General features: G+C 68.3%; 45 protein-coding genes and 2 pseudogenes (1 of these 47 running past the window's edge). 15 read left to right on the top strand and 32 right to left on the bottom strand.

Annotation, left to right across the window (positions count from 1 at the left end; genetic code table 11):
- Positions 1-1,324, top strand: partial view of an IlvD/Edd family dehydratase gene (locus tag JMF86_RS31815; protein WP_011549855.1) — the 3' portion only. Its footprint begins 458 nt before the window's first position; the window shows 1,324 of its 1,782 coding nt (coding positions 459-1,782); the start codon falls outside the window, past its left edge; its stop codon occupies positions 1,322-1,324.
- Between the two features lie 32 nt (positions 1,325-1,356).
- On the top strand, positions 1,357-2,535 hold the full coding sequence (locus JMF86_RS31810) for a fumarylacetoacetate hydrolase family protein (RefSeq protein ID WP_054928660.1): 1,179 nt from the start codon (positions 1,357-1,359) through the stop codon (positions 2,533-2,535).
- A gap of 205 nt (positions 2,536-2,740) precedes the next feature.
- On the opposite strand, the gene JMF86_RS31805 is transcribed toward JMF86_RS31810, so the two are convergent.
- Positions 2,741-4,558 (bottom strand): methyl-accepting chemotaxis protein, encoded by a 1,818-nt coding sequence (locus JMF86_RS31805; RefSeq protein ID WP_011695043.1) that lies wholly within the window; start codon positions 4,556-4,558, stop codon positions 2,741-2,743.
- 350 nt (positions 4,559-4,908) lie between these two features.
- Here JMF86_RS31805 and JMF86_RS31800 point away from each other — a divergent pair, with 350 nt between their 5' ends.
- A complete protein-coding gene (locus JMF86_RS31800; RefSeq protein ID WP_011549858.1) occupies positions 4,909-6,495 on the top strand; it encodes a methyl-accepting chemotaxis protein in 1,587 nt (528 codons plus the stop codon).
- A 189-nt stretch (positions 6,496-6,684) separates the two neighbouring features.
- The gene (locus tag JMF86_RS31795) at positions 6,685-8,646 is read left to right on the top strand and encodes a phosphatase PAP2 family protein (protein WP_011695044.1); all 1,962 of its coding nucleotides are present in this window, start codon (positions 6,685-6,687) and stop codon (positions 8,644-8,646) included.
- Between the two features lie 56 nt (positions 8,647-8,702).
- Here JMF86_RS31795 and JMF86_RS31790 read toward each other — a convergent pair whose 3' ends face one another.
- The 9 genes from JMF86_RS31790 to JMF86_RS31750 form a co-directional block, all read right to left on the bottom strand.
- Positions 8,703-8,969: a hypothetical protein gene (locus JMF86_RS31790; RefSeq protein WP_227746085.1), complete on the bottom strand. Its 267-nt coding sequence runs from the start codon at positions 8,967-8,969 to the stop codon at positions 8,703-8,705.
- Positions 8,970-9,036: 67 nt separating this feature from the next.
- A complete protein-coding gene (locus JMF86_RS31785) occupies positions 9,037-10,560 on the bottom strand; it encodes a UxaA family hydrolase (RefSeq protein ID WP_011549861.1) in 1,524 nt (507 codons plus the stop codon).
- Positions 10,557-11,720, bottom strand: coding sequence for a D-mannonate oxidoreductase (locus JMF86_RS31780; RefSeq protein ID WP_011549862.1), 1,164 nt, complete (start codon positions 11,718-11,720; stop codon positions 10,557-10,559). Before JMF86_RS31780 ends, JMF86_RS31785 begins: the two co-directional genes overlap by 4 nt.
- 31 nt (positions 11,721-11,751) lie before the next feature.
- Entirely contained in the window at positions 11,752-12,762 is a 1,011-nt protein-coding gene (locus JMF86_RS31775; protein WP_041489557.1) for a zinc-binding alcohol dehydrogenase family protein, read from the bottom strand.
- Positions 12,763-12,785: 23 nt separating this feature from the next.
- Positions 12,786-13,661: an amidohydrolase gene (locus JMF86_RS31770; protein WP_011549864.1), complete on the bottom strand. Its 876-nt coding sequence runs from the start codon at positions 13,659-13,661 to the stop codon at positions 12,786-12,788.
- Entirely contained in the window at positions 13,658-14,674 is a 1,017-nt protein-coding gene (locus JMF86_RS31765) for an aldo/keto reductase (RefSeq protein WP_011549865.1), read from the bottom strand. The genes JMF86_RS31770 and JMF86_RS31765 overlap by 4 nt, the downstream gene beginning before the upstream one ends.
- Positions 14,675-14,709: 35 nt before the next feature.
- Positions 14,710-15,657, bottom strand: coding sequence for an ABC transporter substrate-binding protein (locus JMF86_RS31760; protein ID WP_011549866.1), 948 nt, complete (start codon positions 15,655-15,657; stop codon positions 14,710-14,712).
- 42 nt (positions 15,658-15,699) lie between these two features.
- A complete protein-coding gene (locus JMF86_RS31755) occupies positions 15,700-16,731 on the bottom strand; it encodes an ABC transporter permease (protein WP_011549867.1) in 1,032 nt (343 codons plus the stop codon).
- A complete protein-coding gene (locus JMF86_RS31750) occupies positions 16,724-18,268 on the bottom strand; it encodes a sugar ABC transporter ATP-binding protein (RefSeq protein ID WP_011549868.1) in 1,545 nt (514 codons plus the stop codon). Before JMF86_RS31750 ends, JMF86_RS31755 begins: the two co-directional genes overlap by 8 nt.
- A gap of 233 nt (positions 18,269-18,501) precedes the next feature.
- On the opposite strand from JMF86_RS31750, the gene JMF86_RS31745 reads away from it, so the two are divergent.
- The gene (locus JMF86_RS31745) at positions 18,502-19,203 is read left to right on the top strand and encodes a FadR/GntR family transcriptional regulator (RefSeq protein WP_011549869.1); all 702 of its coding nucleotides are present in this window, start codon (positions 18,502-18,504) and stop codon (positions 19,201-19,203) included.
- Between the two features lie 50 nt (positions 19,204-19,253).
- Here JMF86_RS31745 and JMF86_RS31740 read toward each other — a convergent pair whose 3' ends face one another.
- Positions 19,254-20,582: an MFS transporter gene (locus tag JMF86_RS31740; RefSeq protein ID WP_011549870.1), complete on the bottom strand. Its 1,329-nt coding sequence runs from the start codon at positions 20,580-20,582 to the stop codon at positions 19,254-19,256.
- Between the two features lie 528 nt (positions 20,583-21,110).
- Between JMF86_RS31740 and JMF86_RS31735 the strand changes: the two genes are divergently transcribed.
- The 6 genes from JMF86_RS31735 to JMF86_RS31710 all read left to right on the top strand — a co-directional run bounded on the left by JMF86_RS31735 (position 21,111) and on the right by JMF86_RS31710 (position 28,972).
- Entirely contained in the window at positions 21,111-22,055 is a 945-nt protein-coding gene (locus JMF86_RS31735; protein WP_011549871.1) for a helix-turn-helix domain-containing protein, read from the top strand.
- A 288-nt stretch (positions 22,056-22,343) separates the two neighbouring features.
- Positions 22,344-23,783, top strand: coding sequence for an APC family permease (locus JMF86_RS31730; RefSeq protein WP_011549872.1), 1,440 nt, complete (start codon positions 22,344-22,346; stop codon positions 23,781-23,783).
- Between the two features lie 261 nt (positions 23,784-24,044).
- Complete coding sequence (locus JMF86_RS31725; RefSeq protein WP_041489558.1) at positions 24,045-25,490, top strand: aldehyde dehydrogenase; 1,446 nt, start codon at positions 24,045-24,047, stop codon at positions 25,488-25,490.
- Positions 25,491-25,552: 62 nt separating this feature from the next.
- Complete coding sequence (locus tag JMF86_RS31720) at positions 25,553-26,917, top strand: aspartate aminotransferase family protein (RefSeq protein ID WP_011695045.1); 1,365 nt, start codon at positions 25,553-25,555, stop codon at positions 26,915-26,917.
- A 151-nt stretch (positions 26,918-27,068) separates the two neighbouring features.
- Positions 27,069-27,632: a cytochrome b gene (locus tag JMF86_RS31715; RefSeq protein ID WP_011549875.1), complete on the top strand. Its 564-nt coding sequence runs from the start codon at positions 27,069-27,071 to the stop codon at positions 27,630-27,632.
- A 191-nt stretch (positions 27,633-27,823) separates the two neighbouring features.
- Complete coding sequence (locus tag JMF86_RS31710) at positions 27,824-28,972, top strand: porin (protein ID WP_011549876.1); 1,149 nt, start codon at positions 27,824-27,826, stop codon at positions 28,970-28,972.
- A gap of 62 nt (positions 28,973-29,034) precedes the next feature.
- On the opposite strand, the gene JMF86_RS31705 is transcribed toward JMF86_RS31710, so the two are convergent.
- On the bottom strand, positions 29,035-30,090 hold the full coding sequence (locus JMF86_RS31705) for a porin (protein WP_011549877.1): 1,056 nt from the start codon (positions 30,088-30,090) through the stop codon (positions 29,035-29,037).
- Between JMF86_RS31705 and JMF86_RS31700 the strand changes: the two genes are divergently transcribed.
- Positions 30,063-31,130: an IclR family transcriptional regulator gene (locus JMF86_RS31700; RefSeq protein ID WP_231691729.1), complete on the top strand. Its 1,068-nt coding sequence runs from the start codon at positions 30,063-30,065 to the stop codon at positions 31,128-31,130. The two genes, JMF86_RS31705 and JMF86_RS31700, sit on opposite strands and share 28 nt — an antisense overlap.
- 54 nt (positions 31,131-31,184) lie before the next feature.
- Here the strand turns inward: JMF86_RS31700 and JMF86_RS31695 are convergent, their stop codons facing one another.
- From JMF86_RS31695 to JMF86_RS31655, 9 genes are all read right to left on the bottom strand, one after another.
- Entirely contained in the window at positions 31,185-32,642 is a 1,458-nt protein-coding gene (locus tag JMF86_RS31695; protein WP_011549879.1) for an NAD-dependent succinate-semialdehyde dehydrogenase, read from the bottom strand.
- An 85-nt stretch (positions 32,643-32,727) separates the two neighbouring features.
- A complete protein-coding gene (locus JMF86_RS31690; protein WP_201317271.1) occupies positions 32,728-33,060 on the bottom strand; it encodes an NIPSNAP family protein in 333 nt (110 codons plus the stop codon).
- Positions 33,050-34,678 (bottom strand): bifunctional 3-(3-hydroxy-phenyl)propionate/3-hydroxycinnamic acid hydroxylase, encoded by a 1,629-nt coding sequence (locus JMF86_RS31685; protein WP_011549881.1) that lies wholly within the window; start codon positions 34,676-34,678, stop codon positions 33,050-33,052. Before JMF86_RS31685 ends, JMF86_RS31690 begins: the two co-directional genes overlap by 11 nt.
- Complete coding sequence (locus JMF86_RS31680; RefSeq protein WP_011549882.1) at positions 34,675-35,574, bottom strand: alpha/beta fold hydrolase; 900 nt, start codon at positions 35,572-35,574, stop codon at positions 34,675-34,677. Before JMF86_RS31680 ends, JMF86_RS31685 begins: the two co-directional genes overlap by 4 nt.
- A 27-nt stretch (positions 35,575-35,601) precedes the next feature.
- Complete coding sequence (locus JMF86_RS31675; RefSeq protein WP_011549883.1) at positions 35,602-36,207, bottom strand: amino acid synthesis family protein; 606 nt, start codon at positions 36,205-36,207, stop codon at positions 35,602-35,604.
- 48 nt (positions 36,208-36,255) lie between these two features.
- Positions 36,256-36,771 carry a VOC family protein gene (locus JMF86_RS31670; RefSeq protein WP_011549884.1) on the bottom strand — a complete coding sequence of 172 codons (516 nt, stop codon included), beginning with the start codon at positions 36,769-36,771 and terminating at the stop codon, positions 36,256-36,258.
- Positions 36,772-36,783: 12 nt separating this feature from the next.
- On the bottom strand, positions 36,784-37,821 hold the full coding sequence (locus tag JMF86_RS31665; protein WP_201317270.1) for a sialidase family protein: 1,038 nt from the start codon (positions 37,819-37,821) through the stop codon (positions 36,784-36,786).
- A 15-nt stretch (positions 37,822-37,836) separates the two neighbouring features.
- A complete protein-coding gene (locus JMF86_RS31660; protein ID WP_011549886.1) occupies positions 37,837-38,649 on the bottom strand; it encodes an SDR family NAD(P)-dependent oxidoreductase in 813 nt (270 codons plus the stop codon).
- 49 nt (positions 38,650-38,698) lie between these two features.
- A complete protein-coding gene (locus JMF86_RS31655) occupies positions 38,699-40,279 on the bottom strand; it encodes an acetolactate synthase large subunit (protein WP_054928656.1) in 1,581 nt (526 codons plus the stop codon).
- A 390-nt stretch (positions 40,280-40,669) separates the two neighbouring features.
- On the opposite strand from JMF86_RS31655, the gene JMF86_RS31650 reads away from it, so the two are divergent.
- Positions 40,670-42,775, top strand: a complete 2,106-nt coding sequence (locus JMF86_RS31650) for a TonB-dependent siderophore receptor (RefSeq protein ID WP_011549887.1) — start codon at positions 40,670-40,672, stop codon at positions 42,773-42,775.
- 35 nt (positions 42,776-42,810) lie between these two features.
- Here the strand turns inward: JMF86_RS31650 and JMF86_RS31645 are convergent, their stop codons facing one another.
- The 6 genes from JMF86_RS31645 to JMF86_RS31620 form a co-directional block, all read right to left on the bottom strand.
- The gene (locus JMF86_RS31645) at positions 42,811-44,064 is read right to left on the bottom strand and encodes an arsenic transporter (protein ID WP_011549888.1); all 1,254 of its coding nucleotides are present in this window, start codon (positions 44,062-44,064) and stop codon (positions 42,811-42,813) included.
- A 37-nt stretch (positions 44,065-44,101) separates the two neighbouring features.
- Positions 44,102-45,367, bottom strand: a complete 1,266-nt coding sequence (locus JMF86_RS31640) for an MFS transporter (protein ID WP_011549889.1) — start codon at positions 45,365-45,367, stop codon at positions 44,102-44,104.
- A gap of 21 nt (positions 45,368-45,388) precedes the next feature.
- Complete coding sequence (locus JMF86_RS31635; protein ID WP_011549890.1) at positions 45,389-45,937, bottom strand: hypothetical protein; 549 nt, start codon at positions 45,935-45,937, stop codon at positions 45,389-45,391.
- Between the two features lie 42 nt (positions 45,938-45,979).
- A complete protein-coding gene (locus JMF86_RS31630) occupies positions 45,980-46,552 on the bottom strand; it encodes a hypothetical protein (RefSeq protein ID WP_231691728.1) in 573 nt (190 codons plus the stop codon).
- Between the two features lie 415 nt (positions 46,553-46,967).
- Entirely contained in the window at positions 46,968-48,344 is a 1,377-nt protein-coding gene (locus tag JMF86_RS31625; protein WP_011549892.1) for a sigma-54 dependent transcriptional regulator, read from the bottom strand.
- Positions 48,326-49,816 carry a PAS domain-containing sensor histidine kinase gene (locus tag JMF86_RS31620; RefSeq protein WP_041489581.1) on the bottom strand — a complete coding sequence of 497 codons (1,491 nt, stop codon included), beginning with the start codon at positions 49,814-49,816 and terminating at the stop codon, positions 48,326-48,328. The genes JMF86_RS31625 and JMF86_RS31620 overlap by 19 nt, the downstream gene beginning before the upstream one ends.
- A gap of 171 nt (positions 49,817-49,987) precedes the next feature.
- On the opposite strand from JMF86_RS31620, the pseudogene JMF86_RS35180 reads away from it, so the two are divergent.
- Positions 49,988-50,158: pseudogene (locus JMF86_RS35180) on the top strand (alginate lyase family protein); the annotation flags it as partial.
- A 197-nt stretch (positions 50,159-50,355) separates the two neighbouring features.
- On the opposite strand, the gene JMF86_RS31610 reads toward JMF86_RS35180, so the two are convergent.
- From JMF86_RS31610 to xylA, 5 genes are all read right to left on the bottom strand, one after another.
- A complete protein-coding gene (locus JMF86_RS31610; protein WP_011549894.1) occupies positions 50,356-51,555 on the bottom strand; it encodes a sugar ABC transporter permease in 1,200 nt (399 codons plus the stop codon).
- Positions 51,552-53,111, bottom strand: a complete 1,560-nt coding sequence (xylG, locus tag JMF86_RS31605) for a D-xylose ABC transporter ATP-binding protein (RefSeq protein WP_011549895.1) — start codon at positions 53,109-53,111, stop codon at positions 51,552-51,554. The genes JMF86_RS31610 and xylG overlap by 4 nt, the downstream gene beginning before the upstream one ends.
- Positions 53,112-53,170: 59 nt before the next feature.
- Positions 53,171-54,199: a D-xylose ABC transporter substrate-binding protein gene (gene xylF, locus JMF86_RS31600; protein ID WP_011695050.1), complete on the bottom strand. Its 1,029-nt coding sequence runs from the start codon at positions 54,197-54,199 to the stop codon at positions 53,171-53,173.
- 88 nt (positions 54,200-54,287) lie between these two features.
- The gene (gene xylB / locus JMF86_RS31595) at positions 54,288-55,766 is read right to left on the bottom strand and encodes a xylulokinase (protein WP_011549897.1); all 1,479 of its coding nucleotides are present in this window, start codon (positions 55,764-55,766) and stop codon (positions 54,288-54,290) included.
- A 4-nt stretch (positions 55,767-55,770) separates the two neighbouring features.
- Entirely contained in the window at positions 55,771-57,093 is a 1,323-nt protein-coding gene (xylA, locus tag JMF86_RS31590) for a xylose isomerase (RefSeq protein ID WP_011549898.1), read from the bottom strand.
- A gap of 273 nt (positions 57,094-57,366) precedes the next feature.
- Here xylA and JMF86_RS31585 point away from each other — a divergent pair.
- Positions 57,367-57,671: pseudogene (locus JMF86_RS31585) on the top strand (xylose operon transcription regulator XylR); the annotation flags it as partial.

Genomic DNA, 57,671 nt, shown 5'->3' with positions numbered 1-57,671 from the left:
GCTCGACGGCTGGCATGAGGGCAAGCGGGTCGGCTCGGGCACGGTGATCTGGCATGCACGCAACCTGCTGGCCGCCGGCGAGATCGACTACGAAGGCTTCATGCAGCTGACCACGGCTTCATCGCCGTCGATCGGCCACTGCAACACGATGGGCACCGCGCTGTCGATGAACAGCCTGGCCGAGGCGCTGGGCATGTCGTTGCCGGGCTGCGCGAGCATTCCCGCCGCGTACCGCGAGCGCGGCCAGATGGCTTACGCGACCGGCAAGCGCGCGGTCGAGCTCGTTCGCGAAGACCTGCGCCCGTCGACGATCATGACGCGCGCGGCGTTCGAGAATGCGATCGTCGTGGCCTCCGCGCTCGGCGCATCGACCAACTGCCCGCCGCACCTGATCGCGATTGCGCGCCACATGGGCGTCGAGCTGAGCCTGGACGACTGGCAGCGTTTCGGTGAAGCCGTGCCGCTGCTCGTCAACTGCATGCCGGCCGGCGAATACCTCGGCGAAAGCTTCCACCGCGCCGGCGGCGTGCCCGCCGTGCTGCGCCAGCTCGATGCGGCGGGGCTGTTGCGACGCGACTGCCTGACCGTGTCGGGCCGCGCGATCGGCGAGATCGCCGACACCGCGCAGGACGCCGACCGCGACGTGATCCGTACGCCCGACGCGCCGCTCAAGCATGGCGCCGGCTTCATGGTGCTGTCGGGCAACTTCTTCGACAGCGCGATCATGAAGATGTCGGTGGTGGGCGACGCGTTCCGCCGGACCTACCTTTCCGAGCCGGGCGCGGAGAACACGTTCGAGGCCCGCGCGATCGTGTTCGACGGCCCCGAGGACTACCACGCCCGCATCAACGATCCCGCGCTGAACATCGACGAGCGCTGCATCCTCGTGATCCGCGGCTGCGGCACGGTCGGCTACCCGGGCAGTTCCGAAGTCGTGAACATGGCGCCGCCCGCCGAGCTGGTGAAGCGCGGCGTGACGTCGCTGCCGTGCCTGGGCGACGGCCGCCAGAGCGGCACGTCGGCCAGCCCGTCGATCCTCAACGTGTCGCCGGAAGCGGCAGTGGGGGGCGGCCTCGCGCTGCTGCGCACGAACGACCGCGTGCGCGTGGACCTGAACCGCCGCAGCGTCGACGTGCTCGTCGACGAGGACGAACTCGCGCGCCGCCGCGAGACCGCAAGCTTCACCGTGCCGCAGGCGCAAACGCCGTGGCAGGAACTCTATCGCCGCTTCGTCGGCCAGCTGTCCACCGGCGGCTGCCTCGAACCGGCCACGTTGTACCTGAAGGTAATCGAGCAGCGCGGCAACCCGCGCCATTCGCATTGACCCCACCGCCTCCGACTCTTGCCGAGCTGACCATGCGTACTCCTTCCGTTTCCGATTGCCTGCCGCACGACCTCGACCACGCGCTGCTGATCGGCCGCGTCTGGCGGCACGACGGCGCCCACGCGGGCCCGAGCGTCGTCGCCGTGCGCGGCGGCGAAGTGTTCGACATCACGCGCACCGTGCCGACCACCGCGGACCTGTTCGACCGGCCCGACGCAGTCGCGCTCGCGCGCACCGCTTCCGGCGAATCGCTCGGCCGCGTCGAGCCGCTGCTGCAGGCGGCGCTCGACGGCACGCCGGGTGCCACGCACTTGCTCGCGCCGTGCGACGTGCAGGCCGTCAAGGCGTGCGGCGTGACCTTTGCGGTCAGCCTGATCGAGCGCGTGATCGAGGAACAGGCCGGCGGCGATCCGGCCAAAGCACGGGAGGTACGCGACACCATCGCCGCGACCATCGGCACCGACCTGTCGAAGATCGTGCCCGGCTCGGAAGCCGCGCTGCGCCTGAAGGCGGAACTCGAGCGCCGCGGCGCGTGGTCGCAATACATGGAAGTCGGCATCGGCCCGGATGCCGAGGTGTTCTCCAAGGCGCAGCCGATGTCCGCGGTCGGTTTCGGCGCGGACGTCGGGCTGTTGCCCGTGTCGGTGTGGAACAACCCGGAACCGGAGATCGTGCTGGCGGTCGCCGGCGACGGCAGGCCGGTGGGCGCGACGCTCGGCAACGACGTGAACCTGCGCGACATCGAAGGCCGCTCGGCGCTGCTGCTCGGCAAATGCAAGGACAACAACGGCTCGTGCGCGATCGGCCCGTTCGTGAGGCTGTTCGATGACGGCTTCACGCTCGACAGCGTGCGGGCATGCAGCGTGTCGCTGCGCGTCGAAGGCGCGGACGACGGCTTCGTGCTCGACGGCATCAGCCACATGCGCGAGATCAGCCGCGACCCGGCCGACCTCGTCGCGCAGACCTGCGGCGCGCATCACCAGTATCCGGACGGCTTCATGCTGTTCCTCGGCACGATGTTCTCGCCGATCCAGGATCGCGACGCGCCCGGCGGCGGATTCACGCATCACCTGGGCGACCGCGTGACGATCTCCACGCCCGCGCTCGGCGCGCTCGTCAACACCGTGCGGCTTTGCACGGAGATCGCGCCGTGGACCTTCGGCGTGCGTGCGCTGTATGCGAATCTGGCTGCACGCGGGCTGCTGGCCTGACCGGAACGACGGCGATACGGCCTCCCCACCCGCGATCGATTGCAGTCAGCTGCGGCGTGGGCGGCGCACCCGCGGATCGGCGCAGGATAGAGGCGCGATCCGGCCCGCCGTCGGCGGGCATGCAGCCGGCCGGCTTCGCGGCCGCGTGCTGCTCCGCCGGCCTCTCGCAGGAAACCGGGGCCTGCCCGCCCCGTCAAGCCGCCCGTCACGCCGGCACCGCACGCTCCGCCAGCTTGAACTCCCCGACCGTCTGCGCGAGCCGCGCCGCCTGCTCGCGCAGCGACGTCGCGGCCGCCGCCGATTGCTCGACGAGCGCCGCGTTCTGCTGCGTCGTATCGTCGAGCTGCGACACCGCCTGATTCACCTGCTCGAGCCCCGTGCTCTGCTCCTTCGCGGCGACGCTGATTTCGGCGATCACGCTGGTGATGTTGCGCACGCCGTCGACGATTTCGTCCATCGTCGCCCCGGCCGTCTGGACCAGCCCGGAGCCGCCCTCGATCTTCTCGACCGACGAATGGATCAGCTGCTTGATTTCCCGCGCGGCCTGCGCGCTGCGCTGCGCGAGCGCACGCACCTCCCCGGCGACGACCGCGAAGCCGCGGCCGTGCTCGTTCGCGCGGGCCGCCTCGACGGCGGCGTTCAACGCGAGAATGTTGGTCTGGAACGCGATGCCGTCGATCACGCCGACGATGTTGGCGATCTCTGCCGACGCCTGCGTGATGTCGCTCATCGTCGACACGACTTCGCGCACGACCGTGCCGCCCCGCAGCGCGACATCCGACGCCGATTCCGCCAGACGGTTCACCTGGCTCGCCGCATCGGCCGAATTGCGGGCCGTGCCGGCGATCTCCTCGAGCGCGGCGGCCGTTTCCTGGAGGCTCGACGCCGCGTGTTCGGTGCGGGCCGACAGATCCTGATTGCCCTGGGCGATCTCGGCGCTCGCGAGGTTGACGGACGTGCTGAACGCGCGGATCTGCAGCAGGATCGCGCTGATCTTCTCGGCGAATGCGTTGAACGCCCGCGCGATCTGCGCGGCTTCGTCCGTGCCGTCGGCAGGCAGGCGCTTCGTCAGGTCGCCGCTGCCGCTCGATACGTCCGTGAGCGCATCGCGCACCATCAGGATGCGCTTGAAGGCCGCGTTCGTCATCGCGCCGACGAGCGCGGCCGCGATGATGGCGACGATCACGATCGCCAGCAGCGTCGTCGTCGCGACCGCGCGCATGCCGGCCGTCACGTCGCCCTTGTCGAGCGCGAGTACCAGCGACCAGTCGGTGCCGACGATCGGTTGCGCGCGCATCAATTTGGCGGCGCCGTCGATGTCGACTGCGACGGGTGCGGATGCCGTCTGCAGCGCGCCGAGGTGGTCGGCATCGAGTTCCGGCGAGAGACCGGTGGCCGGCTTCATGATCAGGTCGGTCTTGGCCGACGCGATCACGCGGCCGCCCTTGTCCACCAGGAATGCAAAGCTCGCCGGGGTCGGGTGAACGGAAGTCACGATCGAGCTCACGTTCTCCATGAACAGGCTGGCTGCCAGCACGCCCTTCACCGCGCCGTCGCGCACCACGGGCACCGCGAACGCCACGGCCGGCCTGCCGCTCGTCGCATCGCGATAGAGCGCCGTCACGACCAGACGGCCCGCGCCGACGGCCTGCTTGTACCAGGGCCGCGCGGTCGGATCGTAGCCGGGCGCGAGCGGCACGTTGGAAAACGCCGTCTTGTCCGGCAGGCCGAGCGTCAGCACCTCGAAGCCGCCCGACTTGCCGAGCAGCTTCAATGCCGGCACCGGGTCGCCCTCGCCGATCGCGATCGTGTCCGCGAGCGCCTGGGTTTCGCGCGCGCGGCTGGCCACCCATTCGTCGATCGCGAGCGCATGCCCGGCGAGGATCGACTTGTGATTCTGGTCGATGGCCTCGTCGTTGTGGGTCTTGACGACGTAATAGACCAGCCCCCCGGTTACGGCCAGCGCCGTCACTACGATGGCGACACACGTCGCCAGTATCCGTGCGCGAATTGATGACAGCATGATGACTTCGGTCTCCGTTACCGCGTGATTGAACTGGATCGGTGAACAGGCTGATCCTGATCCATTTAACGGCACCGGGGGCGGGAAGTTGAGCGACGCCGGAAGGACGGCGACCGAAACGGGCACGCAGAGGGCGACACGGCACGCTATCGCGAGGAGCGCACGGGCCTGGGGCGTCGTGCGGAAAACGGCGCCGTTCGCCCGTTCGTCGTGACAAATGCGGATCGCGGCCGGATTTTTTTGACGACAGGCAACACGCAAACGATTGCCCCGGGGAGCGATCCTAAATTGTTCATTCACCGTTCCGATAATGAGGAAAGCTATTTGATATCAACCACTGGACTTTTCCCATGAATGATCGACGGTTAACGGTTCGTACGAAGCTGCTGATGGCTTTCGCACTGCTTACGTGCATGGTCGTGCTCGTCTCCCTCCTCGGCATCGTCTCGCTCGGCAACGCGAACGCGGCATTCGACGACTATGTCAACGGCACCAACGCCCGTGCGACCCTGGCGGACAAGATCCGCTTCGCGGTCGACCGGCGCGCGATCGCCGCCCGCAACCAGGTGCTCGCGGCCAGCCCGCGCGACGCGGACCTCGAGAAGGAGGCCGCACTGCAGGCCGACCGCGAAGTCGGCGCGCTGATGGGCGAACTGACGAATGCGGTCCGCGAGGGAAGCGGCGCGTCCGACAAGTCTCGCGAACTGGTTCGGCAAATCGGGGCGGTCGAGGCGCAGTACGGCCCGGTGGCGCGCGCCATCGTCGACGCAGCGGCGAACAACCGGCGCGACCAGGCGATCACGATGATCAACGAACAGTGCCGACCGCTGCTGGCCCAGCTCGTCGCGGCCACCGACGCGTATGCGACGTACACGCGGTTGCGGGCCGGCCAACTGGTGAAGGAATCGGACGATCGCTATACCTCGCGACGGCTCATGCTGATCGCGATCTGCATCGCCGCCGCCGCGGCCGCCGCGATCTCGGGCCTCTTCATCACCCGCGGCCTGCTGCGCGCACTGGGCACGGAGCCCGCCGCGCTCAGCGAGATCGCCGGCCATATCGCCGCCGGCAACCTCGCCGCCGAATCCACGACCGGCGCCGCGCCGACCGGCAGCGTGCTGGCTTCCATGCGGGACATGCAGGCGAACCTGATTCGCCTGATCTCGGAAGTCCGTACCGCATCGGGCAACGTCGCGACCGGGGCCGGCGAAATCGCGTCCGGCAACCAGGATCTCTCCTCCCGCACGGAACAGCAGGCGGCCTCGTTGCAGGAGACCGCGTCGAGCATGGAGCAGTTGACGTCCACCGTGCGCCTGAACGCCGACAACGCGCAGCAGGCGAGCGGCCTGGCCAACAATGCATCGGAGGTCGCCCAGCGCGGCAGCACGGCGGTCGGCCTGATGGTCGACACGATGACGGACATCAGCGCGAGCTCCGCCAAGATCGCCGAGATCACCGGCATCATCGAAGGAATCGCATTCCAGACCAACATTCTCGCGCTCAACGCAGCTGTCGAGGCCGCCCGCGCCGGCGAACAGGGCCGCGGCTTCGCGGTGGTGGCAAGCGAAGTCAGGAGTCTGGCGCAGCGTTCGTCGAGCGCCGCGAAGGAAATTCGCGAACTGATCTCGCAATCGGTCCAGAAAATCCAGGATGGCTCGCATATCGCGAACAACGCGGGCGATACGATGAGCCAGGTCACGCATGCGATCTCGCGCGTGACCGACATCATGGGCGAGATCGCCGCGGCGTCGAGCGAGCAGAGCCGCGGCATCGAGCAGGTCAATCTGGCCATCACGCAAATGGACGAAGTCACGCAGCAGAATGCGGCACTCGTCGAGCAGGCCGCCGCCGCATCGAAGTCGCTCGAGGAACAGGGAAACCGGCTTGCCGAGGCCGTCTCGCTGTTCCGGCTGGACACGCGCACGGCCGGCGCGTAGGCCGGCGCCCGCCGCCCTGTATCGATGACGGACGCCATGGATTCCGGCGTCCGTCATGTTAAGCATCGGAAATTAACCAGATAGTGGGAATTTTCGCCGGCCGCGTACGACGCGAAACAATTCCGTAACGACCGCGTAACGATCGCTCACCACAATCCTCCATCTTCTACCATCAGGATGGAGTCTTGCATGTTTGCGTCACGAAGCCGTTTCCCGCTGCACGTCGCGGCATTGTCGAGTGCGATCGTACTGGCTGCCTGCGGCGGCGGCGACGACGTCACGTCGACCGGCACGATCGCCGCGGCCGTTCCCGCGCCGCCCGCCGACCCCGGCTTCGTCGACAGCGCGCCGATCCCGAGCGCACCCGCTTTCGTCGACAACGTCGCGACCAACCAGCGCGGCGATGCGCGCTATGCGACGCTGTCGACCAACGCCGCGGTGCGCGTGTTGAGCCGTTTCCTCGATCTGTGGCAGCCGGCGACGATGCTGGTCGACGCGGGCGTGAGCGCGCCGGCGAACGGCGCGTTCCCGGCCATCTCGCCGTCGACGTGCTCCGGACTGCCGAACAGCGGCGTGCCGTGCGGCACGATCCTGAACGATGCGGTGCTGTCGGCCAACGTGCAGTACGTGATCAACGCGACGACCGCGCGTACGCCGCAACAGGCCGATGCCGCGTACTACGACGACCGGCGCGGCAAGGGATACAGCGTGACCGACGGCATGGGCCCGCTCACCGCCGCGTGGCGCACCGCGGCCCAGCAGACGACCAGCATCACCAGCGTGCCCGCCGATGCGACGACCGTGCTGTACAACGATTCCGGCAACAACGTCGGCGTCGGCAGCAGCAGCGGCAACGCCAGCTTCGGCAAGGTCGTCGACCTGCTCAACGAAATGGGCAACAACGCGTCGACCGAGCCGTCGAAGCGCTTCTTCAAATACGCGCGCCCGTACCGCTGGAGCACGAGTGTGGTCGTCGCGCCGACGCTCGTGCCGGCCGAAAGCACGACGCCCGCGACCGACGGCGGCTTCGTCAGCGGCCACACGGCCGAGGCTGTGCGCGATGCGACGACGATGGCGTGGCTCGTGCCGGAACGCTTCCAGGAAATGCTCAGCCGCGGCCTCGAACTGGGCGAGAACCGGATTCTCGCCGGCATGCATTCGCCGCTCGACGTGATCGGCGGGCGCATGCTCGCGCTGGCCCTCAGCGCAGCGAACCTGACCGCGTACGCCAGCGACGCGCAGGCCGCCTACACGCAAGCGCATCAGACGCTGCAGCAACTGACCGGAACGAGCGCCACGACCTTCTCCGCATTCGCGCACTCGGGCACGACGGCCACCGACCGGTTCGCCGACTACACGGCGAACAAGACCGCGTTCCTGCGCCGCATGACCTTCGGCTTCGGCGCGATCGAATCGACGAACGCACCGCCGGTCGTGCCTAAGGGCGCGGAGATCCTGCTGCAGACGCGCTTCCCGTACCTGAGCGCCGACCAGCGGCGCGTCGTGCTGAAGACGACCGAGCTGCCGTCCGGCTATCCGGTCATGGACGACGCGGAAGGCTGGGGGCGCCTGAACCTGTTCGCGGCGGCCGACGGCTACGGCGCGTTCAACGGCAACGTGATCGTGTCGATGGATGCGTCGCAGGGCGGGCTCAATGCCGCCGACCTGTGGCGCAACGACGTCGCGGGCGCCGGCAAGCTGACGCTGCAAGGCAGCGGCACGCTGACGCTGGCAGGCAACAACGCCTACACGGGCGGCACGCAGGTGAGCGGCGGCACGCTGGCGGCCGCGTCCGCGACGGCGTTCGGCAAAGGCGACGTGTACGTCGGCCCGGGCGGCAGCGTGCGAATCGCGGCCGCCGCGCCGGTGACGATCGCGACCCGCTACACGCAGCTCGACAACACGACGCTCGAACTCGACATCGACGGCAACGGCGGCGGGCGGCTGCGCGTGGGCGGGCCGCTCACCGTCGCGGGCGGCACGCTGCACGTGAAGTTCGTGAACGGCTACGCGCCGAAGGCCGGCGATACCATCGCGCTGATCGACGGCGCGGCGGCGGCCGCGAAGTTCACGACGGTGACGGTCGACGGGTTCAAGGCCACGCCGGTGTACACCGCGACGGGCGTGTCGATCACGTTGTCGGCGGCATAACCGGCGCGGACGATCGATCCTGCAACGGTGCCGCCCCCGGGCGGCTTCGGCTTCGGCTACGCGAAGCGACCGGAGGCTGCCATGCCGGCGCCGTCCGGGCCAGATCGCGTACCGAAGCGCCGTTGCAACTCGATGATCGTCGGCAGGTTGAAATCGTGGACGTCCGGCGTGGCGCCGCCCTGCCGCCGGCTCACCTCGACACAGAGTTCCAGCGCACGCGCGCGCGTCTCGGCGAGCAAGCGCAGCGCCTCGCCGAGCAAGCCCTTCTCCAGTTCCGACAGCGAGCCGTCGTGACCGGTTTCGCCGATCGCCGGCTCGCTCATGCTGGTTTCCATCGCGGCTCCTCCTTCGCTGTCCGATTGCGCACGCGGTCGCACGCCGCCTTTCGCGTCACATGACCGCGCCGCGCAGCCACGGCACGAACTCGCGTTCGCCGATGCCGTTGTCCTCGCTGCGGGATCTGCGTCCGGAGGCGACGTCGAGCATCAGCCGGAACAGCCGCTCGCCCGCTTCGCCGACCGAGAGCGAACCGGCGACGATCCCGCCGCTGTCGAAATCCATGTCCGACTGCATCCGCTCGAACAAGCCGGTCGTCGTCGCGATCTTGATCGTCGGTACCGGCTTCGAGCCGAACACCGAACCGCGGCCCGTCGTGAAGCACACGAGATTCGCGCCGCCGGCGATCTGCCCGGTGGCCGACACCGGGTCGTAACCGGGCGTATCCATGAACACGAGCCCGGCTTGCCGCACCGGCTCCGCATAGTCGTAGACCGCGCGCAGCGGCGAGCGGCCGCCCTTCGACACCGCGCCGAGCGATTTCTCGAGAATCGTCGTGATGCCGCCGGCGAGGTTGCCGGGCGACGGGTTGTTGTTCATTTCGCCGCCGTTGTCGGCGACGTAGCGCTCCCACCACTGCAACCTGCCGAGCAAGCGCTCGGCCACGTCGCGCGAAGCTGCCCGCGCGATCAGCAAATGCTCCGCGCCGTAGATCTCGGGCGTCTCGGACAGAATCGCGGTGCCGCCGTTGCGGACCAGCAGATCGACTGCCGCGCCGAGCGCCGGATTCGCGGTGATGCCCGAGTAGCCGTCGGACCCACCACACTGCAGGCCGACCGTCAGCCGCGAGGCCGGCACGGCGCTGCGACGCGCGCCTTCGGCCCGCTCCAGCAACTCGCGCACGATCGACACGCCTTTGGCCACGGTGTCGCGCACCCCGCCCTCGTCCTGGATGACCAGCGTGCGCACGGTGCCCGGCGATGCCGCATCGAGCCGTTGCGCGAGCGCGCCGACCTGGTTGACCTCGCACCCGAGGCCGACGAGCAGCACGCCGGCGAAATTCGGGTTGCGCGCATAGCCGACGAGCGTGCGCCGCAGCAGTTCGATGCCGTCGCCGGTCGCCGACATGCCGCAGCCGCTCTGATGGGTGATCGCGACGACGCCGTCGACGTGACCGAACGCATCGAGCGCGCCGTGCCGGTATGCATCGGCGATCGCATGACACACGCTCGCCGAACAGTTGACGCTCGCGATCACGCCAACGTAGTTGCGGGTCCCCACGCTGCCGTCGGGCCGCACGAATCCGTCGAAGGTATCGCGGCGATCCGCGGCAACGTCGTGCGTGCCGCCGACCGACCCGTCATCGTGCGCATGCCGCTCGGGCATCCCGACGTTGTGCACGTGAACATGCTCGCCCGCGGCGATGTCGCGCAGCGCGACACCGATCGGCTGCCCGCATTTGACGATCGTGTCGCCGCGCGCGATCGGCGCGGTGGCGATCTTGTGGCCGGCCGGTATCGCGGCCGCCGGCCGCAGCGGTGCGCCGTGTACGTCGACCGGCACCTCCGGCGCGAGCGCGTCGAGTGCGACGGCGACGTTGTCGTTGCGGTGAAGAATCACGATGGTCGGTTGCTTCACGATGCATCTCTCCCTGTCATTGCGATGGCCGCCGGCTCATAGCGGGCGACGAGTTGCCGTAACCGTGGCTGTTCAGTCTGCACCGCCAGCGAATCCGCGAGCGCGAGCAGCGGCTCGATCCGCCGCGCCACCTTCTCCCGATGGTTGATTGCGATATCGGCGATGCGATGCGCAAGAAACGGATTGAGAAAGCGCTCGCGCACGCTGTCGACGTAGCGTTCCGCCGTGTCGCGCAAGCCCAGCGCGACGAAAACCGGCGCGACTTCATCGCGCCACACGGCTTCGAGACCGTCGCGCAGCCGCGCATCGTTCATCGCGTCCAGCACCGTTTCCGATGCGTCGCGCCCTGCCGCGAGCCACTGCTCCGCGAGCCAGCTGTGCCCGAGATTGAGGAAGAACAGCTTCAGGCGCTCGTGGCCGCGCAAATCGTCGGTGACGACGATCTGCGCATGCGTGCACGGCAGCGCCATATCGGCACGCCGTTCGATCGCCCATAGCGCGTAGGGCTCCGCGATCGCGCCGACCGGATGCAGCGGCTCGGACACGATGCGGTCGACGAGCGAGTTGACCCATACGCAGCGGTTGCCCAGATAGTCGGCGAACGCGTCGGGCAGCCGCCACTGGCGCGCGAGGCCCAGCACGATGTCGCGCAGCGTGTCGCCGTTGTTCGTCACCAGTTCGCAAGGCAGCACGGTGACGCCATCGCCGGGCCGCACCTGCCAGCGCGCGTGCAGCAGCGCGAGCAGCTTCGCCGGAAAGCCGTGCGGTGCGTGCGCCGGTTGGGCCAGCAGGTCCACCGTGTCGCGCGGATCGGGGCGATACCCTGCGTCGCCGGTGTTCGACACGATCACGCGCACCGTCTCGATCGCGGCACCGCGGATCTCCGCCCAGTCCCGCTCGGCGTCCCACGCGCGCTGCACGGCGCGGCACTCGACGACTTCGTCGACCACGACGCCGTGCTCGCGCCCGCGAATCCGCACCGGATAGCGACCGGTGGCGCGCAGCGCGTCGATGCGGGCGCGGCTGGCCGGATTGCCGGTCGTCTGCACGATGCCGATGCCGCCCATCGCGTTGCCGTCGTCCAGCGCCTGGGACACGAACAGGTCGACGTGCGCCAGCAGGAAGCGGCTCGTGCCGAACTGCAGGATCGGCGGCATCATCGCGTGCGCTCCGCGTGCCGGATTCGATCGTTCAGCATTCGACGAGCGCCTTCACGACGGTCTGCCCCGCCTCCAGCAGGCGCGGCAGCGCATCCGGCACCTCCTCGAGCCGCATCCGGTGCGTGTTCAGCGCGCGGTCCGGAATGCGCCCCGCACGCATCGCGTCGAGCACTGTCGCGAAATCCTCGGCGGTCGCATTGCGGCTCGCGAGCAGCGTGGTTTCCCGCTTGTGGAATTCCGGGTCCGAAAACGCGACATGCCCGCGCACGATCGAGATCAACGTGTACTTGCCGCCGTGCGCGACGAACTCGAAACCGCGATTCATCGCATCGAGGTTGCCGGTCGCGTCGAATACCGCATCGAAATACTCGCCGTTCGTCAACGACGCGAGACGCGCTGCGTCGTCTTCCCCCACCTCCACCGTCGCATCGACCGTGAGATGCTGCCGGCAAAACGCGAGCCGATCCGCCCGCGTGTCGAGGCATGTGACGTCGGCGCCGCGCAGCTTCGCGAAGATCATCGCCGCCATGCCGATCGGCCCGGCGCCGACAATCAGCGCCCGCTGTCCGGCACGGACGTCCGCGCGCCGCACCGCATGCGCGCCGATCGCAAGGAATTCCAGCATCGCCGCCTGGTCGAGCGAAATGCCGTCGGCCTTGTGAACGAACTGCGCGGGCACGCTCAGGTATTCGGCGAGCGCGCCGTCGCGATGCACGCCGAGCACCTTGATGTTGACGCAGCAGTTCGTGTTGCCGTGGCGGCAGGCGACGCAGTGTCCGCACGACAGATACGGCATCACGTACACCGCGTCGCCCACGCCGAGACCCGACTCCGGTTCCGCCTCGACGACGACCGCGGAAAGCTCGTGCCCCATCACGCGCGGATAGTCGAGGTACGGCTGGTTGCCGGTGAAGATGTGCAGGTCGGTGCCGCAGATGCCGACCCGTTGCACGCGCAACAGCACTTCGCCGCTGCCGCGCACGGGCAGTTCGCGCTGCTGCACGCGCAGCACGCCGGGGGATTCGCAGATCACGCTGAGCATGTCGGTTTTCCTTTCGTTCGGTTTCATTCGTCGTGGCGTGCGGTGTCGATCCGGTAGAAGCGCCGTGCGTTACCGCCGAAGAGGTCGGGCAATGCCGCGGAGCCGAGCAACCGTGCGCAATCGTCCTCGCACGCAGCCAGCCATTCGCCGTAGCCGCCGCATGCCGACGCCAGCCGCAGCACCGGCCAGTCGCTGCCCCACATCAGGCGCGTCGGCCCGAACAGTTCGGCCAGCGCGTGGACATACGGCCGCGTGCGCGTGCGGACGGCATCGGGGCCGGCCGACGGCCCCGCTTCGGTCCAGAGACCGGACAGCTTGCAATGAAGGTTCGGCAGGCTCGCGAGCCGGCTCATCGCGGACAGCCACGGCTGCAATTCGCCGCGCTCGATGAACGGCTTCGCGCCGTGGTCGATCACGATCGGCAGTTCGGGATGGCGCCGCGCGAACGCGTATAGCGCGTCGAGATGACGCGGCATCACGAGTGCATCGAAACGCAGCCCGTGCTCGAGCATCGCGGCGACCGCGCGATCCAGGCGCGGATCGTCGATCCACGCGTCGTCGGGCAGATCCTGCAGCATCGGTCGCAAGCCGCGCGCTTTCGGTGCCGCCGCGAACGCCGCGATCCGCGCCGGTGCGTCGTCGGCCTTCAGGTCGACCCAGCCGACCACGGCGCCGACGGTCGGCGTTTCATTCGCGAGATCGAGCAGAAAACGCGTGTCGGCTTCACTCGGCAGCGATTGCACGAGGACGGTGGTATCGATGCGCGCGGCGTCGAGCAGCGGCGCCAGATCGGCGGGGCCGAAATCCCGGTGAATCGCATCGAGTTCGGCCGGCGGCCAGCAGCCGGCCCGCGCGCCGATTCGCCAGTAGTGCTGATGGGCGTCGATCCGCGCGGTCATGCGCGGGCTCCCGGAACCGGCGCGTGCGCCGCGATCAACCCTTCGTCGCGCAACGCATCCCACAGTTCGGCCGGCGCGGGGCGCTCGAACCAGTCGATGTTCTGCTTCAACTGGCCCACGCTGCGCGCGCCGATCACGCACGACACGACGGCCGGATGGCCGAACGGGAACTGCAACGCAGCGGCGGGAAGCGGCACGTCGAAGCGCTTGCACAGCGCGCCCAGCCGCGTCGCCTTGTCGATCACGTCGGCGCTCGCGTCCGCATAGTTGAACTTGCCGTTGCCGGCGAGCAGGCCGGAATTGAACACGCCGCCGATCACGATCGCCGTCCCTTCCCGGGCGCACGCGTCGAGCAGCGGTTCGAGCGCCGTCTGTTCGAGCAGCGTGTAGCGGCCGGCCAGCAGCACGGCGTCGAGCGCCGCTTCGTTCAACGCGTCGGCCGCGACTTCCCATTCGTTCACGCCGAGACCGAACCCGCCGATCTCGCCGCCCGAGCGCAGCGCCTCCAGCGCGCGAAACCCGCCGCCGCGGGTCAACTGCGCCCAGTAGTGCGCGTGACGATCGCCATGCGTCATCGCGCCGATGTCGTGCACGTACAGCATGTCAATCCGCGCGAGCCCGAGCCGTTGCCGGCTGTCGTCGTACGAGCGCATGATGCCGTCGTAGCTGTAGTCGTAGACCGGCCGGAACGGCAGCGGCTCGGCCCAGCCGTCGTCGCCCGGCCGCACGCTCGCGTCGGCGCGCATCAGCCGCCCGACCTTCGTGCTGAGCGTGAAGGCGCCGCGCTCGCGCGCGGCGAGCCCCGCCCCCACGCGCCGCTCGGACAGCGTGTAGCCGTAATACGGCGCGGTGTCGAAATAGCGCAGGCCGGCCGCCCACGCGGCATCGACGAGGGCTGCGGCATCGGCGGCCGACATCGGCCGATAAAGGCCGCCGAGCTGCGAGCAGCCGAGGCCGAGCGCGGACACCGTCAGCCCGCTGCGCGGCAAGGTGCGCGTATCGTTTGCGTTCATGAGGCGTGACTGGTTGCGGGAAAGAGACACGGCGATCAGTACAGGACGTTCTTCGCCGCCTGCGAATCGAGGTTCTGCTTGTCGACCATCACGACGCCGGTATCGATCAGCTTCGGCGCGGGCTTGCGCTCGATGACGTCGAGCGCCGTGCGCACGCCCTGGTTCCCCATCTGCCACGAGCCCTGCACGGCGATCGCCTGCACGGTGCCGTCGCGCACGAAGCCCTGCAGGTCCTCGTTGCCGTCGAACCCGATCGCCACCACCTTGCCCGCCTTACCCGACTGCTTCAGCGCGCGGCCCATCCCGACCGCGGTCGGCTCGTTCGCGCCGAAGATGCCCTTCAGGTCCGGGTTCGCCGACAGCACGTCGGTCGTCTGGTTCAGCGCGGTCGCCATTTGCGATTGCGAGTAGTACGGGCCGACGACCTGCAGCTTCGAATGGCTCTCGATGTACTTGCGGAACCCGCCGACACGGCTGACCTCCGACCCCGCGCCCGGCACGTACGACATGATCGCGATCTTGCCAGACTGCCCGACGCGGTCGATCAGCGCCTTCGCGCACAGCGCGCCCGCCTTCTCGTTGTCGGTCGACAGGAACGCCTGGTAGTACGGTTTGCCGGCGTCGGCGATGGCCGAGTCGATCAGCACGACGGGAATGTGCGCTTCCCACGCCTTCTTGATCGCGGGCACGAGCGCATCGGGATCGGACGGCGCGAGCACGATGCCCGCCACGTGACGCGTGACCGCGTTGTCGACCATGTTGACCTGCCCGCTGATGTCCGACTCGGCCGCCGGCCCCTGGAACGTCATCGTGTAGCCCTTGGCGCCGTCGAGCGCCGCCTTCGCGCCCTTCTGCACGTTCTGCCAGTAGTTCGAATTGACCGTCTTGACGATCACCGCGATTTCGCCGCCCGCCGCATACGCACCGCTGCTGCATACCGCGAACACGCACGCCGATGCCGCCAGCAGGATGGATTTGTTCATGTCTCGCTCCGCTTCTCGTTGGTAGGGACTGCTTGCTGCCGGTCAGGGCCGGCGATTGCGCAACTGGTCGATCCACACCGTGCCGAGGATCACGACGCCGATGATGATCTGCTGGATGAAGCTCGACACGCCGTTCATGTTCAGGCCGTTGCGCAGCACGCCGATCACGAACGCGCCGATCGCCGTGCCGGAAATCGTGCCGACGCCGCCCATCAGCGACGTGCCGCCGATGACCGAGCTGGCGATCGCGTCGAGCTCGTACATCACGCCTTCGTTCGGTTGCCCGGTGACGAGCCGCGACATCAGCACGCAGCCGGTCACGCCCGCGAGCGCGCCGGACAGCACGTAGGTGAACAGCTTCACGCCCTGCACGTTCACGCCCGACAGCCGGGCCGCTTCCGCGTTCGACCCGACCGCATAGATATGACGGCCGAGCGACGTTCTCGACAGCAGGACCGACACCACGACGAACAGCACGACCATGATCACGACCGGATACGGAATGCCGGGAAAGGTCGTGTCGGGGAAGCCGTCTGCGCCGATCCGCGAGATCCGCAGCAGCGCGCCGTTGCCGAGCGCGCCGAACGCGTCGCCGAGATCCGATACCGGCCGGGCGCCCGTGATCTGGAGCGCGATGCCGCGCGCGACGAGCATCATGCCGAGCGTCGCGATGAACGGCGGCAGGCCCATCTGCGTCACGCAGATGCCGTTGACGAGCCCGCACAGCGCGCCGACCAGGATGCCGGCCGCCATCGCCGCGGGCACCGGCACGCCGGCCTTGACCAGCAGCGCGGCGCACACGCCGGCCAGCGCGAGCACCGAGCCGACCGACAGGTCGATGCCGCCGGTGATGATCACGCAGGTGGCGGCCACGCCCAGATAGGCGATGGACGTGACCTGCAGGCCGACGGTCATCAGGTTGTCGACCGAGAAGAACGCCGCGCTCGATATCGAGAACGCGAACACGAGCACGACGAGACTGCCCAGCGCCGCGAACTTCTGGATCAGGTCGCGCCGCCGCTGTCGCGCCGCCCGTTCGTCGGCCTGGCTTCGATCGGATGTCATTTCAAGCATGGGAACGCCCCGACGCGTAGTGCATGATCTCCTCCTGACTGGTGTGTTTCGTATCGAGAATGGCGGTCATTCGACCTTCATGAAAAACGGCGATCCGGTCGGTCATGCCGAGCAGCTCCGGCAGTTCCGAACTGATCAGCACCACGCCGACGCCGTCGGCGGCGAGCCGGTCCATCAGCCCGTAGATCGCGAATTTGGCGCCGACGTCGATCCCGCGCGTCGGCTCGTCGAAGAACAGGATCTTCGAGCCGCGGTACAGCCATTTGCCGATGACGACCTTCTGCTGGTTGCCGCCGGACAGGTTGCGCACGCGCTGGTGCACGGACGGCGTGCGAATCGCCAGGTCCTGCACGTAGCGGCGCGCCACGTCGATCTCGTCGTCGAAACGCAGGAATCCGAAGCGCGACGCGATGCCGCGCACGTTCGCGAGCGTGAGATTCGCCGCGACCGGCATCGGCAGCGCGAGCCCCTCCTTCTTGCGGTCCTCCGACAGGTACGCGATGCCGTGCCGGATCGCCTCGCGCGGCGAGCGGATCGTCACGGGCCGGCCGTGCAGCGCGATCGTGCCGCCGTCGGGACGATCGGCGCCGAAGATCGCGCGCGCGATCTCGGTGCGCCCGGCGCCCATCAATCCCGCGAAACCGAGGATCTCGCCACGGCGCAGCGCGAACGACACCGGCCCGAACACGCCGTCGCGACGCAGGTCCCGCACGTCGAGCAGCACGTCGTCGGTCGGCACCGATTGCCGCGACGGATAGGCGTCGTCGAGCGTCCGCCCCACCATGCGCGCGACGATGTCGTCGATGCTCACGTCGGCGAAATCGTCCGTCGAAATGTGGCGCCCGTCGCGCAGCACCGTCACGCGATCGACGATCTGCGCCATTTCGTCGAGCCGGTGCGAGATATACAGAATCGCCACGCCGTCGGCGCGCAGCTCCTCGATGATGCGAAAGAGTTGCACCGTTTCCGCTTCCGTCAGCGACGACGTGGGCTCGTCCATGATCAGCACGCGCGCATCGTGCGACAGCGCCTTCGCGATCTCGACCATTTGCTGCTGCGCGATGGACAGCACGCCGACCTTCGTCGTCGGCGCGACGTTCAGGCCGATGCGCGCGATGCAGCGCGCCGCCTCCGCGTTCATGCGTTTCGTATCGACGAACGGCCCGCGCCGCGGCTCGCGCGCAAGGAACAGGTTCTCCGCCACGCTCAGGTGCGGGACGAGATTGAGTTCCTGGTGGATGATCGAGATGCCGGCCGCCTGCGCTTCGGAAGCCGAACGAAACCGCACCGGCGCGCCGCGATAGTGAACGGCACCCTCGTCGGGCAGGTATTGGCCGCTGATGATCTTCATCAGCGTCGATTTGCCCGCGCCGTTTTCGCCGCACACCGCATGCACCTCGCCGCGGCGCAGGTCGAGGCGAATCCCGTCGAGCGCGAGGACGCCCGGGAAGCGCTTGCGAATCCCGTCCAGGCGCAGGATCTCCTGGTCGGCTTCGTCGTGCGCGGCCTGACCGGGCAGATTGCGAGGCATTGCCATTGCGTCTCCTTGGGATGGATCGACCTCGACACTACGTGGTCAGTCCAATTTGGCTGAATTACAGCAATCAAACTCATTTTGGTCAAGCCAATTTAATTATTCACATCTGATCTTACCAATGGTGAAAACCCGGACATCCGAATGAACGCGCCGCCGCACGGGGCGATGCAGCAAGCGTGATAGACTCCGCGACACGCGCTTGCGCCCAAAGCGCCTTGATCCCGATCCATCGAATGAAATCGACAGAACCCAAGCGGCTTTACCAATCGGTCGCGGCCCAGATCGTCGCGCTGATTCGTCAGGGCGAATTCGCGATCGGCGAGCGGTTACCGCCGGAGCGCGAGCTGGCGCTGACGCTCGGCGTATCGCGCCCATCGCTGCGCGAAGCGTTGATCGCGCTGGAAATCGGCGGCCAGATCGAAATCCGGATGGGCTCCGGCGTCTATGTGCGCGACACGGCGGCCGACGACGTCGGCCCGATGGCCACGCTCGGCGACAGTCCGTCGGAATTGATGCAGGCCCGCGCGGCCGTCGAAGGCAGCGTCGCCGCGCTGGCCGCCGCGCGGATGACGGCCGCCATGCTGGAACGCCTGCGCCGCACCGTGCAGCGCATGAAGCGGCTCGCGGAGGCCGGCAAATCGCCGGTCGAAGCCGACCGGCAGTTCCACATGCTGATCGCGGAAGCCGCCGGCAATTCGGTGCTCACCCGCTTCGTCGGCGAGCTGTTCGACAGCCGCCACGACCCAATCGCGGCCGCCATGCGCGGTCACGCGGAAAATCCGCAGACCTGGACCGCCGCGGTGCGCGAGCACGAGGACGTGCTGCTCGCGCTGCAGGCCGGCGACCCGATTGCGGCCCAGACGGCGATTCGCGCGCATCTTCGTGCGTCCGAAGCGCGGTGGATCGAGGGTGGCCTGAAAGCCGATCCGGATTGACCGCGTGCCGGCGCCGGCACGCGTTGGCGAGCACGGGCGCCGGCAACGCGCTATTCAACGCCCTGCAACGCGGCCCGTTCGCTGGCCGTGCGGCGCGCCGGCAGCGTGCGCGGCACCAGGCTCGTCACCAGCACCGCGCCGACCACCAGCAGCCCCGCCACCACCCCGAACCCGGCATACGGCGCGCCGGTCCGCGCAAACAGGACGCCGACCAGCCACGAACTGAACGCCCCGCCGAGCGAACCCAGCATGCTGATCACCGCGATGCCCGCCGCCGCCGCCCGGCCGGTCAGTTGGGCAGCCGGAATCGTCCAGAACACGATCGGCACGGTGAACGCGCACAGCTGCGCGATCGCAAGCAAGGCCACGGTGATCCATACGTGACCGACCGAGAAGCGCAGGAGCAGCAGACTGCAGGCGGTGACGAGCATGCACACCACCGCATGCCACCGGCGCTCGCCGTATCGGTCGGAACTCCATGCGATCGCCACGTTGCCGATCATCGTGAACACGGAAATCAGTCCGGACAACCAACCGATTCCGGTGACGCTCGCCACCCCGGCCGCCTTCAGCACCGTCGGCGACCAGAACGTCACCGTACCCATGCCGACGTAGACGCAGAAATAGATCGCCGCAAGCCCCAGCACCCGACCGTTGCGAACGATGTCGAGCACGCCCACCCGGCCATGGCCGACCACGGCCGAGGCCCGCTCCGCGTCCAGATCGCGCAAGAGCGCCTGCCGCTCCGGCGGCGACAGCCATGCCGCCTGCTCCGGCCGGTCGCTCAGCATCCGCGGCGCGACCAGCCCGAGCGCGATGGCCGGCAATCCCTCGATCAGGAACAGCCATTGCCATCCGCGTAACCCCATCGTGTCCTGCAGGTGCGCCATGATCCAGCCGGACAGCGGTCCGCCGATCATCCCGGCTACAGGAACGGCGAGCAGCAGCACGCTGTTGACACGGGCGCGCACCGTATCCGGAAACCAGTACGACAGGTACAGGATCAGGCCCGGAAAGAAGCCGGCCTCGGCGGCGCCGAGCAGAAAGCGCACCACGTACAGCGACACGCTCCCGGTCACGAACATCTGCGCCACCGTGCAGAGGCCCCACAGCACCATGATTCGCATGAGCGTGCGGCTCGCGCCGATGCGCGCCAGCACCAGATTGCTCGGCACCTCGAATGCGGCGTAACTGATGAAGAAGATGGCCGTCGCGGAGCCGAATACGGCTTCGCTCAAGCCGAGGTCCTGCAGGAACTGCAGCTTGGCGAACCCGATGTTGACGCGATCGACGAAGTTGATCACGTAACAGACGAACAGAAACGGAATCACGCGCAGCGCGATCCGACGATACAAGACGGCAGGGGGTGACTCGGACATGGACCGCTCCCGGTATGTGGACATGCGTCACGAGCAAGCGAGGCGTTGCGAAGCAATTATACGAATCCCGTATTTCGGGATTTATTGGTAGTTAACACGAGAGAGGGCGCTGACCCGTGAGACACCACGTCGCCAAATCCGCATTCGTCAGTTTTGTAAGAAAACAGCAACGTATTACGATCTTATTGGCCGCTTTCCCCTCGTTGCAAGACCTCGCGCAACACCATGTGTAAACCCGACCTTATAAATAAATACAATCCCTTATAATGAGATTTTAAAAAACACGATCGCCAACGACGGTCGCTTGTCGATATTGTCCGGCACCCCCGCATTTCTTTCGGTTCGGTTACGCTCCGTCGCCCTCCGCGACGTGCTCGCTCGACGAGGGTCAACGGGTTTTCGATCGGGTCACCCGGTGTTTTTTTCTGGATATGATCGTCTGCAGGACGAGCCGCGCTGCCCGCGCCCGGGCAGCATGAGCCGGCTTCGGCCGGGATCGAATTTGAAACGGGATGCATTCGCCACGCCATGAACCTGCGCGCTGAAACACTGTGCTTCTCGGATGTGTTCCTCCATTCCCAGGCGATCGTGAACTGGTCGCAGCACTACGACCAGATCAGTCCGGGCACCGCCACGACCACGCTGCGCCAGGTCGCCGGCCAGCGTTTTCACGTCTTTCGCGAACGCATCAACCAGCGCGTGATGCAGCACGGCCTCGCGCCGCGCAACCGGCTCTGCTTCGCGCTGCCGATCGCCAGTGCGGTCGCGCCCGTGGTCCAGGGGCGCGCCGTCGAGTGTCCGAGCCTGCTGACCCTGCGCGGCGGCGAGGAGTTCGTCGCCCACCTGCCGTGCGACACCGAGGTGCTCGCGTTCACGATCGACCGCACGCTCACGGCCGACCGCGAACTGGACGAACTCGCGAACCTCCCCGCCCGCATCCTGAAGCAGCCGGTGCTGCCGATCTCGCCCGCACGCTACGGCAATGCACTGAACGGCCTCGAGCGCGTGCTTTGCCAGGCGCTCGACAGCGGTTCGCTCACCGCACGCGATGCGTTCGACGAACGCGTGCTCGCGCACAGTGTGGTCGGCATCCTGCTCGATCTCGTACAGTCCGACGACCCGGATGCGGGGGCGCTGCCGTCGGCATCGACGCAGAGCTACATCGTGCGCCGCAGCCAGGAAATCGCGCTGGAATCCGACGACGTACCAACGGTCCTCGATCTCTGTCACCACCTCCGCATCAGCCGCCGCACGCTGCAATACAGCTTCCAGAACGTGGTCGGCACCACGCCGACCGCCTATCTGCGCTCGATCCGGCTGAACGCCGTGCGCCGCTTCCTGATGACGACACCCGAGACGATACGGATCGGCGACGCGGCAGCGCAATTCGGCTTTTGCCACTTCGGACGCTTCTCCGCGTACTACCAGCAGCATTTCCACGAGCTGCCGTCGCACACGCCGCGCCTGAGCTGAGCCTGCGGCAGACGCATGGCGGCGCCGCATCCGGGTAATCCCCCGGCCGGCCGACACGTGCGGATTGCCGATAACGGACAACGACCGTTTTTTCGCCACCGTAAATTTTGTCGTCGGCCGGCTCGCATGCGCTGCACCGCATCGAGCGGCCGTCCAAGCGCACACCCGTGGCGTCGGCGAACGTCGACATCGCTTGCCGGCTCGTCAGGAGCGGCGCGCGGCACGGGGCTATCGATCAGGCATGCCGGTGTCGACTCCTGACGCACGATCCGGCCAGCGGGACTACTCATGAACGAATCGTCACCCCGGTCCGAAGCGGGGCTCAGCAAGAACGCCGTCGGACTCTCACACATCGTCTTCTTCGTCGTCGCCGCGGCCGCGCCGCTCACCGCGATGGTCGGCGCGACACCCGCGGCGTTCTCGCTCGGCAACGGCCCCGGCGTGCCGGGCGTATTCGTGCTGGCGGGCGTGATGTACCTGATTTTCAGCATCGGCTATGCCGCGATGAGCCGGCACATCTCCAATGCGGGCGCGTTCTACGCATACATCGCGAACGGGCTCGGGCGCCCTGCCGGCGTGGGCGGCGCATTCGTCGCGATCGTCGCGTACAACGCGGTGCAGATCGCGATCTACTGCATGTTCGGCTTCTTCCTGAACGACAGCATCCAGCGGCACTATGGCGTCGACGTGCCGTGGTGGGCGTTCGCGCTCGCGTGCGTCGTCGCGGTCCACTTCTGCGGCGCGCGGCGCATCGAGTTCAGCGGCCGGCTGCTCGGCATGCTGATGATCGGTGAAATCGCGATCGTGATGCTGCTCGATCTCGCGATCGTCGCGCACGGCGCGAGCACCGGCGGCTTCAGCGCGAAACCGTTCAGCCCCGCGATGGTGTTCGCGCCCGGGCTCGGCACCGCGCTCGTGTTCGTGCTCGGCTCGTACATGGGCTTCGAGGCGACGGCAATCTTCTCCGAGGAGGCGCGCGACCCGAAGCGCACGATTCCGCGCGCCACCTACCTGGCCGTGATCCTCATCATGGCGTTCTACGCGCTGTCGTCGTGGGCGATCGTCGAGGCGTGGGGCGAGCACGCGATCGCCGCGCAGGCCGCGCGCGATCCGGCCAATCTCTGGTTTGCCGTCAGCGGCCGGCTGCTCGGCGGCATCGCGACGGACGCGATGAACGTGCTGCTCGTCACGAGCCTGTTCGCGGCCATCCTGTCGTTCCACAACACGATCACGCGCTATTTCTACGCGATGGGCCGCGAACGCGTACTGTGGCGCAAGCTCGGCCATACGTGCCCCGTGCACCGTTGCCCGGACGTCGCCGGCAAGGTGCAGACGCTGATCGCGCTCGCGGCCATCGCCGGATCGGCGGCCTTTCGCCTCGACCCGTTCGCGGTCGTGTTCTCGTGGATGAGCGCGCTGGCCACGATCGGCATCATCGCGGTGCAGATCCTGGTGGCGGCCTCGGTGATCGCGTTCTTCGCGCGCGACCGTCGGGACGCCGGCGTCGTGCACCGCCTGATCGCGCCGCTCGTCAGCGTGATCGCGCTCGGCGCGTGTCTCGTGCTGGTCGTGCGCAACCTGTCCGTGCTGAGCGGATCGGATTCGACCTTCGTCGCGATGTTTCCGTATTTCCTCGTCGCCGTCGGCGCGCTCGGCATCCGCGCCGCGCTGCGATTGAAGCGCAGCGACCCCGACCTGTATCGCGAACTCGGGCGCGCCGCCCAGTAGCCGCCGCCCGGACGGTGCCGCGCCGCACCGTCGTCTCGTTGTTCACTCCCCGAGCATTTCCCGCTGCCGACGCGCCCCGCGATGCGTCGCGCCGGCACGGGTATTCCCTAGCCCGATCGCGCGGCAACGATTGCCGATAGCGGACAAGGCTCCCGATTTCATCGACATACAGTGAATGCGACGTCGAAGCAGCACGGTGGCGGCCGCCCTCGCCGCCGCACCGTTCGGCCCGACGATTCGCCCCTGGGAAACACGGACACCATGATGAAAATTCAGAATCTGATCGGCGGCAGGCATTGCGACGCAGCGGCCGGCCGCACCTTCGAAAAACTGGCGCCGGCGACCGGCGACTACGTGGCCGCCGTGCCCGCATCGACCGCCGAAGACGTCGATCGCGCGGTGCGCGCCGCGCACGCCGCGCTGCACGACGACGCCTGGGCCCGCGCCGGCGGCCCGGCCCGCGCGCGCTGGCTGCTTCGGCTGGCGGACCTCGTCGAGCGCGACGGCAATGCGCTGACGGAATTGCTGGCCGTCGAACAGGGACGTCCGCTTGCCGAGATGCGCATGATGGACCTCCCGATGTGCATCGACACGCTGCGCTACTTCGCCGGCTGGGCCGACAAGCTCGAGGGCCGCACGATTCCGACCGACGGCTTCATGGGCCGCCCGACGCTCAGCTACACGCGGCGTGCGCCGGTGGGCGTCGCCGGCCAGATCATCCCGTGGAACGCGCCGTTGATGATCGCGGTATGGAAGCTCGCGCCGGCGCTGGCGGCCGGCTGCCCGGTGGTCGTCAAGCCGTCGGAAGACACGCCGCTGGCGATCACCCGGCTCGGTGAGCTCGTCTGCGAAGCCGGCCTTCCCGCCGGGGTCGTCAACATCGTCCACGGCATAGGCGCGGAAGTCGGCGCCGCGCTGGTCGCGCACCCGCTCGTGAACAAGATCAGCTTCACCGGCAGCACCGAAGTCGGCCGCGCGATCGCGGGAGTGGCTGCCAAGACCTTCAAGCGCGTCACGCTCGAACTGGGCGGCAAGGCCGCGCAGATCGTCTTCGCGGATGCCGATCTCGACCGTGCGATTCCGTCGCTGATGGCCGGCATGTTCGCGAACCAGGGACAGACGTGCGCGGCCGGCTCGCGCGTGCTCGCGCACCGCTCGATCGCCCAGGCACTCGAGGAACGGCTTGCCGACGCGGCCCGGGCGATGCGCATCGGTCCGCCATCGGAGCCCGGCGTGCAGATGGGTGCGCTGATCAACCCGCGTCACCTCGCGCGCGTGCGTACGCTCGTCGACGGCGCGCTCGCCGAAGGAGCGGTCATGCTCGCCGGCGACGAACAGGTGCCGCCGCGCGGCTGCTTCATGCGCCCCACGATCCTGGGCGGCGTCCATCCGGGCATGCGGATCGCCCGCGACGAAGTGTTCGGCCCGGTCGGCATGGTGATGCCGTTCGAGACCGAGGACGACGCCGTTCGCATCGCCAACGACACGCCGTTCGGCCTGTCCGCTTCCGTGTGGACGCAGGACGTCGGCACCGCGCACCGCGTCGCCGAGCGGCTCGACGTCGGCGCGGTCGCGATCAATGCGTGGAGTCCGATCGACGCACGCCTGCCGTGGGGCGGCACCAAGCAAAGCGGGATCGGGCGCGACCTGTCGAAGGCCGCGCTCGATTCGTACCTCGAGGAAAAGATCGTCACCGCAGCCCTGTGATCCCGCGGCGCGCACCGCGCCGCAACCTGTTCAAGCACTTCGCAAGAGAAACGAGAGACACCATGGACTATCAAAAGCGTCAAAAACGATTCTGGCATCCGATGAGCTCGGCGGCCGCCGGACATACGACCCCCACCGTGATCATCGAGCGCGGCGACGGCAACTACGTGTACGACGTCGACGGCCACCGCATGCTCGACGGGGTGGGCGGCCTGTGGAACGTCAACGTCGGTCACAACCGGCCGGAAGTGAAAAGCGCGATCGCCCGGCAGATGGACGAGCTGTCGTACTACCAGACCTTCGACGGCGTCGCCCATCCGCGCGTCTACGATCTGGCCGACCGCCTGTGCGCGATGTTCGCGCAGGAGGACATGCAACGGGTGATGTTCGGCAGCGGCGGGTCCGACGCGATCGAGACCGCGCTCAAGATGGCGCGCCAGTACTGGGTCGCCGCGGGCGAGCCGTCGCGCACGAAATTCCTGTCGCTGCGCAACGGCTATCACGGCGTGCACATGGGCGGCACGTCGATCGGCGGCAACGGCGTCTACCATTACAATCACGGCCCGCTGCTGCCCGGCTGCGTGCTGCTCGACACGCCGTGGCTCTATCGCAATCCGTGGAACTGCGACGACCCGCAACAACTCGTCGAGCACTGCATCCGGCAGCTCGAGGAAACGATCGCGTTCCACGGCCCGCAGACCATCGCCGCATTCGTCGCCGAACCGGTGCAGGGCGCCGGCGGCCTGATCGTCCCGCCGGCCGATTACTGGGCGCGCGTGCGCGCCGTATGCGACCGCAACGGCATCCTGCTGATCGCGGACGAGGTGGTCACCGGCTTCGGCCGCACCGGCAGCCTGCTCGGCAGCCGCGGCTGGGGCGTCGCCGCCGACATCCTGTGCGTCGCCAAGGGCATTTCCGCCGGCTACGTGCCGCTCGGCGCGACGCTGTACAACGGGCGGATCGCCGACGCGATCGAACATGGCGCGGGTTTCTCGCACGTGGTCATGCACGGCTATACGTACAGCGGGCATCCGCTCGCCTGCGCCGCGTCGCTCGCCGTGCTCGACATCGTCGAGGCCGAGGATCTGCCGGGCAACGCGGCGCGGGTGGGCCAGCGCCTGCTCGAGCAATTGCTGCCGCTGAAGGCCGACTTCGAGACCGTCGGCGACGTGCGCGGCAAGGGGCTGATGCTGGCGCTCGATCTGGTGACCGACAAGGCCAGCCGCACGCCGCTCGATCCGGGCCTGGGGTTCGCCGCCCGCGTGGCCGATGCCGCGCGCCGGCGCGGCGTGCTGGTGCGGGCGATCGCCAACAAGGTGGTGATGTCGCCGCCGCTGACGTTGCAGCAAGGCGAAGCCGACTTCATGGCCGTGACGCTGCGCGAGGCATTGCAGGAGTGCTGCGCGGATTCGCGGGCGATCGCCTGACCGCAGGAAGCAGCCCGGCGCACGGACTTTTCGTCGAAGGTTCGTGCGCCTCGCCATCCGGCCTCGGTTCGACGAAGATCGCCACGGGACGTCGAAGTCGACGATCGGCATCCCGCCTGTCGCAATGTCGTTTCAAAGGAAGACAAGTCAAATGGACAACCAGGCCATTGCATTCCCCGCGGAGAAATACCCGCTCACGCTTCGGCTGCTGCACTGGGTCAGGGCGATCCTGATCGGCGCGCAGCTCTGGACCGGCTGGACGATGGTCCGGCTCGACGACAACCTGCCGGCCAAGTTCGACTGGTATTACCCGACCCACAAGGAATTCGGCGTGCTCACGCTGCTGGTGGTCGTCACGCAACTGGCGATTCGTTCGATGAAGCCGTTGCCGCCGCTGCCTTCCACGCTGCCGACGCTCGACCGCAAGCTTGCCAAGATCGGCCACTACCTGCTGTACGCGCTCGCGATTATCGTGCCGCTGATGGGTTATTCGATGTCCAGCACGTTTACGCAGAGCGACGGCGTGCCGTTCTTCTTTTTCCGCGTACCCGAGCTGCTGCCGAAGAACGACCACTGGTTCGAGGCGTTTCAGTGGTTGCATAAGACGCTCGCCTACACGTTGCTCGCGCTCATCGTGCTGCATGTACTCGGCGCGCTGAAACACCGGTTCTTCGATCGCAATCCGGAAAACGACGTGCTGCGGCGGATGCTGTAACGCCGCCGCCACGCGGAACCTCGCGCCCGGCGAGGTTCGTCATTCGGTCCGCCGCGATCGCGGCGGGCCGATCTTCTTCGCATTTTATATTTCGTTTTACTAACGACAAGCGGACTTGCCACACGTGTCCGGTGCCGCCGCATGCCGTCGGAAACCGCGCCGCGTGGGCCGTCCCCACCTGGAGATCGACGATGAAGAAGATGATGGCGGCCGTATCGGCCGCGAGCGCCATGGGATTCGGCCTGACGGCCCATGCGCAAAGCACCGTGACGCTATACGGCCTGATCGACGAAGGCGTCAATTTCACGAGCAACGCGGGCGGCAGCAAGGCTTACCAGATGGTCAGCGGCGATACCGTGGGCAGCAACTGGGGGCTGAAAGGCACCGAGGACCTCGGCGGCGGGCTGAGAGCGCTGTTCCAGCTCGAGAACGGCTTCAACGCGAGCACCGGCGCGCTCGGCGTGACGTCGCGGATGTTCGGCAGGCAGGCCTACGTCGGGCTTGATTCCGACCGGTTCGGCACGCTCACGTTCGGCCGCCAGTACGACCCCACGCTCGACATGTGGAGTCCTTTCACGGCCACCGGCAACTGGCTCGGCGACTTCGGCGCGCACCCGTACGACAACGACAACGCCGACTGGGACTACCGCATCCAGAACAGCGTCAAGTACGTGTCGCCCACGTATGGCGGCTTCAAGGGCGAAGTGCTCTACGGGCTCGCGAATCAGGCGGGCGGCTTCGCGCGAAACCGCGTTTACAGCGCCGCCGTGCAGTACCAGGCCGGCGCATTTTCCGCCGCCGTCGCGTACCTGAAGGCCAACAACGGCGGCGCAATCGCGGGCGGCGCATTGTCGAGCGACGACACGGTCTTCAGCGGCCGCTCGCAGCAGAACATCGATGCCGGCGCATCGTACAAGTTCAGCGACAAGCTGACGCTGTCCGCCGCGTATTCTCACGTCGACGTGACCAACCCCGAGTCGAATCTCTACTTCACGAACCAGCCCGCGGCAGGCTCGCAGAACGCGTGGAAATTCGACAACTTCGAGGTCAACGGCCAGTATTTCTTCCGGCCGGATCTCTGGCTAGGCGCCGCCTATACCTACACGCATGCGCATGTCGCGACGGCGGCGGGCGATGCGTCGCCGAGCTGGCACCAGCTGTCGATGATGCTCGACTACGATCTCAGCAAGCGGACCTCGACGTACATCCAGGGCGCGTACCAGCATGCGACCGGCAACACCGGCACCGACTTCGACTACGCGCACGTGCTGGGCACGGCCGGGCAGTCGTCGGGCCGCAACCAACTGGCGTTGCGCGTCGGGATGATGCATCGTTTCTGAATCCAGTGGAAAAACACGGACTCGCGCGTGGCGCACGCGCCAGCCCGTGTGTTCCCGCGTCGTCAGAACTGATGCCGCAGCCCGAGCCGAACGGCGGTCTGCGTCGAGCCGGACGCCGCCCCGCCGAGCGCCGCTTCGACCTGCGCGCCATACGCGCTGTCGTGCCCGCGTGCGAATACCGCGTAAAGGCCGGTACGTTTCGACAGCGAATAGTCGGCGCTCAACGTGACCTGGTTGGCCGAGCCGATATCGCCGCCGCGCTGCTGGTACTGGAAACCGCCGCCCAGCTGCAACGACGGCGTGACGGCATAGGTCAACCCGGCGTCATAGGTGGTGGCCCGCAACGGCGCGGCGGCGCTGATCCGGACGTCCGACACCATCCCGAAGACACGAAACGGCCCGACGTTGTAGCCGGCACCGCCCGAAAAGTTGCGCAGATTGCCGCCGGCGGTCACGTCATGCTGGCCGAAATACGCGAGCGCGGCGCTGAACGCGCCTTGCGTGTAGGACAGCATCGCGCTTTGCACGCTGCTGCGTGCGACCGTGCCGGGCACGTTGCCGAATCCCCACATGCCGCCGAACGCGACCCCGCCGAATGTCGGGCTCACGTACTTCACCGCATTGTTCACCTGGACGCCCCACACGCGGTTGTCGAGCGCACCGCCCGCCGACGCGTTCGTCGGCAATCCCCACGCGAGCAGGCCAGCCGGCGTGTTTGCGCCAATCGCGAAGGCCGGCAGCAGATCGCCGACGAAATCGAACTGGCGCCCGAGCGTCACGGTCCCCCAGTCACCGCCGAGCCCGACGTACGCTTGTGAACTGAACGCGGAGCCCGGTACGGTCAGCGCGCCGTCCGACGTCTGGAACTGGCTCTCCAGCCGGAACACCGCGAAGTTGGCGCCGCCGAGATCCTCCCTACCCGTCAGGCCCCACACGTCGTTGCGCGACACGCCGGCCTGCAACGCGAGCTGACGCCCGCCTCGCGGGGCGGACGCCACGTCGCTCGTATAGGTCACGCCCGTGTCCAGCGACCCATAGAGCGTCATGCTCGATTGCGCGAACGCCGGTGCGACGGCACTGCAGCCGCACCATGCCGCCATCCGGAACCACCCTTTCATCTGCTTCTCCTCATCGAATTTTCCCGGCCGATGCGCCCGTGAACCGACCGGCGCGGCAGCAACATCGATCCAGCTTGATTTCATCTCTTAAAATAGGAATCCGTATGATTTACAGTGAAGTGATCCAACCCGACACGGCCGGCCCGCTTCCCGCCCATTCGCCAATGCGGTTCCGGTTGCCGCCCGCACGACTTACGTTAGACTACGGCCTGTCGCCCGCGGCGCCGCATGCCGTGCCGCAGCCCGACGGGCCGAGCCGCGTTCGTCCTTCCCGTTCCATAGCCGTAAGCCGCCTGATCCCGGATCACGTCATGTCGAGCCTCACCAAAATGCTGTCCATCCTCGACGTTTTCTCTTCGTCCGCGACGTCGATGACCGCCGAGGAAATCGCCGAACACATGGGCTTTTCGCGCACCACGTGCTATCGCTACGTGAAGGAACTGGCTTCCGTCGGCCTGCTCGTCGGCACCAACGGCCGCTATACGCTGGGCCCGCGCATCATCCATCTCGACTACAACATGCGGCAGTCGGACCCGACGCTCACCGCCGCGAAGCCCGTGATCCAGAAGCTGGTTCAGGTCACCGGCGGCGATGCGCTCGTCTCGACGCTGTTCGACGAGCAGATCATCAACGTGATGCACGAAACCGGCGCCGAGAACCTGCAACTGGGTTTCGGCCGCGGCCGCATCATGCCGCTGTTCCAGGGCGCTTCGTCGAAAGTGATCGTGGCCGCGATGTCGCGCGCGCGGCTGAAGCGCCTGCATGAGCGGCACAACGCCGAGCTGGGCGAATTCGCCGCCGACTGGACGCAGTTCTGGCGCGCCTGCCAGCAGATCGTCGACGCGGGCTACTGGATCTCGCGCGGCGAGCTCGACGCCGGGTTCGTCGGCATCGCCGCACCGATTCGCACCGCCAGCAGCGGCGAGGTCAACAGCAGCCTGTCGCTGATCTTTCGCGCCGAGCACTTCGCACTGTTCGACGAACACGTACTCGGCAAGCTCCTGATCGACGCCACCGCCCAGATCGGCAACGCCACCTGAGCATTCGCGCGGCGTCGCGAACGAGGCCGCGCCCGATCGTCTACCGGCGCCCGATCAATTCATCTGCGTGATGAATTTGGTGACCAGATAGCCGTCGAACGTCTCCGTGCCGCCCTCGCTGCCGAAACCGCTGTCCTTCACGCCGCCGAACGGGATCTCCGCCGGCCCCATGCCGAAGTGATTGATGTTGACCATGCCGGCCTCGAGCGCACGGCCGATCCGGTGCGCATGGCGCGACGACGTCGTGAACGCGTACGACGCGAGGCCGAACGGCAAGCGGTTGGCTTCGTCGAGCGCATCGTCGAGCGCATCGAACGGCACGATCCCGACGATCGGGCCGAACGGCTCCTCGTTCATCAGCCGCGTGTCGCGCGCCGGGCCCAGCACGACCGTCGGCGCGAAGTAGTGCCCCGGCCCCGCGCCCGCCAAGCGCGCCCCGCCCGCGGCAATCTCTGCCCCTTTTGCCTTCGCGTCGGCGACGAACGCGTCGATCGCGGATACGCGTCGCGCATGCGCGAGCGGGCCCATCGTGGTCGTCGCCTCCAGCCCGTAGCCGACGCGAATCTTGCCGACCGCGTCGAGATACGCGGCGACGAACCGGTCGAACACCGGGCGTTGCACGAAGAAACGCGTCGGCGATACGCAAACCTGCCCGGCGTTGCGAAACTTGTACGCGGCCAGCATCGTCGCCGCGCGTTCGATTTCCGCGTCCGCGCAGACCAGCACCGGCGCATGCCCGCCGAGCTCCATGGTCATGCGCTTCATGTGCGACGCGGCAAGCGCCGCCAGTTGCTTGCCGACCGGCACCGAACCCGTGAACGAGATCTTGCGCACCAGCGGCGACTCGATCAGTTGCCTGGACACGTCGGCCGGCACGCCCCAGACGATGTTCAGGCAGCCCGCGGGCAAGCCGGCATCGTGAAAGATGCGCGCGAGCGCGACGATCGCGCTCGGCGATTCCTCCGGCCCTTTCAGCACCAGCGTGCACCCCGATGCAAGCGCGGCCGCGATCTTGTGCATCGCCTGGCTGAACGGAAAATTCCACGGCGAGAACGCCGCGCACACGCCGATCGGCTCCCGCAGCACCGTCTGGGCAACATCCGGGGAGCGCGACGGCACGACGCGGCCGTACGTGCGACGCCCTTCCTCCGCGTGCCATTCGAGCTGTTCGGCGGACGACACGACCTCGGCGATCGCCTCGCGAAGCGGCTTGCCCTGGTCCATCGTGATGTGGCGGCCGATCGCCTCGGCCCGCTCGCGCACCAGCGCGGCCGCGCGGCGCAGGATGTCCGAGCGCGCGAGCGGCGACTCGCGGCGCCACGTCGCGAACGCGCGATGCGCGGCGCGCACCGCTGCATCGATATCGTCCGACGTCGCATGCGGCAGGTCGCCGAGCACGCCGCCGGTGCCCGGATCGAGCACGGGCTGCGTGCGCCGGCCGTCGGCCTGAAGGAACCGGCCGTCGATATACAGATGGAGCGACGCGTAATCGCGTTGCGCGTCGGGTGTCATGCGGGAAGTCAGGGGCGTAAACGGGATCAAGACGGATACCTCGGTAGAGACGGCGCGATGCGTGATGGACAGGGCGACGGTCGCATCACGCGGCCGATGGCGGTGCATGCAACAGGCCGCCGATTTCCTGTCGGAGGATCTGGTTGTCCTGCCGGACGAGCAGATGCCGGACCTTGCCGCGAAACGTCCTGAATTCGGGATCGGCCAGCAGCACCGCGCGACGCCGGGCGCGATCGTCCAGCGACTCGAACGCCCACAGATAGACGAGCTGGTTCAGCGGCCCGATCTCCGTCGCAAAACAGCCGACCATCGTGCCGAGTGCGTGCTCCTGCGGCGCGCGACCGCATTCCGCATACAGCCGCAGATACTCGGCGACGCCGCCCGGCACCAGCGTGTAGGTGCGTTGCTCAACAAACATCCGCGGTCTCCCGTTGTCGCGCTGCAAACGCCTGGAACGCCGCGGTCACGCCGGCCATGCCGGCGGCGTCCGTCTGCGCCGCCACATAGCGGTCCGGACGGACGACGACGAGCGGCGCCGCGTGCCGGTCGAACCATTCGGCCATCGCGTTGTCGACGTCCTCGACGCACACGCTGTCGTGCGCGCTCGCGATGCGCTGCTCACGGCACGTTCCGCTGCGCGACCGTACGATCTGCACGAATTTCGCGCCCAGCGCGGTCCAGAACGCGCGATCGTCGTCGCTCAGGCATGCCTGTGGATCGCATCGCCAGCCGATGATCGCAAACCACGGGCCGAGCACGTCGTCGAGCTTGCGACGTGCACCGTCGGCCGTCTCGACGTCGGGTTGGACGATCATGCGCCCGACGGCGTCCGACGTGCCCGTGACCACGACCCCGTGCGTATAGCTGGGCATCGGCTTGAAGCGCATCTGCAGCACGTAGTCCTTCAGACCCGGCGCATACCGCGCGAGCCCGAGGAACCGGTCGCGCAGGAACGCGACCAGACGGCTGGTCGGCATCAGCATCGCGCCGAACGTGTCCGCGAGATCGATCATCGCTTTCGCATGGTCGCGCCGCTCCGATTCGTACGTCGAGATCACGCGCCGGTGCAACGTGCCGTTCACGACCCCCGCCAGCTTCCAGGCCAGATTGCCCACGTCGCGCAGCCCCGCGTTCAGCCCCTGGCCGATCCACGGCGGGCTCAGGTGCGCGGCATCGCCGATGAGCGCCACCCGGCCGGCGACGAAACGTTCGGCCACACGAGAGTGATGCGTGTAGGTCCGCGCACGCACGATCTCGATGCGATCGACGTCGTCGACGTACGGCGCGATCAGCGCGCGGATCGACTCCGGTTGCGCGATCGCCTCCTCGTCCTCGTGCGGAAACACGAGAAATTCCCAGCGTCGATAGTTGAACGGCAGATAAATGCAGACGTTCGGGCGGCGCGGATCGCAGTTCAGCGCGGTACACGGCTGGTCGAGCCGCGCGTTCTTCACGTCGACCACGACCCACTTCATTGGATGCGTCGTACCGGCCAGCCTGATGCCGAGCATCTCGCGGACGGGGCTGCGCCCGCCGTCGGCCGCCACCACGTAGTCGGCATCGAGTTCGTATTGCTGCCCGTCGGCGGCGCGTACCTGAAGCGTCACGCATTCGTCGTCCTGTTCCAGACCGACGACCTCTTCCCCCGTACGCAGCGACACGTGCGGATAGCGTGCCAGTGCATCGCGCAGCGTGCGTTCGGCCAGGTGCTGCATGAAGATGTTGCGGCGCCACCAGCCGAACTCGCGTATCGACGGACGGATGTCGGCGAAACATTCGCCGTTCGCCTTGAACATGCGCAGCGGCACGTTCTGGATGATGTCGCGGCTCAGTTCGTCGGCCAGGCCGGCCGTCTGAAACAGCCGCAGCGCCTCGTCGTCGATGCCGACCGCGCGCGGGAATTCGACGATCTGCGGCGCCCGTTCGACGACGATCGTATCGACGCCATACAGGCCGAGCAGGTTCGCCATGGCCGCGCCGTTCGGCCCCGCGCCGACGATGGCGACCGAGGTCCGGTTCCGGTTGTTCGCTTTCATTCGCCCGCGCCTCCCACGCGCCATGCAGGATCATCGAGACGATCGAGCCAGGTGCGCAGCGCGCGATTGAACGCATCGGGCTGATCGTCGTGCACGTAATGCGTCGCGCCGGGAATGTCGATCCGCTCGATTTCCGCATGGGCGGCCGCCATTTCGGCCGCCACGTCCGCGGACAGGAAATCCGAGTCGCCGCCGCGCAACAACAGCGTGGGCACGTGCAGGTTGAGGATCAGCGGCCACAGATGGACGAGCTGCTCCGGCGTCGCGGCCAGCCGTGCCACCGCGATCCCTTGCGCATCGTGACGCCAGACGATCCGGCCTTGCTCGCCCTCTTTCAGCGAATGTGCGAGGCGCGAATCGAGCGCGGATTCCGTGATGTTCGGCCGCTGGCGTCGCCAGAATGCGCGCGCGTCGTCCCACGACGCGAACGCGTCCGGGGTTTCCTGCAACTCGCGCTTGATGCGCTCGGAACCCGGCGAGCCGGCCGACGCACCGGGGCCCATGTCCTCGATCACGAGGCCGGCGAGCCTTTCGGCGTGCCGTTCCGCTTGCGACGCTGCGTAGACGAACGCATTGGCGCCGCCCATCGAGTGCCCGACCAGCACGAATCGTCGCAGGCCCAGTGCGCGCACCAATGCGTCGAGATCGCGCACGTAGGCTGCCGCGTAGTAGTCCCGCCGCGGATCCCAGTCGCTCAGCCCGCGCCCGCGCTGATCGAGCGCGACGACCCGGTAGCGGTCGACCAGCGCATCGGCGACGGGCGCCCAGGTATGCGCGTAACTGCGCAAGCCGTGCAGCATCACCACGGTCGGCGCATCGTCGCGCCCCCAGCTCACGTAGTGCAGCCGCAGTCCATCGCTGTCGACCCATCCATCCTTGACGGATGCCGTGTTCATGATGTGCTCCCCGATCGGCATGCGCGCTCAGACCAGACCGTCGCGACCGACGATCTCGCTCGCCTTCAGGCCGCCGAGCCGTGCGTGCAGCCGGCCGCGCGTCGCGAACGCGAAGATCACCAGCACTTCGTCGTCGTTGGGTGCATCGGGAAACAGGCACGTCACCGTGTCGTAGTGCGAGCGCACGTAGAGTGCATCCTTGTGCGCGAGCGGCACGTCGATCACGGTATTGATCGGGCCGCGCTTGCCGCTCGACGGCACCCACGATTTGCCGCCGCCCAGCGCCGCGCGGATCGGCTCCGCGAAGATCGACGTGAGGAACGCGTTGCCGTGTTCGTATTCGCCGGCCGAGCCGACCAGGCACGCCTTGCCGTAGCTCTCGATCCCGCGGCCGTCCGCGAGCGACTCGATGCGTCGCGCAAACTCCTTGCCGAGCGCGGGCGACGGGCGCACGAGATCGTCGAGGTTTTCGCTGAATCGCCCCGCGTACGGGTTGTGAACGGCCGCGGCGATCACGATCTTGCGCAGCGGCTCGCCATCCGCGAGCTGGCCGGTTTCGTTCGCGAGCGAATCCTCGATCTGCGTGTACCACTTGCGGATGTGAAAGCCTTCGAAATTGGCGGTCTTGCTCATTTGCATTCCTATATAAGACGTCGATGATGCGGATTGAAAGGCGGCGTTTCAGTCGAACAGCGGTTCGAGCTGGACGGGATCGCTCGGCGCGTTGTATCGATGCAGCACGCGCTTGCCCTCTTCGTCGTCCGTGACCATTTCGCAGAAGAATTCGAGCCGGTTGCCGTCAGGGTCCGTGAAATACACACCGATCCCGACCTTGTGATCGGTGATCTTGACGATCGGCACGTCGCGGCGAATCAGCATCCCGTACAGGCGGCGCAATTCGGTCAGCCCGCCGGCGATTTCGAGGCCGTAGTGCTGCAGGCCGATCGTGCCGAGCTCCGCATCGGATGCCGCGCGAATCAGCGCGATGTCGTGGTGCTTCTGGCCGAACGACATGAACACCCACTGCGCGTCGCGCGCGGTTTCCGTCATGCCGAGCACGTCGGCGTACCAGATGCTCGAGCGGACGGGGTCGCGCACGAACAGCGACAGGTGGGTGCGCTGCACGCGCGGCGTCGGCAGCGGCAGGCCGCTCGCGTTCGCACGCTCGGCGCGTTGGCGGATATCGGACAGTGTCATCGTTCGCTCCGCTCAATGGGTCGACTGCGCGTGGGCGGCCAGCGGCGCCTCGAACGGCGTCCACGCGACCGCCGTGATCTCGCTGAACTCGCGCCATTCCTTGGTCCAGTTACGGCCGCCGTCGCGCGAGCGGAACAGGTGCCCGTACTTGGTGCCCGCATAAACGAGCGCCGGCCGGGCCGCATGCGCGCCGAACGCCCAGAACGTGGAGTTCGGCGGCGTGTGCAGATCCGTCTCGTGCCACGCATGGCCGCGGTCGGTCGAGCGATAGATGCGGCTGCGGGTGCCCGGCGTACCGTCGCCGATCGCCATCAGCAGGTCGCCTTCCGGTTCCGGCAGTTGCACGACGGTGCGCGTGTAGTACAGCCCGTCGAAGCGGTCACGCGACAGCTTGCCGTCCCACGTCAAGCCGTCGTCCTCGCTCACGTACACCGCGTTGACCGTCAGCAGCACCGTGGTCTTCGGGCGGCCTTGCATGGCGGGCAGGATGGCGATCGCGTGAATGTCGCTGTTGCGGATCGCGGTGCCGGGGCCGTCCACGCGCGTCCAGCTCGCACCGGCATCGCGGCTGCGCCACGCGCCGCCCTCCTCCACGCCGTACCAGACGTTGCGGCTGTCGTCCAGATCCACGCAGATCGTCAGCAGCCGCGGACGATTGACGCCCGAGCAAAACTCCGGAAACGCGGGTGCCGTTCTCTCCCAGGTCACGCCCGCGTCGCTCGACTTGTAAAGCGCGGCGCGCGACGGCGCGCCGGTGCCCGCGTAGAGCACCGCCGGGTTCGCCGGATCGATCGCGATCGACCAGACCGTCTGCCCGTTCAGCAGGTTGTCAGGCCGGAACCAGTGCGCGCCGCCATCCTCGCTGATGCACAGGCCCGAATCGGCGCCGGCATAGATCCGCGACGGCGTCGCGGGGCACACCGCGAGCGCGCGCACGATGCCGTCGAACTCGATCGGTTCGGCGAGCCCGAGGCGATGCCAGGTCTTGCCGTCGTCGTTCGAGCGCAGGATGCCTTGCCCGGCGGTGGCGACCAGTACGGTTGCGGTCATGAAATGCTCCTTGTGTCAGAGAAAAATGCCGCGCGTGAGCCCGCCGTCGCAGCCGATCGACTCGCCGGTGATCGAGCCGGACTTCGGCGACGCGAGAAACGCGACGATCCACCCCATTTCTTCCGGCTGCAGCACGCGACGGATCGGCGTGACCTTCACGTAGTTGGCCGCGACCTCCGCGGCCGTGAGCCCTTGCTTCTGCGCTTCCTTCTCGTAGAGCTCGTGGATGTGCGGCGTCTCGACGACGCCCGGGTGAATCGTGTTGACCGTGATGCCGAACGGACCGAGCTGGTCGGACAGCGTCTTGGTCAGGTGCACGATCGCCACGTTGCGCATGCCGGACAGCTGCTTGCTGCCGCGGCCGGTCAGGCCGCCGATATTGACGATCCGGCCGAAGCCGTTGCGCCGCATATACGGCGCGGCCGCCTTCGCACAACGCAGGTAGCCGACCACCTTGATGTCGATGTCCTGCAGCAGCCCCTGCGGATCGGCGTGCTCCAGCTCCGCGCGCACGAGCCCACCCGGATGCGCGGCGCCGTTCAGCAGGACGTCGAGCCGGCCGAAACGCTCGACGCTCGCGGCCATCGCCGCTTCGATCGACGCCATGTCGGTCGTGTCCACCGTGACGGGCAGGATCTCGCCGGCCGCGTCGCCGAGCGGCGCAAGCGCCGTGCGAATCTCGGCGGCGGCCGCTTCGAGGTGTTCGATGCGGCGCGCGGCGATCGCGACGTTGACGCCTTCGCGCGCCAGTTCGAGCGCGACCGCCTTGCCGATGCCCATGCTGCCGCCGGTGATGAACGCGGCTTTTCCGTGCAGTTGCAGATCCATGTCGATGAAAGGTGAGAGTCGGGATTGAGGAAAGGAGCGGGTTGCGCGATCAGGACAACTGCATTTCGACGAGCGTCGGCCCGTCGGTGCGCGCAAGCGCATCGTCGAGCGCTTGCACCAGCGCACGGGTGTCGCTCGCGCGTTGAGCCGGCACGCCGTAGCCGCGTGACAGCGCGAGCCAGTCGATCGGCGGGTCGTCCAGTTGGGTCAGGCGGCTGGCATGCGGCGTATCCGCCGGCAGGCCGCTGCGCGCGAGTTCGGTCTGCAGGATGCCGTAGCGCCGGTTCGAGGCGATCAGCATCACGATCGGCAAACGCTCGCGCGCCATCGTCCACAGCGACTGGATCGTGTACTGCGCACTGCCGTCGGACTGCAGCGCGAACACGCGGCGGTCCGGGCACGCGACGGCGGCGCCCAGTGCCACCGGCAGGCCCTGGCCGATCGCCCCGCCCGTGTTCGTGAGAATCGTGTGGCGACGCGCGCGCGCCGATGCGGTCACGAACGGATAGCCGCACGTGCCGCCCTCGATCGACACGATCGCGTCGTCGGGCAACGCATTCGCGAGCACGCGGCCGACGGCCTGCGGCGTGAGCGGGCCATCCTCCACGCGCCAGCGCTCGACGCGTACACCCGCGTCGTTCGTCGACGCGCCGATGCGATCGGCCAGCGCCTCCAGCGCGTCGTCCGCCGCGTCGCCCGGCGCGGCCAGCGTGACGATGTCCTCCGGTCGCGCGAGTTCGCCGGGAATGCCCTCGTAGCCGAAGTAGGTGACGGGCGCAAGCGCGCCGGCCAGCACCACGCGCCGGCCGGCCAGCGCGGCCAGCGCCGGCTCGGGGAAATAAGGCAGGCGGTCGATGTCCGGCAGGCCGCCGCCGCGCTCCTCGCGCGCGGGAAACGTCTCGCTGAAGCAGGTCGCGCCGGTCGCGGCCGCGATGCGCGCCGCCGCACGCTGCCCGCGGGCCGACAGCGCGCGCGCGCCCATCAGCAGGACGGCGCGATGGCCACTGAGCAGCAGATCGGCAACCCGTTCGACGCGAGCGGCATCGAACGACACCGCGGCCGGGCGCACGACGGCGGGCGACGCCGCGCCGCGCACCCTGGCCGACTGGAGATCGACGGGCAGCACGAGGGTCGCGACGCCGCGCTGCGCGCCCATCGAGGCCGAAATCGCATCGGCCGTATCGGTCGCGAGATCCGTGTCGCGCGCCACGCTGCGATACCACACCGACACCGGACGGGCGAGCGACTCGATGTCGGACGTCAGCGGCGCGTCGTACTTCAGATGCTCCCGCGTGTGATCGCCGACGATGTTCAGGATCGGCGTGCGGGCGCGGCGCGCATTGTGCAGGTTGGCAATGCCGTTCGCGTGGCCGGGCCCGAGGTGCAGCAGCGTCATCGCGGGCTTGCCGGCCATGCGGCCATAGCCGTCCGCGGCGCCCGTGCACACCCCCTCGAACAGCCCGAGGATCGAGCGCATGCCCGCCACGGTATCGAGCGCACCGACGAACGGCATCTCGGTCGTGCCGGGATTGGCGAAACAGACGTCGACGCCGGCGTCGCGCGCCGTGGTGAGGACGACGCTCGCCCCGCTGCTTGTTTCGATATCGCTGTCCGACTGTGGGATGTTCATGCGGCTGCTCGACGGGTTTGGCTGAAGTGGTTTTAATGTAATCCCGAATTACGGTATTTGTCAAACGACCCACTCCGTTTTTCCGATCCACGACGGATCACGTCTACCCGACATTTCTCGCAATTTCACCGTACGAACGAGATGGAGGCACTATCCGATCCCCTCCACGAAACGATTAATTTCCCACAATTCGGTATTTTGCAAAACCCGCACACCAGATCGACCGCCTCCGTGCCGTGCACCCTTCCCCTCCCCATCAATTCTCAAAATTACGATTGCAAATGCCTCTCATTTGCATTAAATTGCCGCGCAAATGTACTGTTTGGAACACAGATGTCGACGCGAGGCCGCCCGCCGTGCCCGAACGCACCGACACAGCACGGGAGGAGTATGAGCAGGAGGAACTGGGCGGCCGCACCGATGGCCATCGTCGTCGGCACGACCGGCATGGGCGCAGCCGACGCGCAGGAAACGGCGCTGCCCACCATCGAGGTCTCCGCGCAACGCGCGACGGCGCCGTTTCGCACGCGCGAATCGACGAGTGCGACGCGCAGCGAGGCGGACGTGATGGAGATTCCGTTCGCGGTCAGCAGCGTCGACACGAAGCTGATCCAGACCGTGGCCGCCACGCGCGGCGACGATCTTTACGACTGGGTCGCGGGCGTCTCGCGCCAGAACAACTTCGGCGGCCTGTGGGACAACTACGCGGTGCGCGGCTTCGCCGGCGACGGCAACACGTCCGGCACCGACTACCTGGTCAACGGCTTTTCGTGGAATCGCGGCATGAGCGTGCCGCGCGACACCGTCAACCTCGAGCGCATGGAAGTGCTCAAGGGGCCGGCGTCCGCGCTGTATGGCCGCGGCGATCCGGGCGGGATCATCAGCTATACGACGAAGCAGCCTCAGTTCGCCCGCGCGAACACCATCGGCGTGTCGGCCGGCAGCTACGGCGCGTTGCGCCAGACACTCGATTCGACCGGCCCCGTCACGAAATCGCTCGCGTACCGCTTCGTCGCGATGAACGAGAACAACGGCAGCTTTCGCGACACTGTGTCGAGCAAACGCTACCTGTTCTCGCCGTCGTTCACGTGGGACATCGGCGCGGACACGACGCTCCACTACGAATTCGAGAGCGCGCGTCAGCGCGCGCCGCTCGATCGCGGCGTGCTGGCGGTCAACGGGCAGTTGGGCGTGATCCCCGCGTCGCGCTTTCTCGGCGAGCCGCGCGACGGCGACTACGACGTGCGCAACACGGGTCACCAGTTCACGCTCGAGCATCGCATCGATTCAAGCTGGTCGATCAATGCCGGCGTCGCGCAACGCAACACCGACCTGACGGGGCGCTCGTCCGAGGCCTTCGCGTTGCAGCCGGACGGCCGCACGCTGTGGCGCCGCTACCGGCAGGTCGCGTTTCACTCGAACGACCTGCAAGGCCGTCTCGAAACCACCGGCGCGTTCCGCACGGGCAGCATCGGCCACACGCTCGTGATGGGCGTCGATGCGTATCGCTTCAACTACGACCAGTTCGTCACGCGCTCCACGCCGAGCGCTTCGGTGCCGTATGCGATCGACATCTTCGATCCGGTCTACGGCCAGCCCGCGCCGACGCCGCGCACCGCGACCAACCTGCTCGAACGCGACGACGGACAAGGCGTCTACGCGCAGGACACGCTCGCGTTCGGGCCGCACTGGAAAATCCTGGCCGGGCTGCGCTGGGATCGCTTCCACCAGTCGATCGACAACCGCCTGAAGGGCATGACGACGAGCCAGCTGCAGACCGCGGTGAGTCCGCGTATCGGCGTCGTGTATGAAATGAGCCCCGCGTGGTCGTTCTATGCGAACACCGCGTATTCGTTCCGGCCGAACAACGGTGCCGACATCAACGGCCGCGCGTTCGATCCCGAAAAGGGCCACGGCTACGAAGCCGGCGCGAAATGGGCCGGCGCGCGCTCGCTCACGACCGTCTCGGCGTTCTACGTCACCAAACGCAACGTGCTCACCGCCGATCCAGCGAATGCCGGCTTCTCGCGCGCGGCCGGCGAAGTGCGCAGCCGCGGCATCGAATTCGAATGGAGCGGCGACCTCGGTCACGGCCTGCGCGGCATCGCGAACCTCGCGTACGTCGACGCCGAGGTCACGCGCGATTCGGTGCTGGCGCCCGGCTCGCGCCTCGTCGACGTACCGCGGCTGAGCGGCAGCGCGCTGCTGATGTACGAGACGACCCTGCCGTTCGCGGACAAGGCCGGCGCGGGTGCCGGCGTGATCTACGTCGGGCGCCGCGCCGGCAACACGGCCAACACGCAGGACGGCTTCGAGCTGCCGGCCTACGCGACCGTGCAGCTCAACGGCTACCTTCAGGTCAACAAGCACCTGCGTGCGTCGGTCGTGCTGAACAACCTGTTCAACCGCACCACCTACGTCAGCTCGTACAACAGCCTGTGGGTCACGCCGGGCGCGCCGCGCAGCCTGTTAGCATCGCTCGCCTACTCGTTCTAGCGCGGCCGGGCGGCTGACGCGACCGCCATCGCGCGTCAGCCGCCTACCACGAAGCGCGCCCCCAGCGCGAGCAGCAACGCCGGCAGCATCACGCACGCCCCGACCGCGAGGAATGCGCGGAAACCGACCTGCAGCCCTTCGCGCCGGATCGCCGCGAGCCACAGAATCGTCGCGAGCGAACCGGTGATCGACAGGTTCGGGCCGAGATCGACGCCGATCAGAATCGCGTCGACCACCGTTTGCGGGCTGTGCGCGGCCTGGATCGTCGAACTCGCGATCAGCCCGGCAGGCAGGTTGTTGACCGCGTTCGACACCAGCGCGACCGCGACGCCGGCCACGGCCGCGGCGACGTGCTCGCCGCTTTGCATCAGCGTATGCAGCAGCCCCGCTAGTACGCGCACCGCGCCGGTCCGGTCGAGCGTCTCGACGACGACGAACAAGCCCGCGACGAGCGGCAGCACGCTCCATGAAATCGCGCGAACGATCGGCACGCAGGCCGCGCGATCCCGCATCACCACGCACGCGACCGTGACGACACCCGCCAGCGCGGTCGGCAACCCGAGCGGGCGGTCGAACACCGACACCGCCATCAGTGCGACGGCCGTTGCGGCGATGCCCGCGAGCGCGATGCGTCCACCGCTCGTCAGCGGCTGCACCGGCAGCCCCGACTCGCAACGGCCGGCAAGCGCACGTCGCTGCACGATCCTCAGCATGACGAACGTGCACGCGATCGACGCGACGGACGGCGCCGCGAAGTGCGCGAGCCAGACGCCGAGCGCCGGCATGTGCGCGCCGTACAGCACCAGGTTCGCCGGATTCGAAATCGGCAGCACGAAGCTCGCGGCATTGGCGACGAGCGCGCAGCTGTACAGCAGCGGCATCGGGTCGGCCTTCGCGCGACGCGCGGCGGCCAGGATCGCGGGTGTCAGCACGACGGCGGTCGCGTCGTTCGACAGGAACACCGTGGTGACGACACCGACGCCGTAGATCAGCGCGAACAGCCGCCGCGGCGAGCCCTGCGCGAGATTGACGACGTGCGTCGCGACCCAGTCGAACAGCCCCTCGCGACGGGCCGCCTCGGACAGCAGCATCATGCCCGTCAGAAAGAGGTACACGTCGCCGCCTTTCGCGACGGCGTCCAGCGCCTGCGCGACGGGCAACAGGTTCAACACGACCAGCAGCAGCGCGCCGCTCACGGCCCAGATGGCCTCGGGCCAGCCGAACGGGCGCGTGATGACGCCCGCGGTGGCGAGCGCGGAAATCAGCCAGGCAAGCGAAACAGGATTCATGGGCAAGTGGATGGAGGCATGGGAATCGATATCGCTTTCACAATGATGTCGCCGACAGATCGGCCGGCTTGCCGCATACGCTGCTCAGCGAGCGCGCGTGACCGAGCCACAGCGCGAGCGAGCCCGTCGACACGGCGCCCAGTACGACGAACGCGGCCGGATAACCGAAGTGCTGCGCGAGCACGCCGCCCAGCACGGGGCTGAGCGCCGCGCCGATGCCCTGCGCGGTCGCGACGGCGCCCTGCCCGGCATTCACGCGGCCAGAGCCATGCAGCAGCCGAACCACGAGCGCGGGCACGACCACGCTTTGCAGGCCGGCGCCGATGCCGTCGAGCACCTGCACCGGCCACACGCCCGCTTCGCTCATCCACGCCGCGGCGACCACCCCGCGCACCGGCAGCACGAGGTACGAGAACAGCAGCACGCGCCAGTAACCGTGCGAGCGAATCAGACGGGGCGCGAGCCACGCCGCCGCGACCATCACGAACTGCGCGATGACGATGGTCTGTGCGGTGAACGCGCTCGGGTTGCTGCGATGCGTGACGACGACACCCATCCCGTAGAGCGGCAGCATCGCTGCATTGCCGAGGTGAAACAGCGCGAGCGACGCGCCGAGCAGCACCAGCGGCCGGTTTTCGGCGAGCGTGCGCAGACCGCTGACGCGCGACGTCGGCGCCGCGCCGACCGCATCGGGATGCGCGGCATCCGTGCCCGGTGTGACGCCGGCAGGATCGAGACCACGGGCGGACGCATGATCGATCGCCTGCCCGGGAATCGCCAGCGTGCTCACGATGGCGAGGACCGTAAACACGCCGACGAGCGCGAACACGGCGTCGAATCCGGCATGCCAGCCGAGCCACCCCGCGAGCGCCGCGCCGGCGACGTTGCCGGCATGGTTCGCCATCTGGTTGCGCCCGAACTGCCGGTCGAACCCCTGCCGCCGCACGATGCCGAGCGTCACGCCCGCGACGGCCGGCGCGAGCGCCGCGCCGCTGACCGCCGCCAGGATTTGCGACGCCGCCACCGCCGGATAGCCGTGGACGAACATCAGCGCGAGCGAGGCCAGTGCCGTCGCGGCGGCCGCGACGACGATCAGCGCCCGCTTCGCGCGCACCGCGTCGACGAGCGCGCCGGCCAGCGGCGTCGCGGCCATCGCGGCGAGCCCGGCCAGCGTCATGACCGAACCGATCGCATCGGCGCCCCAGCCGCGCGACAGCAGGATGACGCCGATGAACGGGCCGATGCCGGCCTGCACGTCGGCCAGGAAGAAGTTGAGCGCTTCGAGCGCGCGTGCCGGCCTCATGGTCGCCTCACCGTCGCACGATCATTCGGCATCCGCATCGACGAGCTCGGCGATCTCGCTCACGTCGAGCGTCGTGCCGTGCGGCGTGACGACGCCATGCCCCCACGCCTGCACATGAACACCGGGACGCAGATAATCGTGCAGCGCTTCAGCTGCATGCGGCGGCACCCGCAGCGCGACGCCGCTCGTCAGCAACGCGCCGTTCAATTCGCCTTTCGGCCCATGCAGCCCGAACGCGACTTCGCCGTTCGATTCCATCGGCTGTCGAGCGGCGTGCGTCGGCTTCGGCGGCGCAGCGTGCGCGGGCCCATCGTCGTTGATGTCGACGCCGTCGCGCCCGGTCAGTTGCACGGCCGCGACCATCGCGGCACGACGCGGCTTGACGCCCCGCACGCGGATGCGGTCGCCGACCGCGACACGGCGCACCAGTTCGCGGCCCAGGTGCGGCGGCACGTGAACCTGCAGGTCGCCGTTCAGGATCAGGCCGTCGATTTCTCCGTGCGGATTGAGCAGGAACTGCGTGACGCGGCCGCGCGTTTCGGGCAGGCAGGCGGGATCGATCCAGTGCATGGCAGGACTCCTTTCGATGGATTGAGGAACGACGTCGCGCGATCAGTGCGCGACATCGTCATAGAGATTCACGACATGGCCCGGCGCGCCGAACGCCGTCGCCTGCAGCGCTTCACCGTAGGCGTTGCGCGTGCCGTAGCCGACCGCGGCCACGCGCTCGCCGGGCGCGAGCAGCGCGCCGAATTGCTGGGCGGCCGGCACGGTCAGCTTGACGATCGCTCCGCTGTCGAGCATCACGCCGTCCGGCTCGCCGCGCGGCGCGCGCGTCACGCGGCGCACGACGCCGGACACGCTCAGGCGGGCAAGGTTGACCCCGCGCAGCGTGGGCGGCACGGGCGCGACGGGCGCGGGCGGCTGATCGGACAGCGACGCGCCGGTGCCGTCGTTGCGGACCACGCGTGCGCGGATTTCATCGTCGACGCGTCGTTCGCCGGCTACCGTCACGCGGTCGCCCGTTTTCACGAGCGCCGTCAGTTGCGAACCGAGATGCGGCGGCAGGAGGACGAGCGTGCCGTCGGTCAGCACGAAGCCGTCGACCGCCCCTTCCGGATTGATCGTCAGGCGCGACAGCGTGCCGGACACCAGCGCGTCGGAGGCGGTGTCGTTTCCGGGCATGGCAGGCACAAGCGCACGAGGCCGAGGCGGAGGCGGCGGAGGCGGCATGGCGCCGGCCGGGTCTTCCGCGCGCGGCGCCGGCGGCACCTGCGCCACGCTGACCGTTGCGACGGCAACGAGCGCGGCAGCGCAGAGCATGCGATACGAGCGGCGAACGGCAGCGCGGCACCGCGGCCGCGATCGGACGACAGGCAGGCACGAGTTCATGGCGGGCTCCGGCGACGGGTTGCGATGCATCGGTATCCGCAATACCCGTGCCAACCTGCGGCGCACCGCGTGGCCGTGCGCCGAACGACGACGCGCGCCAAACGTGTCGGATTTCCCGACACGTCGATTCACCGCATGTCGGCATTCCCGACAGTCGAAACAACGCGACCAGCGGCCCGCTCACACCGATAACGAGCTGGCGCTGGCCCTATTCGTCGCGCTCGATCCCGAGATTCGCCATGCGCGCATAGAGCGACTGGCGGCCGATCCCGAGCTGCCTCGCGGCTTCCGCGCGATTGCCGTTCGCGCGCTCGAGCGCGTGCAGGATCGCCGCGCGCTCGACCGTCGCGAGCGCATCGGGCAGCGGCATGTCGAGCAGGTGCGCCGGCACCGCATCGGCGCCCGACTGGCGCGCCGGCACGGCGCCGAGGCCGAGATCGGCCGCGCTGACGGCCGGCCCGGGGGCGAGCGCGGCCGCCCGCTCCATCACGTTGCGCAGTTCGCGGACGTTGCCCGGCCAGCGGTGATCGAGCAGCGCGCGCTGAGCGTCGTTCGTCAGATGCAGCGCGCGCATGCCTGCCGCGCTGCCCAGGAAATGCGCGGCCAGTGGCAGGATGTCGGCTACACGCTCCGCGAGCGGCGGCAGGTGCAGCGGAATGACGTTCAGCCGATAGAAGAGATCTTCGCGGAACGTGCCGTTCGCGACGGCCGCGGCGAGATCGCGATGCGTCGCGGCCACGACGCGAATGTCGATCGTCGTCGCGCGGTCCGCGCCGAGCGGCATCACCTGGCGCTCCTGCAGCGCGCGCAGCAGCTTCGCCTGCATCGCGGCGGGCATGTCGCCGATCTCGTCGAGAAAGAGCGTGCCGCCGTCGGCCTCGACGAGGCGCCCCGCGCGATCGGCATGCGCGCCGGTAAACGCACCGCGACGATGCCCGAACAACTCGCTTTCGAGCAGATCGGCCGGAATGGCCGCGCAGTTGACGGCGACGAACGGCCCCGCATGGCGAGCCGATGCGGCATGCAGCACGCGCGCCGCCACCTCCTTGCCCGTGCCCGTCTCGCCGGTCAGGAGCACGGTTGCGTCGCTCATCGCGGCCCGGCCGATCTGCTTTTGCACGTCGCGCATCGCGGCGCTCACGCCCAGCAATCGTGGTCGGTCCGCGGAAGGTTCGCCCGCGAAACCGCTGTCGGATGGCGCCGGCGCGGGCGGCTGATTCGCCGACACGATACGTTCGAGCAGTTGCGCGATGTCCCGGCGCCCGATCGGCTTCGTCAGGTGATCGAATGCGCCGAGCCGCATCGCTTCGATCGTGTTGTCGCTGGTCGCGTGGGCCGTCAGCATGACGACCGGAATCGCGGCCAGCGCGGGATCGTCACGCAGTTGCGCGAGCACGGCCAGCCCGTCCAGATCCGGCAGGCGGAAATCCAGAAAGACGCATTCGATGCCGCCGCCGTCGCGCAGCGCGCTGAGCGCGGCCCGGCCGGATGCGGCCTCGACGGCCCGATGACCGAGATCGGCCAGCGTTTCGGCGAGGCCGTCGCGAAAGGCCGCGTCGTCGTCGACTATGAGGATGTTTGCCATGGAATTTCAATCACGAATGCGGCGCCGCCGTCGAGGCGCGCGTGTCCGCCATGCGCCGCCGCCACTTCACGGACCACGGCAAGACCGAGGCCCGTGCCGTCCGCGCGACCCGTCACGAACGGCTCGAAGATCCGCTCGCGCTGCGCGGCCGGCACACCGGGGCCGCTGTCCGACACGGTGATACACAGCCAGTCGCGCCCGGCGACCGCGCGCCGCTCGGCGGTGAGCGTGACCGCGCCGCCGTCGCCCGCATGGTGCAGCGCGTTGAGCAGCAGGTTATCGAGCGCCCGCCGCATCTGGTCGGGATCGAAGGCCGGACGATCCGATGGCCACGCGAGCCGTTCGCCCTGCCCCGCGAGCGACACCGTCAGGTCGATCGCTTGCCGCTGCGCCAGCTCGCGGTGCGCGTCGACGACTTGCGCGAGCCACGCGTCGACGTCGACGAGTGTCGCATGGGGGCGCACCGGCTGCGTCAGCGCGAGCAGGCTCGACAATTGCGCATCGATGCGCTCGATCTGCGCGAGGATCACGCGCAATGCGTCCTGCTGCCGCCGGCCGTCGCCGGCCAGCGCGTTTTCCGCCTTCAGCCGCATCGCGCCCATCGGATTGCGAATCTCGTGCGCGACCTGCGCGGCAAGCTTGCCCAGCATGCCGAAGCGCTCGGCCTGCGCGAGCCGCGTACGCAGTTCGTCGGCCTGCTGTTGCAGCCGGTCGGCGCGGCGCGCCCGCTCGTTGAACGCATCGATGACGCGGTCGAGATCGGGTTCGCCGACGTACGGCAGGTGATGTTCGCGACCGTCGGGCCCCAGCCCGCTCTCGATCCGCGCGAGATTGCGTTTCCAGCGGCGCAGCGCCACGGCCAGCGCCGCCGCGATCGCCAGAATCACCGCGAGCACGGCGGCGAGCCCCGTGGCCAGCAATTCCCCGTGCCGGCCCAGCGGCGGGCGCGCACGCGTCAGCATCCACACGTACAGCCCCGCACCGCCGCGTACCGGACAGGCCGCCGCGATCACGGCATCCTGCGCGCCTTCGACGACGTTCGTCGTCGCGGCATGCGTCGCGGCCGCGGCATGCAGCGTGCGGAGGATCAGCGGCGTTTCCGCTTCCGGAACGTCGCGTTTGACGCCGCTGCCCTGATAAGTGGGAAAGGAATACGCGAGAAAGCCGCTCGCGTCGGGTGCGGCGCCGGGCATCCAGAACCCGCCCTCCATGTCCGGCGCCCGCGAGAGCACGATGTCGAGGATCGCGTGCATCAGATCCGGAGCGGGCCCGGCGCCCGCGGACGCGGACGACGCGCCGTAACGCGACGCGACCGCTTCGCAGGCCGACGCGCCGGCGGCCTTGGCGCTGGCCACCTGCTGACTCTCGGCGGAACTCGCGGTGACCCAGACGACCGCGACCAGCGTCGCGCACAACGCCGCGACGAGTGCCCAGAGCATGACGAGTTGGGTGGAGAACGACGGACGCTTCATCGGATGGGGCTGGCGGTTGAGGACGACAGAATAGCGCATTGCATGCCATGCGAAGCCGCCACGACCGCCATGCGTCGCACCGACGGCCGGCAGATCGGAACGGTAACGGCTCGCCGTGGAAAGCCTGGCGAAAGCCCCGGGGGCTAGACTGCCTTCGGTCCCGATTCCGGTTTGCTGCGGGTACGCGAAGGCATTCGCGACATCGGCCCGGACGGTTCGCTCGCGCGCGAGGTGAAGCGCGGCGACCGCGCGCTCCCCTATCACACCTTCGCGCTGCTGCCGCTCGTGTTCGCGGCCGAACTCGTTCAGCGGCGCAACATCGATCTCTACCGCGAGAACGACGGCGCGATCGGCCGCCTCGCGAACCTCGTGATCGACGCGGTGGGAGATCCCGCGAGTTTCAGGAAAATCACGCCGATCAGGCAGGACCTGTTTCCGTGGATGTTCCGCGACGAACGGAGCTGGGTCGAGCCGTACTACGCACGCTTTCACGATCGCCGCCTGCCGGCGATCATCGCGCCGCGCGACCGGGCCGCGCGTCACCGCCGGTTCGAGCGCGACACCACGTCGATCCACACCGCCAGCACCAGCACCGCGCCCTTGACGATCATCTGCCAGTACGCGTCGACGTCCAGCATCGACATCCCGTTGTCGAGGCTCGCCATCACGAGCGCGCCGATCAGCGCGCCGTAGACCGTGCCCGACCCGCCGCGCATCGAGGTGCCGCCGATGAAGCACGCGGCGATCGCGTCGAGCTCGCCCATCGTGCCGGCGGACGGCGACCCGGCCGCGAGCCGCGCCGTGTTGACGAGGCCGGCGAACGCGCACATCAGGCCCATCAGCGCGAAGATCGCGAGTTTCACGCGATCGGTGTCCACGCCCGACAGCCGCGTCGCCTCCAGGTTCGACCCCACTGCATAGATGCGCCGGCCGAATACCGTCTGCGTCGCGATCCACGAGAACACGCCGAGCAGCGCGAGCAGCAGCAGCACGGGCACCGGAATACCGCCGTAACGGTCGAGCGTCGCGACGAACGCGAACAGCACCGCCCCCGCGCCGACGATCTTCGCGACGTCCTGCCACAGCGGGGCGACCGCGAGCCGGTAGCGCCGCCGCGTGCCGCGCTGCCGCACCACCAGCAGCGTCGCGACCACGAACAGCAGGACCGCGAGGCCGTCGCCGGCCACGCGCGGCAGATAGCCCTGCCCGATGAACACGAAGCCGTCCGACACGGGCGCGATCGTCGAGCCGCCCGTCACGCCGAGCAGGATGCCGCGAAACGCGAGCATCCCGCCGAGCCCGACGATGAACGACGGCACGCGCCGATAGGTCGACCACCAGCCGTTGAAGAGCCCGATCAGCACGCCGAGCGCGAGCACGGCCGGGACCGTCGCCGCGACCGGCCAGTGGCGGTTGACGTCGAGGATCGCGGCGACGCCGCCGAGCAGCCCGAGCAGCGAGCCGACCGACAGGTCGATCTCGCCCGCGATGATGACGAACACCATGCCGCACGCGAGCATGCCGGTGATCGACATCTGCCGCAGCAGGTTCGATACGTTGCGGGGCGTGACGAACGCGCCGTCCGTCAGCACCGAGAAGAATGCCCAGATCGCGACGACCGCGAACAGCAGCGCGAGCACCTTGTAGCGCGTGAAGACATGGCGCAATGGCAGCCGCGGCGCGCGGCCGGCGCCTGCATCCGGCGTCGCCGGGGTCGAGGAAGAAAGTTCGGAATTCATGTCGCACTCGCTGCGGTGGGTTCGGCGGCCAGCCGCGCGGGCTTCAGCGCGGCGCCGAGGATCTGTTCCTGCGTGAGGCCCTGGTTGACGAAATCGCCGCGCAGCTCGCCCTCGCCGATCACCAGCACGCGATCGGCCAGGCCGAGCACCTCCGGCAATTCCGACGACACGACGATCAGCGCGACACCGCGCTGGGCCAGCGCGAAGATCAGCCGGTAGATCTCCGCCTTCGCGCCCACGTCGACGCCGCGCGTCGGTTCGTCGAGGATCAGCACCTGCGGCTCGGTCAGCAGCATCTTCGCGAGCACCGCCTTCTGCTGATTGCCGCCCGACAGGCTCGCGATCGACAGGAACGGGTGCGCTGCGCGCACCGACAGCCGCTGCATCTCGGTGCGGATCGTATCGAGCTCGGCGGCCGCGTCGATCCGCCCGCGCGCCGCGAAGCGCCGCAGCACCGCGAGCGTGATGTTGTGGCCCACGCCGAGCTGCGGCACGATGCCGTGGCGCTTGCGGTCCTCCGGCACCATCGCGATACCGGCGCGGATCGCGTCGGCCGGCGAGCGGATCGACAGCGGCTTGCCGTTCATCGTCACGCTCGCCGTGCACGCGCCCGGATACGCACCGAAGATCGCCTGCATCAACTCGGTGCGGCCCGCGCCGACCAGCCCGGCGACGCCGACGATCTCGCCGCGCCGCACGCTGAACGACACGTCGTCGACGCGCTTGCGGCGTGCGTTCGTCACGTCTCGGCACGTCACGTGGCGCACGTCGAGCACGACGTCGCCGATCTCGTGCGGCTCGCGCGGATACAGGTCGCGGATCTCGCGGCCGACCATCATCGCGATGATCCGGTCGGTGGTCAGCGTGGCCATCGGCTCGGTCGCGACGTGGCGTCCGTCGCGGATCACGGTGACCGTGTCGCACACGGCCGCCACCTCGTCGAGCTTGTGCGAGATGTAGACGCACGCCACCCCACGACGCTTCAGGTCGCGCACGATGTCGAGCAGGATGCGCGTCTCCGACGCACTCAGCGACGACGACGGTTCGTCGAGGATCAGCAGCTTCGCGTGCTTGTTCAGCGCCTTCGCGATCTCGATCAGCTGCTGGTGGCCGCCGCCGTAGTTCATCACCGGCTGCGCGACGTTGATCGTGTCGATCCGCAGCTCGCGCAGCAGCTCCTCCGCGCGCTGAACCATCGCCGCGAAGTTCATGCGCCCGCCCGGCAGCGTGATCTCGTTGCCGAGGAAGATGTTCTCGGCCACCGACAGTTCGGGCACGAGCATCAGTTCCTGGTGGATGATCACGATGCCCGCGCGCTCGGTGTCGCGCACGCCGGACGCCGCGAGCGGCGCGCCTTCCCAGCGGATTTCGCCGTCCCACGTGCCATGCGGGTACACACCCGACAGCACCTTCATCAGCGTCGACTTGCCGGCGCCGTTCTCGCCGCACAGCCCGACGCATTCGCCGGGGCGCACGGTCAGGTCGATGCCGTCGAGCGCCTTCACGCCGTCGAATGCCTTGACGATGCCGCGCATCGTCAGCAAGGGTTCCGTCATTCGTTCATGCCTCGCAGGATACGCGCGGGCGGCCGGTGAGCCGCCCGCGCGTCGTGCCGTTACTGGCTCGCCAGCTGGGCCTGGGTATAGAAGCCGTCCTTCACGACGACGTCGACGTTGCGCTTGGTCAGCAGCGTCGGCTGCAGCAGCACCGTGTCGACCTTCTTCTTGCCGTTGTCGTATTGCGCGTTGAACGCGGGCTTCGTGCCCTTCGCGAGATCGACCGCGAGCTTCGCAGCTTCGCTCGCGATCAGCTTCAGCGGCTTGTAGACGGTCATCGTCTGCGTGCCGGCGATCACGCGCTTGACCGCGGCCAGATCCGCATCCTGCCCGGACACCGGCACCTTGCCGGCTAGATGCTGCGCGGCGAGCGCCTGGATCGCGCCGCCGGCCGTGCCGTCGTTCGACGCGACGATCGCATCGATCTTGTTGTTGTTCGCGGTCAGCGCGTCCTCGACGATCCGCAGCGCGGTCGAGGCGCTCCATTCGGGCACCCACTGCTGGCCGACCACCTTGATGTCACCGCGGTCGATCGCCGGCTTGAGCACCTTCAGTTGTCCTTCGCGCAGCATCTTCGCGTTGTTGTCGGTCGGCGCGCCGCCCAGCAGGAAATAGTTGCCCTTCGGCTTCGCGTCGAACACGCCCTGCGCCTGCAGCTCGCCGACCTTCTCGTTGTCGAACGAGATGTAGGCGTCGACGTCGGCGTCGAGGATCAGGCGATCGTACGACACGACCTTGATGCCGGCCTTGCGCGCTTCGGCGACGACGTTGCCGAGCGTCTTCGAGTTGAACGGCACGATCACGATCACGTCGACGCCGCGCGAGATCAGGTTCTCGATCTGGGAAATCTGCCGCGCCTCGTTCGCATCGGCCGACTGCACCGACACCTTCGCGCCGAGCTTCGTCGCGGCCGCGACGAAATAGTCGCGATCGCGCGACCAGCGCTCGACGCGCAGGTCGTCGATACAGAAGCCGATCTCGGGCTTGTCCTTGCTCGCGTGGGCGAGCGGCGAGCCCAGCGCGAGGATCGCCAGCGCGGCGGCGCCGGCAAGGGAATGCAATACGGTACGACGCGTCACGGTTTTCATGTCTCCAGACTCCTTGTTATGGAACCACCTCACGAACCGCGGGCGGCCGCCGGATTGCACCGCCCGCATCGAGTCACTGCAATGTGCGTCAGGCGCCCGTCGCAAACACCGGTTCGAGCGCACGGTACAGCGCGCGAAACGTCGGCCGCCGCACGTCGCGATACCACGCGTGCCGCTCGGGATCGGGCTCGCGCACCGCGACGACGGGCGGCTGCGGGCACACGTCGCCGAGCCGCGCATGCGGTTCGAGCGCGAGATGCGCGAGGCGCGCGGCGCCGAGCGCCGGCCCCACTTCGCCGCCCGCGCGCAGCGTCAGCGCACGGCCGCTCAGGTCGGCGAGCATCTGCGTCCAGTACGCGCTGCGCGAGCCGCCGCCGATCACCGTGATGCTGTCGGGTGCGAGCCCGGCCGCATGCAGCGCGTCGATGCCGTCGAGCAGCGCGAAGCCGACGCCTTCGAGCGTCGCGTTCGCGAGATCGGCGCGCCGCGTGTCGGGCGTGAGCCCGTAGAACACGCCCTTCGCGTTCACGTCGTTGTGCGGCGTGCGCTCGCCGCTCAGATACGGCAGGAACCACGGGCGGCTCGCGCGTGCGTTCGTCTCGGCGTCGTCGAGCAGCGCCGCGACGCCGTCGTAACCGGCCAGTTGCGCGGTGAAGTCGACGCAGCCGGCCGCGTTCAGCATCACCGACATCAGGTGCCACGTGTCCGGCAGCGCATGACAGAAGCTGTGCACCGCCGATTCGGGATTCGCGCGAAACCCGTCCGACACCGCGAAATACACGCCCGACGTACCGAGCGACAGCAGCGCGTCGCCGGGCCGCACGATCCCGACGCCGACCGCGCCGGCCGCGTTGTCGCCGCCGCCGGCCACCACCGGGATCTCGCGCAGGCCCAGCGCCCGCGCGACGGCCGGCAGCAGCGTGCCGGTAATGCGGTTGCCTTCGAATACGGGCGGCATCTGCGTGCGCGACAGCCCGCAGGCGGCGAGCAGCGTGTCGTCGTAGTCGCGCTTCGCGACGTCCAGCCACAGCGTGCCGGCGGCATCCGACGGATCGGTTGCGAACGCGCCGGTCAGCCGGTAGCGCAGATAATCCTTCGGCAGCAGCACGTAGGCGACGCGTGCGAACACGTCGGGCTCGTGACGACGCACCCACAGCAGCTTGGGCGCGGTGAAGCCCGGCATCGCGATGTTGCCGGCCACCGTGCGCAATGCGGGCGCGAGCCGTTCGAGTTCCGCACACTCCGCGTCCGCGCGGCCGTCGTTCCACAGAATCGCGGGGCGCAGCACGTCGCCATGCGCATCCAGCAGCGTCGCACCGTGCATCTGCCCGGTCAGCCCGAGTGCGTCGATGTCGCGCGGGTCGATGCCGGCCGTGCGCGCATCCGCGACCAGCGCAGCGAGCGCGCCGCAGGCGGCGTCCCACCAGTCGCGCGGCGCCTGCTCGGACCAGCGCGGCTGCGGCCGGCTCACCGTCAGCGGGCGGCTTGCGCTCGCGCGCACCGCGCCGTCGCGGTCGAGCAGCACCGCCTTCACGCCCGACGTGCCGAGATCGAGTCCGATGTACATGGCGTCAGCGCAGCCCGTAGATCGCCTGGTTCACGATGTTCTCCAGCCGCTCCTGCGCGCCGCTCGCATGCCGCGGGTTCACCCCACGCGCGAGCGCGTCGGCCGCCAGCGATTCCAGCGTATAGCCGCCGGACAGGATCTTGCGGCCGAACGCGTCGTCCCACTGCGCGTAGCGTTGCCGGCGCAGCGCGTCGAGCCGGTCGTTCTCGACCAGCACCGCCGCGCGTTCGAGCGCGAGCGCGAGCACGTCGATCGCGCCGACGTGGCCGTAGAACAGGTCTTCCGGATCGATGCTCTGGCGCCGCACCTTCGCGTCGAAGTTCATCCCGCCGGTCGTGAAGCCGCCGTGGCGCAGGATCTCGTAGAACGCGAGCGTCAGCTCCTCGACGCTGTTCGGGAACTGGTCGGTGTCCCAGCCGTTCTGCGGATCGCCGCGGTTCGCGTCGACGCTGCCGAACACGCCGAGCGCGAAGGCGTTCGCGATCTCGTGATGGAACGAATGACCGGCGAGCGTCGCGTGGTTCGCCTCGATGTTCACGCGAATCTCGTTCTGGAGTCCGTACTGCACGAGGAAGCCGTGCACGGTCGCGACGTCGTAGTCGTACTGGTGCTTGGTCGGCTCCTGCGGCTTCGGCTCGATCAGCAGCGCGCCCTTGAAGCCGATCCGGTGCTTGTGCTCGACGACCATCGACAGGAAGCGGGCGAACTGGTCGCGTTCGCGCTTCAGGTCGGTATTGAGCAGCGTCTCGTAGCCTTCCCGTCCGCCCCACAGCACGTAGTTTTCGCCGCCGAGCCGGTGGGTCGCGTCGAGCGCGTGGCACACCTGGGTCGCCGCCCATGCGAACACGTCGGGGTTCGGGTTGGTCGCGGCGCCGGCCGCGAAGCGCGGGTGCGAGAACAGGTTCGCGGTGCCCCACAGGAGCCGCACGCCACTTGCCTGCTGACGCTCGCCGAGATAGTCGACCATCCGCGCGAAATTGGCTGCGTAGTCGCGCAGGCTGTCGCCTTCCGGCGCGACGTCGGTGTCATGGAACGTATAGAACGGCGTGCCGAGCTTCGTGAAGAATTCGAACGCCGCGTCCGCCTTCTGCCGCGCCCGCTCGAGCGCGTCGCCCGGCTGCTGCCACGGCCGCTGGAACGCGCCCTGCCCGAAGATGTCGTGGCCCGGCCATACGAACGTGTGCCAGTAGCAGACCGCGATCCGCAGATGCTCGGCGAGCGTCTTGCCGAGCACGCGCTTGTCGGGGTCGTAATGGTGATACGCAAGCGGGTTGTCCGACTGCGGGCCTTCGTAGCGAATCGCGGGAATGTGCTCGAAATACGACATGGCGTCTCCGTAGGGGTTCTTGTTGCAGCGCAACGCGCGTCGCGACGACGCACGCGGCCGAATTCGGTTGACTGGATCGTGCCCGCGCGCCTATCGGCCGGCAATTGCGAAATTGCGCAGCGCGCTTGATGTTTCTTGCCAGCCGCTACGTGCGGCACACGTTCCGTCCTACAATCGCCGTACACCACGTACACCAGATATCGCGCGCCGCCGTCCGGGCGCGCCCCGGAGACAACGGCACCGCGCCCGCTAGGCGCGCGCCCCGACACCCAGATGACACGCGCCCCTTCCGCCCAGACACCGCACCGCATCGCGCTGCTGTTCAACGCGAACAAGGTCTACGACCGCGAGATCATCAGCGGCATCGGCCAGTACCTGCACACGACGCGCGTCGTGTGGGACCTGTTCCTCGAAGACGACTTCCGCTGCCGGCTCACCGGGATCGAGCGTTTCGACGGCGACGGCATCATCGCGGACTTCGACGACCCGGCCGTGGCCGACGCGCTCGCCGGTTCGCCGCTGCCGATCGTCGCGATCGGATCGTCGTACGAGGACCCGACGCAGTACCCGGACGATGT

The sequence above is a fragment of the Burkholderia sp. E168m15 genome (genome assembly GCF_016586105.1).
Lineage (GTDB): Bacteria > Pseudomonadota > Gammaproteobacteria > Burkholderiales > Burkholderiaceae > Burkholderia > Burkholderia orbicola.
Note: the sequence above shows the minus strand (reverse complement) of the source record. Positions and strands in the feature narration are given on the sequence as shown.

Bases quoted from the DNA above. Each gene is read 5' to 3' on its own strand.
- JMF86_RS31810 (WP_054928660.1), top strand. From the start codon at position 1,357: ATGCGTACTCCTTCCGTTTCCGATTGCCTGCCGCACGACCTCGACCAC.
- JMF86_RS31805 (WP_011695043.1), bottom strand. From the start codon at position 4,558: ATGCTGTCATCAATTCGCGCACGGATACTGGCGACGTGTGTCGCCATC.
- JMF86_RS31800 (WP_011549858.1), top strand. From the start codon at position 4,909: ATGAATGATCGACGGTTAACGGTTCGTACGAAGCTGCTGATGGCTTTC.
- JMF86_RS31795 (WP_011695044.1), top strand. From the start codon at position 6,685: ATGTTTGCGTCACGAAGCCGTTTCCCGCTGCACGTCGCGGCATTGTCG.
- JMF86_RS31790 (WP_227746085.1), bottom strand. From the start codon at position 8,969: ATGAGCGAGCCGGCGATCGGCGAAACCGGTCACGACGGCTCGCTGTCG.
- JMF86_RS31780 (WP_011549862.1), bottom strand. From the start codon at position 11,720: ATGATGCCGCCGATCCTGCAGTTCGGCACGAGCCGCTTCCTGCTGGCG.
- JMF86_RS31775 (WP_041489557.1), bottom strand. From the start codon at position 12,762: ATGCTCAGCGTGATCTGCGAATCCCCCGGCGTGCTGCGCGTGCAGCAG.
- JMF86_RS31770 (WP_011549864.1), bottom strand. From the start codon at position 13,661: ATGACCGCGCGGATCGACGCCCATCAGCACTACTGGCGAATCGGCGCG.
- JMF86_RS31765 (WP_011549865.1), bottom strand. From the start codon at position 14,674: ATGAACGCAAACGATACGCGCACCTTGCCGCGCAGCGGGCTGACGGTG.
- JMF86_RS31760 (WP_011549866.1), bottom strand. From the start codon at position 15,657: ATGAACAAATCCATCCTGCTGGCGGCATCGGCGTGCGTGTTCGCGGTA.
- JMF86_RS31755 (WP_011549867.1), bottom strand. From the start codon at position 16,731: ATGCTTGAAATGACATCCGATCGAAGCCAGGCCGACGAACGGGCGGCG.
- JMF86_RS31750 (WP_011549868.1), bottom strand. From the start codon at position 18,268: ATGGCAATGCCTCGCAATCTGCCCGGTCAGGCCGCGCACGACGAAGCC.
- JMF86_RS31745 (WP_011549869.1), top strand. From the start codon at position 18,502: ATGAAATCGACAGAACCCAAGCGGCTTTACCAATCGGTCGCGGCCCAG.
- JMF86_RS31740 (WP_011549870.1), bottom strand. From the start codon at position 20,582: ATGTCCGAGTCACCCCCTGCCGTCTTGTATCGTCGGATCGCGCTGCGC.
- JMF86_RS31735 (WP_011549871.1), top strand. From the start codon at position 21,111: ATGAACCTGCGCGCTGAAACACTGTGCTTCTCGGATGTGTTCCTCCAT.
- JMF86_RS31730 (WP_011549872.1), top strand. From the start codon at position 22,344: ATGAACGAATCGTCACCCCGGTCCGAAGCGGGGCTCAGCAAGAACGCC.
- JMF86_RS31725 (WP_041489558.1), top strand. From the start codon at position 24,045: ATGATGAAAATTCAGAATCTGATCGGCGGCAGGCATTGCGACGCAGCG.
- JMF86_RS31720 (WP_011695045.1), top strand. From the start codon at position 25,553: ATGGACTATCAAAAGCGTCAAAAACGATTCTGGCATCCGATGAGCTCG.
- JMF86_RS31715 (WP_011549875.1), top strand. From the start codon at position 27,069: ATGGACAACCAGGCCATTGCATTCCCCGCGGAGAAATACCCGCTCACG.
- JMF86_RS31710 (WP_011549876.1), top strand. From the start codon at position 27,824: ATGAAGAAGATGATGGCGGCCGTATCGGCCGCGAGCGCCATGGGATTC.
- JMF86_RS31700 (WP_231691729.1), top strand. From the start codon at position 30,063: ATGCCGCCATCCGGAACCACCCTTTCATCTGCTTCTCCTCATCGAATT.
- JMF86_RS31705 (WP_011549877.1), bottom strand. From the start codon at position 30,090: ATGAAAGGGTGGTTCCGGATGGCGGCATGGTGCGGCTGCAGTGCCGTC.
- JMF86_RS31695 (WP_011549879.1), bottom strand. From the start codon at position 32,642: ATGACACCCGACGCGCAACGCGATTACGCGTCGCTCCATCTGTATATC.
- JMF86_RS31690 (WP_201317271.1), bottom strand. From the start codon at position 33,060: ATGTTTGTTGAGCAACGCACCTACACGCTGGTGCCGGGCGGCGTCGCC.
- JMF86_RS31685 (WP_011549881.1), bottom strand. From the start codon at position 34,678: ATGAAAGCGAACAACCGGAACCGGACCTCGGTCGCCATCGTCGGCGCG.
- JMF86_RS31680 (WP_011549882.1), bottom strand. From the start codon at position 35,574: ATGAACACGGCATCCGTCAAGGATGGATGGGTCGACAGCGATGGACTG.
- JMF86_RS31675 (WP_011549883.1), bottom strand. From the start codon at position 36,207: ATGAGCAAGACCGCCAATTTCGAAGGCTTTCACATCCGCAAGTGGTAC.
- JMF86_RS31670 (WP_011549884.1), bottom strand. From the start codon at position 36,771: ATGACACTGTCCGATATCCGCCAACGCGCCGAGCGTGCGAACGCGAGC.
- JMF86_RS31665 (WP_201317270.1), bottom strand. From the start codon at position 37,821: ATGACCGCAACCGTACTGGTCGCCACCGCCGGGCAAGGCATCCTGCGC.
- JMF86_RS31660 (WP_011549886.1), bottom strand. From the start codon at position 38,649: ATGGATCTGCAACTGCACGGAAAAGCCGCGTTCATCACCGGCGGCAGC.
- JMF86_RS31655 (WP_054928656.1), bottom strand. From the start codon at position 40,279: ATGAACATCCCACAGTCGGACAGCGATATCGAAACAAGCAGCGGGGCG.
- JMF86_RS31650 (WP_011549887.1), top strand. From the start codon at position 40,670: ATGAGCAGGAGGAACTGGGCGGCCGCACCGATGGCCATCGTCGTCGGC.
- JMF86_RS31645 (WP_011549888.1), bottom strand. From the start codon at position 44,064: ATGAATCCTGTTTCGCTTGCCTGGCTGATTTCCGCGCTCGCCACCGCG.
- JMF86_RS31640 (WP_011549889.1), bottom strand. From the start codon at position 45,367: ATGAGGCCGGCACGCGCGCTCGAAGCGCTCAACTTCTTCCTGGCCGAC.
- JMF86_RS31635 (WP_011549890.1), bottom strand. From the start codon at position 45,937: ATGCACTGGATCGATCCCGCCTGCCTGCCCGAAACGCGCGGCCGCGTC.
- JMF86_RS31630 (WP_231691728.1), bottom strand. From the start codon at position 46,552: ATGCCCGGAAACGACACCGCCTCCGACGCGCTGGTGTCCGGCACGCTG.
- JMF86_RS31625 (WP_011549892.1), bottom strand. From the start codon at position 48,344: ATGGCAAACATCCTCATAGTCGACGACGACGCGGCCTTTCGCGACGGC.
- JMF86_RS31620 (WP_041489581.1), bottom strand. From the start codon at position 49,816: ATGAAGCGTCCGTCGTTCTCCACCCAACTCGTCATGCTCTGGGCACTC.
- JMF86_RS31610 (WP_011549894.1), bottom strand. From the start codon at position 51,555: ATGAATTCCGAACTTTCTTCCTCGACCCCGGCGACGCCGGATGCAGGC.
- xylG (WP_011549895.1), bottom strand. From the start codon at position 53,111: ATGACGGAACCCTTGCTGACGATGCGCGGCATCGTCAAGGCATTCGAC.
- xylF (WP_011695050.1), bottom strand. From the start codon at position 54,199: ATGAAAACCGTGACGCGTCGTACCGTATTGCATTCCCTTGCCGGCGCC.
- xylB (WP_011549897.1), bottom strand. From the start codon at position 55,766: ATGTACATCGGACTCGATCTCGGCACGTCGGGCGTGAAGGCGGTGCTG.
- xylA (WP_011549898.1), bottom strand. From the start codon at position 57,093: ATGTCGTATTTCGAGCACATTCCCGCGATTCGCTACGAAGGCCCGCAG.